The organism is Ensifer sp. 22460 (assembly GCF_052044935.1).
GTDB lineage: Bacteria > Pseudomonadota > Alphaproteobacteria > Rhizobiales > Rhizobiaceae > Ensifer.
On sequence record NZ_JBQENZ010000011.1, the window covers coordinates 56,222 to 113,892 of the forward strand.

Annotated in this window: 44 protein-coding genes and 1 pseudogene (1 of these 45 cut by a window edge); 23 read left to right on the forward strand and 22 right to left on the reverse strand. The window is 62.5% G+C overall.

Annotated features, from left to right (window positions below):
- Positions 1-201 precede the first annotated feature (201 nt).
- Both ACTJKM_RS15680 and ACTJKM_RS15685 read left to right on the forward strand, forming a co-directional pair.
- Positions 202-2,028, forward strand: coding sequence for a sensor histidine kinase (locus ACTJKM_RS15680; RefSeq protein ID WP_440637294.1), 1,827 nt, complete (start codon positions 202-204; stop codon positions 2,026-2,028).
- On the forward strand, positions 2,025-3,383 hold the full coding sequence (locus ACTJKM_RS15685; RefSeq protein ID WP_440660582.1) for a sigma-54-dependent transcriptional regulator: 1,359 nt from the start codon (positions 2,025-2,027) through the stop codon (positions 3,381-3,383). Before ACTJKM_RS15680 ends, ACTJKM_RS15685 begins: the two co-directional genes overlap by 4 nt.
- Before the next feature lie 87 nt (positions 3,384-3,470).
- On the opposite strand, the gene ACTJKM_RS15690 is transcribed toward ACTJKM_RS15685, so the two are convergent.
- The 4 genes from ACTJKM_RS15690 to ACTJKM_RS15705 are packed head-to-tail and all read right to left on the reverse strand — an operon-like array spanning position 3,471 to position 8,772.
- Entirely contained in the window at positions 3,471-5,072 is a 1,602-nt protein-coding gene (locus tag ACTJKM_RS15690; protein WP_058326323.1) for an ABC transporter ATP-binding protein, read from the reverse strand.
- A 1-nt stretch (position 5,073) separates the two neighbouring features.
- Positions 5,074-6,204 (reverse strand): ABC transporter permease, encoded by a 1,131-nt coding sequence (locus ACTJKM_RS15695; RefSeq protein ID WP_057248530.1) that lies wholly within the window; start codon positions 6,202-6,204, stop codon positions 5,074-5,076.
- Entirely contained in the window at positions 6,197-7,120 is a 924-nt protein-coding gene (gene oppB, locus ACTJKM_RS15700) for an oligopeptide ABC transporter permease OppB (RefSeq protein WP_057248531.1), read from the reverse strand. The genes ACTJKM_RS15695 and oppB overlap by 8 nt, the downstream gene beginning before the upstream one ends.
- A gap of 53 nt (positions 7,121-7,173) precedes the next feature.
- Positions 7,174-8,772: a peptide ABC transporter substrate-binding protein gene (locus ACTJKM_RS15705; protein ID WP_057248532.1), complete on the reverse strand. Its 1,599-nt coding sequence runs from the start codon at positions 8,770-8,772 to the stop codon at positions 7,174-7,176.
- 768 nt (positions 8,773-9,540) lie between these two features.
- Between ACTJKM_RS15705 and fba the strand changes: the two genes are divergently transcribed.
- Entirely contained in the window at positions 9,541-10,584 is a 1,044-nt protein-coding gene (gene fba, locus ACTJKM_RS15710) for a class II fructose-bisphosphate aldolase (protein ID WP_440660583.1), read from the forward strand.
- Between the two features lie 171 nt (positions 10,585-10,755).
- Here fba and ACTJKM_RS15715 read toward each other — a convergent pair whose 3' ends face one another.
- The 5 genes from ACTJKM_RS15715 to ACTJKM_RS15735 form a co-directional block, all read right to left on the reverse strand.
- Positions 10,756-12,552, reverse strand: coding sequence for an ABC transporter ATP-binding protein (locus tag ACTJKM_RS15715; protein WP_440637288.1), 1,797 nt, complete (start codon positions 12,550-12,552; stop codon positions 10,756-10,758).
- 11 nt (positions 12,553-12,563) lie between these two features.
- Complete coding sequence (locus tag ACTJKM_RS15720; protein WP_058325075.1) at positions 12,564-13,547, reverse strand: glycosyltransferase family 2 protein; 984 nt, start codon at positions 13,545-13,547, stop codon at positions 12,564-12,566.
- A 46-nt stretch (positions 13,548-13,593) separates the two neighbouring features.
- Entirely contained in the window at positions 13,594-14,697 is a 1,104-nt protein-coding gene (locus ACTJKM_RS15725) for a glycosyltransferase family 2 protein (RefSeq protein ID WP_058324955.1), read from the reverse strand.
- A 15-nt stretch (positions 14,698-14,712) separates the two neighbouring features.
- Positions 14,713-15,912: an acyltransferase family protein gene (locus tag ACTJKM_RS15730; protein ID WP_058326325.1), complete on the reverse strand. Its 1,200-nt coding sequence runs from the start codon at positions 15,910-15,912 to the stop codon at positions 14,713-14,715.
- A gap of 327 nt (positions 15,913-16,239) precedes the next feature.
- Complete coding sequence (locus tag ACTJKM_RS15735) at positions 16,240-17,049, reverse strand: MerR family transcriptional regulator (RefSeq protein ID WP_057248536.1); 810 nt, start codon at positions 17,047-17,049, stop codon at positions 16,240-16,242.
- Between the two features lie 227 nt (positions 17,050-17,276).
- Here ACTJKM_RS15735 and ACTJKM_RS15740 point away from each other — a divergent pair, with 227 nt between their 5' ends.
- Complete coding sequence (locus tag ACTJKM_RS15740; RefSeq protein WP_093232910.1) at positions 17,277-18,545, forward strand: 4-aminobutyrate--2-oxoglutarate transaminase; 1,269 nt, start codon at positions 17,277-17,279, stop codon at positions 18,543-18,545.
- A 221-nt stretch (positions 18,546-18,766) separates the two neighbouring features.
- Entirely contained in the window at positions 18,767-20,242 is a 1,476-nt protein-coding gene (locus tag ACTJKM_RS15745) for an NAD-dependent succinate-semialdehyde dehydrogenase (RefSeq protein ID WP_113511578.1), read from the forward strand.
- A 31-nt stretch (positions 20,243-20,273) separates the two neighbouring features.
- Here the strand turns inward: ACTJKM_RS15745 and fabI are convergent, their stop codons facing one another.
- From fabI to ACTJKM_RS15765, 4 genes are read right to left on the reverse strand one after another with little or no spacing between them, the layout of a single operon-like run.
- The gene (gene fabI / locus ACTJKM_RS15750; RefSeq protein WP_058326327.1) at positions 20,274-21,059 is read right to left on the reverse strand and encodes an enoyl-ACP reductase FabI; all 786 of its coding nucleotides are present in this window, start codon (positions 21,057-21,059) and stop codon (positions 20,274-20,276) included.
- A 17-nt stretch (positions 21,060-21,076) separates the two neighbouring features.
- Positions 21,077-22,261: an acetate/propionate family kinase gene (locus tag ACTJKM_RS15755; protein ID WP_440660585.1), complete on the reverse strand. Its 1,185-nt coding sequence runs from the start codon at positions 22,259-22,261 to the stop codon at positions 21,077-21,079.
- A 2-nt stretch (positions 22,262-22,263) separates the two neighbouring features.
- Positions 22,264-23,220 carry a phosphate acetyltransferase gene (locus ACTJKM_RS15760; RefSeq protein ID WP_440637280.1) on the reverse strand — a complete coding sequence of 319 codons (957 nt, stop codon included), beginning with the start codon at positions 23,218-23,220 and terminating at the stop codon, positions 22,264-22,266.
- Between the two features lie 18 nt (positions 23,221-23,238).
- Positions 23,239-25,455 carry a DUF3141 domain-containing protein gene (locus ACTJKM_RS15765; protein ID WP_058326330.1) on the reverse strand — a complete coding sequence of 739 codons (2,217 nt, stop codon included), beginning with the start codon at positions 25,453-25,455 and terminating at the stop codon, positions 23,239-23,241.
- A 362-nt stretch (positions 25,456-25,817) separates the two neighbouring features.
- Between ACTJKM_RS15765 and htpG the strand changes: the two genes are divergently transcribed.
- Positions 25,818-27,707: a molecular chaperone HtpG gene (gene htpG, locus ACTJKM_RS15770; protein ID WP_058324964.1), complete on the forward strand. Its 1,890-nt coding sequence runs from the start codon at positions 25,818-25,820 to the stop codon at positions 27,705-27,707.
- Between the two features lie 92 nt (positions 27,708-27,799).
- On the opposite strand, the gene ACTJKM_RS15775 is transcribed toward htpG, so the two are convergent.
- Together ACTJKM_RS15775 and ACTJKM_RS15780 are read right to left on the reverse strand one after the other, a co-directional pair.
- Complete coding sequence (locus ACTJKM_RS15775; protein WP_113398806.1) at positions 27,800-28,984, reverse strand: CaiB/BaiF CoA transferase family protein; 1,185 nt, start codon at positions 28,982-28,984, stop codon at positions 27,800-27,802.
- Positions 28,985-28,995: 11 nt separating this feature from the next.
- Positions 28,996-30,183, reverse strand: a complete 1,188-nt coding sequence (locus tag ACTJKM_RS15780) for an acyl-CoA dehydrogenase (protein ID WP_058324966.1) — start codon at positions 30,181-30,183, stop codon at positions 28,996-28,998.
- 208 nt (positions 30,184-30,391) lie between these two features.
- On the opposite strand from ACTJKM_RS15780, the gene ACTJKM_RS15785 reads away from it, so the two are divergent.
- On the forward strand, positions 30,392-31,345 hold the full coding sequence (locus ACTJKM_RS15785; protein ID WP_113398807.1) for a LysR family transcriptional regulator: 954 nt from the start codon (positions 30,392-30,394) through the stop codon (positions 31,343-31,345).
- Positions 31,346-31,440: 95 nt separating this feature from the next.
- Complete coding sequence (locus tag ACTJKM_RS15790) at positions 31,441-32,568, forward strand: NAD(P)/FAD-dependent oxidoreductase (protein ID WP_058326333.1); 1,128 nt, start codon at positions 31,441-31,443, stop codon at positions 32,566-32,568.
- 68 nt (positions 32,569-32,636) lie between these two features.
- On the opposite strand, the gene ACTJKM_RS15795 is transcribed toward ACTJKM_RS15790, so the two are convergent.
- Positions 32,637-33,368 carry a GntR family transcriptional regulator gene (locus ACTJKM_RS15795; protein WP_057249142.1) on the reverse strand — a complete coding sequence of 244 codons (732 nt, stop codon included), beginning with the start codon at positions 33,366-33,368 and terminating at the stop codon, positions 32,637-32,639.
- A gap of 239 nt (positions 33,369-33,607) precedes the next feature.
- Here ACTJKM_RS15795 and ACTJKM_RS15800 point away from each other — a divergent pair, with 239 nt between their 5' ends.
- Both ACTJKM_RS15800 and ACTJKM_RS15805 read left to right on the forward strand, forming a co-directional pair.
- Entirely contained in the window at positions 33,608-34,621 is a 1,014-nt protein-coding gene (locus tag ACTJKM_RS15800; RefSeq protein WP_440660587.1) for an SIS domain-containing protein, read from the forward strand.
- An 84-nt stretch (positions 34,622-34,705) separates the two neighbouring features.
- The gene (locus ACTJKM_RS15805) at positions 34,706-35,518 is read left to right on the forward strand and encodes a PfkB family carbohydrate kinase (RefSeq protein WP_058326335.1); all 813 of its coding nucleotides are present in this window, start codon (positions 34,706-34,708) and stop codon (positions 35,516-35,518) included.
- A gap of 102 nt (positions 35,519-35,620) precedes the next feature.
- On the opposite strand, the gene ACTJKM_RS15810 is transcribed toward ACTJKM_RS15805, so the two are convergent.
- From ACTJKM_RS15810 to ACTJKM_RS15820, 3 genes are all read right to left on the reverse strand, one after another.
- Positions 35,621-36,592 (reverse strand): amino acid ABC transporter permease, encoded by a 972-nt coding sequence (locus tag ACTJKM_RS15810; protein ID WP_058326407.1) that lies wholly within the window; start codon positions 36,590-36,592, stop codon positions 35,621-35,623.
- Positions 36,593-36,609: 17 nt separating this feature from the next.
- Complete coding sequence (locus ACTJKM_RS15815) at positions 36,610-37,890, reverse strand: NAD(P)/FAD-dependent oxidoreductase (RefSeq protein WP_058326336.1); 1,281 nt, start codon at positions 37,888-37,890, stop codon at positions 36,610-36,612.
- Between the two features lie 73 nt (positions 37,891-37,963).
- Positions 37,964-38,791, reverse strand: coding sequence for a transporter substrate-binding domain-containing protein (locus ACTJKM_RS15820; RefSeq protein WP_058324972.1), 828 nt, complete (start codon positions 38,789-38,791; stop codon positions 37,964-37,966).
- A 423-nt stretch (positions 38,792-39,214) separates the two neighbouring features.
- Here ACTJKM_RS15820 and ACTJKM_RS15825 point away from each other — a divergent pair, with 423 nt between their 5' ends.
- From ACTJKM_RS15825 to ACTJKM_RS15885, 13 genes and pseudogenes are all read left to right on the forward strand, one after another.
- On the forward strand, positions 39,215-39,592 hold the full coding sequence (locus ACTJKM_RS15825) for a YciI family protein (protein WP_058326337.1): 378 nt from the start codon (positions 39,215-39,217) through the stop codon (positions 39,590-39,592).
- A 262-nt stretch (positions 39,593-39,854) separates the two neighbouring features.
- On the forward strand, positions 39,855-40,697 hold the full coding sequence (gene phnC / locus ACTJKM_RS15830; RefSeq protein WP_058324974.1) for a phosphonate ABC transporter ATP-binding protein: 843 nt from the start codon (positions 39,855-39,857) through the stop codon (positions 40,695-40,697).
- An 86-nt stretch (positions 40,698-40,783) separates the two neighbouring features.
- Positions 40,784-41,689, forward strand: a complete 906-nt coding sequence (gene phnD, locus ACTJKM_RS15835) for a phosphonate ABC transporter substrate-binding protein (protein WP_058324975.1) — start codon at positions 40,784-40,786, stop codon at positions 41,687-41,689.
- Positions 41,690-41,870: 181 nt separating this feature from the next.
- A pseudogene (phnE, locus tag ACTJKM_RS15840) lies at positions 41,871-42,834 on the forward strand (phosphonate ABC transporter, permease protein PhnE).
- 9 nt (positions 42,835-42,843) lie between these two features.
- A complete protein-coding gene (gene phnE, locus ACTJKM_RS15845; RefSeq protein ID WP_440660588.1) occupies positions 42,844-44,361 on the forward strand; it encodes a phosphonate ABC transporter, permease protein PhnE in 1,518 nt (505 codons plus the stop codon).
- A 127-nt stretch (positions 44,362-44,488) separates the two neighbouring features.
- Positions 44,489-45,196, forward strand: coding sequence for a DUF1045 domain-containing protein (locus ACTJKM_RS15850; RefSeq protein WP_440660589.1), 708 nt, complete (start codon positions 44,489-44,491; stop codon positions 45,194-45,196).
- 1 nt (position 45,197) lies between these two features.
- Entirely contained in the window at positions 45,198-46,337 is a 1,140-nt protein-coding gene (locus tag ACTJKM_RS15855) for an alpha-D-ribose 1-methylphosphonate 5-triphosphate diphosphatase (RefSeq protein ID WP_058326342.1), read from the forward strand.
- Entirely contained in the window at positions 46,334-46,921 is a 588-nt protein-coding gene (phnN, locus tag ACTJKM_RS15860; RefSeq protein ID WP_058326343.1) for a phosphonate metabolism protein/1,5-bisphosphokinase (PRPP-forming) PhnN, read from the forward strand. Before ACTJKM_RS15855 ends, phnN begins: the two co-directional genes overlap by 4 nt.
- 319 nt (positions 46,922-47,240) lie before the next feature.
- On the forward strand, positions 47,241-48,485 hold the full coding sequence (gene hutI, locus ACTJKM_RS15865; protein ID WP_058326344.1) for an imidazolonepropionase: 1,245 nt from the start codon (positions 47,241-47,243) through the stop codon (positions 48,483-48,485).
- Entirely contained in the window at positions 48,482-50,017 is a 1,536-nt protein-coding gene (gene hutH, locus ACTJKM_RS15870; protein ID WP_058324981.1) for a histidine ammonia-lyase, read from the forward strand. The genes hutI and hutH overlap by 4 nt, the downstream gene beginning before the upstream one ends.
- A gap of 1 nt (position 50,018) precedes the next feature.
- A complete protein-coding gene (gene hutG / locus ACTJKM_RS15875; RefSeq protein ID WP_058326345.1) occupies positions 50,019-50,837 on the forward strand; it encodes an N-formylglutamate deformylase in 819 nt (272 codons plus the stop codon).
- A gap of 2 nt (positions 50,838-50,839) precedes the next feature.
- Positions 50,840-52,513 carry a urocanate hydratase gene (hutU, locus tag ACTJKM_RS15880; RefSeq protein ID WP_058325077.1) on the forward strand — a complete coding sequence of 558 codons (1,674 nt, stop codon included), beginning with the start codon at positions 50,840-50,842 and terminating at the stop codon, positions 52,511-52,513.
- Between the two features lie 226 nt (positions 52,514-52,739).
- A complete protein-coding gene (locus tag ACTJKM_RS15885) occupies positions 52,740-53,420 on the forward strand; it encodes a hypothetical protein (RefSeq protein ID WP_093232886.1) in 681 nt (226 codons plus the stop codon).
- On the opposite strand, the gene ACTJKM_RS15890 is transcribed toward ACTJKM_RS15885, so the two are convergent.
- The 3 genes from ACTJKM_RS15890 to ACTJKM_RS15900 all read right to left on the reverse strand — a co-directional run.
- Positions 53,417-54,643, reverse strand: a complete 1,227-nt coding sequence (locus tag ACTJKM_RS15890; RefSeq protein WP_058326347.1) for an MFS transporter — start codon at positions 54,641-54,643, stop codon at positions 53,417-53,419. The genes ACTJKM_RS15885 and ACTJKM_RS15890 overlap by 4 nt on opposite strands.
- Positions 54,644-54,826: 183 nt before the next feature.
- Complete coding sequence (locus ACTJKM_RS15895; protein WP_058326348.1) at positions 54,827-56,269, reverse strand: M81 family metallopeptidase; 1,443 nt, start codon at positions 56,267-56,269, stop codon at positions 54,827-54,829.
- 11 nt (positions 56,270-56,280) lie between these two features.
- Positions 56,281-57,671: the 3' portion of a beta-N-acetylhexosaminidase gene (locus tag ACTJKM_RS15900; RefSeq protein ID WP_058326349.1), read on the reverse strand. The gene runs 529 nt beyond the window's last position; 1,391 of the gene's 1,920 nt are visible here — the last part of the coding sequence; the start codon falls outside the window, past its right edge; it ends in the stop codon at positions 56,281-56,283.

Consider the following 57,671-nt stretch of genomic DNA (forward strand, 5'->3'; position numbering starts at 1 on the left):
CGTTGGGTCATAGATGCGCTCATCCGGGCGTCGGCGAAAGACGGCGGCGGCCAAACGCATTGTCAACACTTCATTGACGACGCCAGAGACTCGTCAACAATCATATGCCTGGCAGCGCTGCGCTTGTGACCGGTTGCGCCGATGCATAAGATCGGCTCGCGGCATGTTGCCGTAAGTACGCGAGGAGGCGCGCGGACACCTGTGAAATTTCGCTTGGCTCTTGGATTCCTGCTGTTGCCGCTGCTTGCGACCATGCTGGCCTGGAAAGGCTATGCGGTCACGACAGACAGCTATCTGCGCGAGGCGACCGCTCAAGCCACCACCGCTCTCCGGCTCGCCGTCACGGCGCTCGATGGTCACCTCAACCGCTATCAGGCGCTGCCAGCACTGATCGCCGATCACGAGGACGTTCAGGAACTGGTCACCCGCCCGCGTGATCGGCGACTGAGGGAGGCGGTGAACACCTATCTGAAAGACATCAACGCGCTGCTCCACTCCTCCGACATCTATGTCATCACGCCGGACGGCGATACAATCGCTGCCAGCAACTATGACGGGCCGACGAGCTTCGTCGGCCAGAACTTCAGTTACCGGCCCTATTTCCAGGAAGCGCTTCGCGGACAGCAGTCGCGGTTCTATGCGCTTGGCACCACATCGCTGAAGCGGGGCTACTATTTCGGCTCGCCAATCCAGATCGGCGACGAAATCCGCGGCGTTATCGTCTTCAAGGTCGATGTCGAAAGCATCGAAGCCTCGTGGCAGGGTGGGGAATACAGGATCTTCGTTTCCGATCCCGAAGGCATCATCTTCATGTCCGGCGACCCAGACTGGCTCTACTCCTCTATCCTGCCGCTGACCTCAGACCGCCTCGCGCGCACCGAAGCCTCGAGGCGCTACGCCGACGCCACCCTGCGTCCGCTGCCAATGGCAGAGAGCAACGCGTCCGACCACCGCTTCATGACCGTCTCCTCCGGCGGTTCGAGCCGCGAATACCTCGTGCTCTCGCAATATATGCCGGATGCCGACTGGACCGTGAATGTCCTCGTGGATACGGCCTCTGCCTATACGCAAGCTCTGACCACCGTCGCCGCCGCGCTGCTGTTGATCTGTCTTGCGGGCCTTGGCGTGGCCATTATTCTGCAACGGCGTGCTCGGCTCAACGAACGCATCTCCATGCAGGCAGAAGCACAGGTCGAACTCGAACGCCGTGTCGACGAACGCACAGCCGACCTCGCGCGCGTCAATGCCCAGATCGAGGAAGAGATCGCCGAACGTCGCCTGACGGAACAGCAGTTGCGCCGGACACAGGCCGATCTGATCCAGGCCGGCAAACTGGCAGGTCTCGGCCAAATGTCCGCGGCCCTCTCGCACGAATTCAACCAGCCGCTTGCCGCCGCCAAGACCTATGCAGACAGCGCGGCCCTGCTGATCGAACGTGGTCGCTCCGACGAGGCGACCGACAATATCCGCCGAATCTCCGGGCTCGTCGACCGCATGGCGGCTATCAGCAAGCATCTGCGAAATTTCGCGCGCAAGCCGAATGAAAAGCTTGGGCCGGTTCCGGTCGAAGAGGTGGTGCGCGATACGATGGAGATCGTATCGGTTCGGCTGAAGGCCGCAGCGGCAACCATCGACATCGATCTCGGCGATAAACCGCTCGTCGTGCGTGCCGGTTCCGTGCGCCTGCAGCAGGTACTCGTCAACATCATCTCCAATGCGGCCGATGCGGTCGAAGGGCTTGATGACCGGACCATTCGCCTTCGCGCTCGACAGGAAGCCCACAAGGTGGTGCTGACGGTCAGCGATCGGGGGCCTGGCGTCGCGCCGGCGATTGCCGAGCGCATCTTCGATCCGTTCTTTTCCACAAAGGGCGTCGGTAAGGGGCTGGGCCTTGGCCTTTCGATTTCCTATAACATTATCAAGGATTTCGGCGGCAGTCTTGTCGCAACCAACCTAGCGGAAGGCGGTGCCGAGTTCCGGATCGAACTCGCCGCAGAAAACAGCAATGCCCGGGAGGCTGCCGAATGATCGAGAGCCGGATCCTGCTCGTCGACGACGAAGAGGAGGTGCGCCATTCGAGCGCGCAGGCGCTGGAACTGGCGGGTTTCCGCGTCGATCCCTTCGCCGCAGCCGAACTTGCGCTGGAATTCATCAGCTACAGCTTCGTCGGCGTCGTCATCAGCGACATCCGCATGCCCGGCATGGACGGCATGACGCTGCTACAGCGCATCCGAGAGATTGATGCCGAGGTGCCGGTCATCCTCGTCACCGGCCATGGCGACGTGCAGCTTGCCGTGCGCGCGATGCGCGAAGGCGCCTATGATTTCGTCGAGAAGCCGTTCGCGGCACAGATGCTCGCCGGCACCATTCGCCGGGCGTTGGATTGGCGTGCGCTCGTTCTGGAAAACCGCCGGCTGAAAGCCGTCGCCGGAAAACGCGACGACATCGAGCAGCGGCTCCCCGGCCGCAGCCAGGTCATGGTCGATCTGCGCTATCGTATTCGCGCGATCGGCGCAGCCGACGCCGACACGCTGATCATCGGCGATACCGGCGTCGGCAAGGAGGTGCTGGCCCGCACGCTGCATGATCTTAGCGCCCGCGCCAACAGCCCGTTCATCGCCATCAACTGCGCGGCCCTGCCGGAGAACCTGATCGAGAGCGAGCTCTTCGGCCACGAGCCCGGCGCCTTTCCTGGCGCCATCCGCCCGCGCTACGGCAAATTCGAGCATGGTCGCGGCGGCACCATCCTGCTCGACGAGATCGGCTCGATGCCGTTCGACCTTCAGGCAAAATTCCTGCGCGTCCTCCAGGAACGCGTCATCACCCGCCTGGGATCGAACGAAGTCGTGCCGCTCGACGTGCGCTTCATCGCCACCAGCAAGGTCGATCTCGAAAGGGAAGTTGCCGCAGGACGCTTCCGCGCCGATCTGCTCTACCGCCTCAATGTCGCAACGCTTCGGGTTCCCTCGCTCGCCCAGCGCCGTGCCGATATCCCGCTGCTCTTCCTGCAACTGGTCAGGGAATCCGCGGCACGCTATGGCCGCGATGAAGTCGAGGTCTCGCAAGCCATGCTGGCCGAAATGGCCGAGCGCGATTGGCCAGGCAATGTGCGCGAACTGCGCAACGCCGCCGAGCGGCTGGTGCTCGGGCTTGATTCAGCACCGCTCGAGGCCGCGAAGGAAGAGAGCGGCCGGCTTGCCGATAAGGTGGCAGCCTATGAAAAAGGCCTGATCGCCAGCGCCATTGCCGCGCATGGGGGCGCCCTGAAGCCGGTCTACGAGTCTCTCGGCATTTCGCGCAAGACGCTCTACGAGAAAATGCAGAAGTTCGGGCTCGATAAAAAGCTTGTCGCTGCAGATTTCCCGACCGATGGCGAGCTCTAGACGGAGCGGGCATCAAAGCCGCAATGACCGCAAACAAAAACGGGGACGCGATCGCTCGCGTCCCCGTCAATGGTGCTGGCTACCGGCTCAGACGTTGAAGGCTGCGCCAATCAGCGTCTTGGTATAGGGTTGCTTCGGCGCCTCGAAGATCGCGTCCGTCTCGCCTTCCTCGACGATCTTGCCGTTCTTCATGACGATCACATAGTCCGACATCGCCTTCACAACCGAGAGGTCGTGGCTGATGAAGATGTAGGAAAGCCCATGCGAGCGCTGCAGGTCACGCAAGAGTTCGATTACCTGACCCTGCACCGAGCGGTCGAGCGCCGAGGTCGGTTCGTCGAGAATGACGACCTTGGGCTTCAGGATCATTGCGCGGGCGATCGCGATGCGCTGCCGCTGGCCGCCCGAGAACTCGTGCGGGTAACGGTTGCGGGACGCGGGATCGAGCCCCACTTCCTTCAGCGCCTCGGACGCACGGCGATCTCGGTCGGCGCGGCTGAGCTCGGGCTCATGCACGTGGAGACCTTCGGTGATGATCTCGCCGACGGTGCGCCGGGGTGAAAGCGAGCCGTAGGGATCCTGGAAGACAAGCTGCAACGCCCGGCGCAGCGGCCGCATCTGCCCACGATCGAAGTTGGAAATATCCTTTGTCCCGAAGCGGTAGTGACCACTGCTCGGTAGGAGCCTTAGGAGCGCGCGTCCGAGCGTCGACTTGCCCGAGCCGGACTCGCCTACGACACCGATCGTCTGTCCTTCTTGCAGGCGCAGATTGACGTTGTCCACCGCACGGAAGACAGACTTGCCGCCACGGAATAGACCGCCGCCGATCTGGTAGTCGACACAGACGTCACGCCCTTCGAGAATGATCGGTGCGCTGTCGGCCGGCGACGCCTTGCGGCCGCTCGGCTCGGCCGCGAGCAGCATCTTCGTGTAGTCGGCCTGCGGCCGCTCGAAGATGTCAGTCGTCGTGCCCTTTTCCACCACTTCGCCGCGCCGCATCACCGCAACGCGGTCCGCGAAGTGCTTGACGATGCCGAGGTCGTGCGTGATCAGCACGATCGCCATGCCGAAGCGCTTCTGCAGCGACTTCAGGAGATCGAGGATCTGCGCCTGGATCGTCACGTCGAGTGCCGTCGTCGGTTCGTCCGCAATCAGGAGATCCGGCTCGTTGGCGAGCGCCATAGCGATCATCACGCGCTGGCGCTGGCCGCCCGAAAGCTCGTGCGGATAGCTGTCGATACGGCGCCCCGGCTCGGGGATGCCGACAAGCTCGAGCAGTTCGAGCACACGTGCCCGAGCCTGCTTGAACGAGCCGCCGCGATGATGAACGATCGGCTCGGCGATCTGGCGGCCGATCGGATAGAGCGGATCGAGCGAGGTCATCGGTTCCTGGAAGATCATGGTGACCTTCGCGCCGCGCACCTGGTTCAGCGCCTTTGGCGGCAGTCCTACGAGCTCCTGCCCGCGGTAACGCGCGGAGCCGGTGACCTCACCGTTCTTGGCGAGCAGGCCCATGATGCCCATCATCGTCTGGCTCTTGCCGGAGCCGGACTCGCCGACGACCGCAAGCGTTTCGCCGGTTCGCACGTCGAGATCGATGCCCTTGACCGCTTCGACCGTGCCGTCAGGCGTCGAGAAGTTCACCTTGAGGCCGCGAACGGCCAGGATGGTTTGCTTGGTATCTGCCATGTCAGCGATCCTTCGGGTCGAGCGCATCGCGCAGGCCGTCGCCAACGAAATTCAGCGAGAACAGCGTTAGGACGAAGAAGATGGCCGGGAAGATGAGCAGCCACGGCGCCGACTGGATGTTGTTTGCGCCTTCCGAGATCAGCGCACCCCAGCTCGTCAGCGGCGCCTGAACACCAAGGCCGAGGAAGGAGAGGAAGCTCTCGAGCAGAATCACCTTGGGCACGACGACGGTCACGAAAACGATGACCGGACCGATCGTGTTGGGGATGATGTGCCGGCGGATGATCTGCCAATCGGTCAGGCCGAGTGCCTGCGCGGCGCCGACGAACTCGCGCCGCTTGAGCGCAAGCGTCTGGCCGCGCACGATACGGGCCATGTCGAGCCATTCCACCGCCCCGATCACCAGGAAGATCAGGATGAACGAGCGACCGAAGAACACGACGAGAACGACGACGAGGAAGACGAAGGGCAGAGAATACATGATCTCCACCAGTCGCATCATGACGTTGTCGACGCGGCCGCCGATATAGCCCGATGTCGCGCCGTAGACGACGCCGATGCCGAGCGAAACGAGGCTCGCCAGCAGGCCGACGGCGATCGAGATCTGGCCACCGAGCATGACGCGGACCAGAAGATCGCGACCGTTGGAATCGGTGCCGAAGGGGAAGTATTCCCGGTCGACCTGACCGGTCACTTTCAGCGTGCGGCCGTCATCTTCCGTTGCCACCACCTGGGTGTCGCGGAACTCGTTGGCGCGATCGAAATAGCGCGTTGCGCGCGCATCGATCGGCTGTTCCGAGGTGATCGTCGCGGTGAAGGTCTCACCCTCGAGATTGAACTCCTTGAGCGTGACGCGGGCGCGGGTCGCGATGCCTTCCATCACCCCCTGCAACGTCGAAACGTCGGGCCGCGGCTCGAGGCTGGGGGCTTTCGTGACGTATGACGGAAACACCTGGTCATAGGTATGCGGCACAAACAGCGGACCTAAGAACGAGAACAGCGCGATCAGTGCCAGCATCACGCAACCGGCCATGGCGGCACGGTTGCGCTTGAAGCGCATAGCGGCGAGCTGGAAGAGGCTGCGCCCCTTGGTTTCCGGTGTCACCACCGGGGTCTGGACGATATCAGTCATGGCGAACCCTCGGATCGAGCAGGCCGTAGAGAATGTCGACCAGGAGATTGAAAACGATGACGAAGATTGCAACGAGAATGACCGTGCCCATCACCAGCGTATAGTCGCGGTTGATCGCGCCGAGGACGAAGTAACGGCCGACACCCGGAATGGTGAAGATCGTCTCGACGACAGCCGAACCGGTCAGCAGCGCCGCGGCACAGGGTGCGAGATAGGACACGACCGGCAGCATCGCGCCGCGCATCGCGTGGGTCACCACAACCGTTCGCGCAGGTAGGCCGTAGGCCCTGGCGGTTCGGATGTGGTCGGTGTGAAGCGCCTCGATCATCGATCCGCGTGTCAGGCGCGCGAAAACCGCAACCTGCGGCAGTGCCAGCGCAATCATCGGCAGGATCAGGGAGCGGAACGATCCATCACCCCAACCGCCGGAGGGAACCCACGAAAGGCCGACCGCGAATATCAACACGAGCACCGGACCGACAACGAAGTTCGGCACGGTGACGCCGATCGTCGAGACCGACATGATCGCAAAATCGAGAATGCTGTTCTGCCTGAGCGCGGCGATCGTGCCGGCAGTCACGCCGCCGATGAGAGCAAGCAACAGCGCGTAGAAGCCGAGCTCCATCGAATAGGGCAGACCCTTGCTGATCAATTCAGCGACATTGTTGTCTTTATAGACATAGCTCGGGCCGAAGTCGCCGGTCACAGCATTGCTGAGATAGTGCGTGTATTGGCGCCAAAGGGGCTGGTCGAGCTGATACGTCTTCATCAGGTTCGCCATCGTTTGTGGCGGAAGAGGACGCTCGAGGTTGAAGGGGCCACCAGGGGCGAACCGCATCAGGAAGAAGGATATGGTGACGACGATAAACAAGGTCGGCACCGCACTCGCCAATCGGCGAAGGATGAAGGAAATCATGGACGTGCTCCGGAGGCGACGCGCGGCCCGTTACCGCGCGTCGTCTCTGTTCGTTATTCGGCGATGCTCAGGAACTTGCTGAGGTGCTCGTTCGGAGCATTGTCCGCCCAGCCCTTGACGCGGCTGGCAACCAGCCACAGGTCGGCCTGGGTCAGAAGCGGAGCGATCGGCTGTTCCTTCATCAGCAGCGCTTCTGCTTCATGCATCAGCTTCGAGCGGGCTGCCGGATCCTGCTCGTCGTAGGACTTCTTCATCAGGCCGTCGAATTCAGCGTTTTCGAAGTGGCCGTAGTTGAAGGTCTTGTTGGAGCCGACGCTGAGTGCCAGGAAGTTCTCTGCGTCCGCGTAGTCCGCCTGCCAGCCGGCACGGGCAACGTTGAACTTGCCGCCTTCCTGCAGGTAGGCGTAGTGCGAGGACACGTCGAGGTTCACCAGCGACACCTTGGCGCCGAAGGTGTTCTTCCACATGTCGGCGACAGCGGTCGCAACACGCTCGTGGTTCGGGTTGGTGTTATAGCGCAACTCGATATCGAGCGGCTTGCCACCTTCGCCGTAGCCGGCTTCCTTCATCAGGGCGACGGCCTTGTCTTCACGGTCGAGCTGCGACAGCGTGCCGAACTCGGCCTTGGACGGCTCACCGTAGCTTTCGATGCCCGGGGGGACCATCGAATAGGCGGGGAGCTGCGAACCGGCATAGATTTCCTTGGCGAGGAAGTCGCGGTCGACGGCCATGGACAGAGCCTGGCGGACGCGCACGTCGCTATAGGGCTCCTGACGGGTGTCGAAGGCGTAATAATACGTCGCGAGCGACGGCGAAACATGGACCTGATCGCCGTAGGACGTGCGCAGACGCCCGATCTGATCAGCCGAGAAGTTGTAGACGAGATCCATTTCCTTGGCTTCGAAACGGCGAACCGAAGCGGCCTGGTCGTCGATCGGGTAGAAGATGACCTTGTCGAGCTTGACGTTGGCCGCATCCCAATAGTTGGCGTTCTTGACGACGGTCAGGCTGTCGTTCGGAACGTGGGCGGCGAGCGTGAACGCGCCGTTCGAAACCATGACACCCGGCTTGACGAAGTCAGCGCCGTTCTTTTCGACGCTTGCCTTGCTGACCGGAAGCGCGGTCTGGTGCGCCAGCAGTTCCAGGAAGAACGGGGTCGGGCGCTCAAGCGTGATTTCGAGCGTCTTTTCGTCGACAGCCTTCACGCCGAGCTGGTCGGTCGGCAGTTCACCCTTGTTGACCTTTTCGGCGTTCTTGATCGGGAAGAGAATGTTGGCATAGCCGGCCGCGGTCTTCGGATCTTCGACGCGGCGGATGGAGAAGACAAAGTCTTCTGCCGTTACCGGCGAACCGTCCGACCACTTTGCATCGGCGCGCAGCTTGAAGGTGTAGACCGTACCGTCGTCCGAGAGCTCCCACGTTTCAGCGACACCTGGGACGATCTTGGCAGCGGCGTCATAGATCGTCAGGCCCTCGTAGAGGTCCTTGAGGATGAACGCTTCGATGTTGATCGAGGTATGGGCCTGATCCAGGGTTTGCGGCTCACCCGCATTGCCGCGATGCAGGACAGCTTCGGCGAGCGCCGGGCTTGCTCCGATGAGCAGCGAACCGATCAGCGCGGCAGCGCTAAGGTTGAGTTTCAGTGATGCCATTTTGTTTCTCTCCTTCCCCTTGTTTTGGGTTTGTGATCGCAGGAGAGAAGTGCAAATCGTCCTCAAACGCAAGGCGGATTCTGCGGCTGTCTGCATCTTTATCTATAGGACAGAATTCCTTCTATCCTATAGGTTGTATTTCGTTTGCGATTCTTTTCGTCGCCTTTGCGACGGACGTGTGACGGAAGCAGGGCAATTTCGGGAAATCTCCTGCAACGTTTTAGGTCGGCAATTTTTGTCGACAAAACACGGCCGCAGGCACCGTCGAATCATCGACCGTGCAAACTTTGTGAATTTTACCGGCAGTTTACGTAATGTGCGCAAAGAATGGCGCCGTTCGCCGCAATCTTCTTGCGAACCCCTCACTTCATGTAGACAGACTGTTTCCACCGCGCACTCGACCGGTATGGTGTGCAGTACGAAATAGACACGCACAGGTCGCAAATGCGACTCTTGCCCTCCTCCCCTCAAAGGCACCACCAGAAAGTGAAACCAGTTCACCGGAAAGGTGTTGCATCCAGTCCACAGTAAAATCGATTGAAGCGCGTTTCGACCTCTGGCAACCTGCCTTTTGCCCGGTTGTCAAACCACTTCGATGAACTATTGTGCGCCTGACTTCGGTGGGCGCGACCAATTCGCGCGCGCTGTCACGCCGCACGGAAATTCCGGCCATCGCTTGCCTGCGATGATGTTCATGCGGCGCTTCAAGCCGGATTGTTTTTGTGGCGCACCGGGAAGGCTGCGCCGAGCACCAAGGGAGAATACCGAATGGCATTGATCACATTGCGGCAACTGCTCGACCATGCGGCGGAGAACGATTACGCGCTGCCGGCGTTCAATGTGAACAATCTCGAATACATTCAGGCCGTTATGCGCGCCGCCGATTCCACCGACAGTCCGGTGATCCTTCAGGCAAGCCGCGGCGCCCGTTCCTATGCGGGTGATGCGTTCCTGCGCCACCTGATCCTGGGTGCTGCCGAGGAATACCCGCATATCCCCGTCTGTCTGCACCTCGACCACGGCGACCAGCCGTCGACCTGCATCTCGGCCATCACCAACGGCTTCACCTCCGTCATGATGGACGGCTCGCTGGAGAAGGACGGCAAGACCGTCGCCAGCTATGAATACAATGTCGCCGTCACCGCAGAGGTCGTGAACATCGCGCATGCGGCCGGCGTTTCGGTCGAAGGCGAACTCGGCTGCCTCGGCAACCTCGAGACCGGCGCCGGAGACAAGGAAGACGGCCACGGCTTCGAAGGCAAGCTGTCGCGCGAGGAACTGCTGACCGATCCGGACCAGGCGCTCGATTTCGTCACCAGGACCGGCGTCGATGCACTGGCCGTCGCGATCGGCACCAGCCACGGCGCCTACAAGTTCACCCGCGAGCCCGATGGCGACATCCTGTCGATCGAGACGATCGCCAAGATCAACAAGAAGCTGCCGAATACGCATCTGGTCATGCATGGCTCGTCGTCGGTGCCGAAGGATCTTCAGGATCTCTTCAACACCTATGGCGGCAAGATGAAGCCGACCTGGGGTGTTCCGGTCTCGGAAATCCAGAAGGCGATCCCGCTTGGCGTGCGCAAGGTCAACATCGACACCGACCTGCGCCTCGCCATGACCGGCACGATCCGCAAGAACTTCGCCGAGAACCCGGAGAATTTCGACCCGCGCAACTACCTGAAGCCGGCAACCGCGCTGATGACCGAGGTCTGCAAGGAGCGCTTCGAAGCCTTCCGCACCGCCGGCAAGGCCTCCAAGATCCGCACGCTGCGCCTGCCGGAAATGGCAAAGCGCTACGCGGCAGCCTGATCCCGAGGACCCGCACGCTTTCCGCTTACATTATTGAAGCGGGCGGCCTATTCCTATGAGAAACAAACCGGCGCGCGGCCCGTGATCATACGGCCGCGCGCCGATTTCGTTTCGATCATCGAAGGCTGGGAGCGGCCAAGCGAGCCGGAGACAACGCGGACAAGGCCCCTCTCAAGCCCGACGCTTTTCCACGGTTTCGTGCTCATAAAGCTGATCCATGCTCAAGGCGGCCACGTCGGCAAAAGCTGTCTGACCTTTCACTTGGCCGCCGCCGAGAATGACGACCTCATCGCAGAACGAAATCGTGCTGCGGTGATGGCTGATGACGATGGTCGTGCGGCGTCCCGCTCTCGATTTCAGCGTCTCGACGATGGCCGCTTCCGATAGCCCGTCGACCGCGTTGGTGGCTTCGTCAAGGATCAGGATATCCGGATCACGCACTAGCGCCCTGGCGAGCGCGACCCGCTGCCGCTGCCCCGCCGAAAGGCTGGCACCTCGATAGCCGACGACGGTTTGATAGCCCTGCGGCAAGCCTTCGATGAAGCCATGCGCTTCGGCCATCCTGGCCGCATGCTCCACTTCGGCTGCGGTAGTCGCCTCCCGGCCATAGGTGATGTTCTCCAGGATCGTTCCATCAACCAGTTCCAGGTCCTGGCTCGCGAGCGCGATCCGGCTTCGCCATTGCACCGGGTCGATCCGGTTCAGCGGGACATCGTCGACGAGAATGTTTCCCTCATCCGGCTCGACGAAGCGGCATAGCAGATTGACGATCGTCGTCTTGCCGGCACCGGACCGGCCAATAAGCGCCGTCGAACGCCCGCCTCGGATTTCGAACGCCGCCGACTGCAGCACGACGTCTCGGGAATCCGAGCTCGGATAGCGGAAAGTGACGTCATCAAATCTCAGCCGCTGCCGCAACCCACTGAAAGGCTCCCTCCCCTCCGGCGGCCGCGGCTTGCCGGACGAGTCCAACAACCAATGCACCTCCTCCAGCGAGCCGCTCCAGCCCTGGATCTGGCTCCAGGACAATTGCAAGGCACGCACATGCGGCTGCAAACGATAGAGCAGAACCACGAAGGCAACGATCACAGGAAAACTGATGCCGGCAGACCAGGCACTGACGACCACTCCAAGGAAGAGAGCGGAGTGGAGCGTCTCGGTCAGCGGTGGCAGCATGCCCTGGCGGGCCTGTAGTGCGAAGGCGGCGCGCCTGACCGAATCCGACGCCCCATCGAACGCGGCCTTCTCCCGCGCCTCCTGCCCGAATATCCGGATCAGGCGGCCGGCGTGGACCAGGTGGAGCATGCGTGCCGCCAGCTCGCCGTTGAAGGAGGTGACATCGCGGCTCGGCCCCGTGAGGGTTGCGGACAGGACGTAGTGTACGAGCTGCACGAGAACGAGGCCGAGCGCCACGAACAACGTCATCTGCCAGGACAAAAGCAGGAGGAACGCGAGCAGGATGACGGCGGCCGCGCCATTTACAAGGGCCGCAAGTACGGTTTGTATCGCGTCGGATGCTCGCCAGGACTCGTTCGAAATGATGTTGAGCAAGCGCCCGGGATTCTCCTTCATGAAGAACGGGTAGCCGATGCGCAGCAGCTGACCCGACAGTGCGCTTCGGATCGCGTGGCCAGCCTTGCCGTAGATGAAGGTTGCAAGCACCGTGTTGGCAAAAGCCAGGACGTTCTTGAGACAGATCAGCCCAAAGGCAGCAGCGGCAATGACGATCAGCCTTTCGCGATCGTCCAGTCCCGATCCCACCTGCTGGAAAAGAGAGGAGACGCCGCTCAGTGCCGCCGGATCCTGGTCGCCCGCAATGATGCCCAGCATGGGAATGATGAGGCCGATACCGACGCCCTCCAGTGCCGCGCTGCAGAGGCCGAGGACCACCACGACCGGTAGCAGACGCATCTGGCCACCCAGTGCATTGCGCAACAGCTGCAGGCTCGGCAAGAGAATTCTGAACATCGCGGCCGTCCTCAGCGCTGGAGTTGCTCTCGGGCCCGTTGTTCGACCGGGCCCGTTGTCCGCTCGGCGACGGACAGGCTCATGAACTTGAGAGCGCCGAGCAGGTTCATGAAAACGATTGGCCAATGCGACAGGTGCAGGACGGGGTCGAACCGGGGGCCGCCGAAGACTTCCCTGATCGCCGACCGGACGGTCCAACAGAAATGCCGCAGCAACCACGGTGTCGTGCGGATATGCTTCATGCAAAGCGCGCCGTTGCCGAAACTGTAGTTGCGGTGAAGCCTCTCGATTGCCAGGCGGGTACGTCGGCCGTGGTGGTGGAAGACGAGCATGTCGGGGACGTATTCGATCGGGATACCGAGCCTGTAGGCGCGCAGCAGATAGTCGGTGTCTTCGGCCGACTGCAGGGAGGTGCCGGCGCCGAAGCGTTCGTCGAAGGCCCCGACACGCAGCGCGACCTCGCGATGCATCGTCATGTTGCAGCCCAAGACGAAGCCACCCGGATGAACGTCACACGTCAACCGCTCACGCGCGTTCGATCGTTTGATCGTGAAGGGCAGGTCTCTGGCATCTCCGAGTTCCACGCGGCCGCCGCGAATGATTCCGCTTTCGCCGTTTGCGTAGTGGCGCTCCAGGTCAGCCAGATAGTTCGTGTCGATTTCACAATCGTCGTCGATGAAAACCAGAATGCCGCCACGGGCGCGTGCCATGGCCGTGTTGCGCGCGGCAGCGAGGCCCGGTCGGGTATCGATGAGGTGCGTGATTGCCAGCGGGGAAGCGGAAACCATCCGGGCAATGCGCTCAGGCGTGTCATCGGTCGAACCGTTGTCAACAACGATCAACTCGCACCGGCCGGCAGCATGGGCGCCACAAACTGTCTCGATCGATCGGATGCAGGTCTCGAGCGCCGCCGCACGATTGCGGGTGCAGACGATAAAGCTTGCGAAAAGCGCGTTGCGTGCGGGGGGCGACGACGGCCGTGGCGTCTCCACCATGTCGCTGCGTTCCGCCGCTGTCCACTTCAGGCCCTCGACGGTCATGCTAGCGCATCCCCTGCTGCGGAAGGACGCTCGTCGCAGGCACGGATTGCAGATACCGCGACACGGCATCCAACCGGCTTGAAGCAGCCAACGTCATGCGGCTGCACCATGGCACTCGAGCGCCGGCGATTAGGCCATATCGTTCCCGGCGACGGATGAGCCCCCATTTTCTCGTCTGCGACAAGAACTCGTGGGTGAGTTCCGGCCGCCGCTCGTCGCTGACGAGCTGATAGAGAAAATAGAAGAAATTCAGCGCGCCCGCCTCGTATCCGGCGCGGGTCTCCGCAGGAAGCGCCGAGACCCTGGCCTCAAGCGAGAGAATACACGCAGCGGCTCGCCCTATCGTTTCGGACGTCACTGCGAGGCCGATATCATTCAAGGCAGAGGGACCGTCGCAAAGCTCTTCGCGTTCGAGATTTTCGGCGACGATCTGCAAATGCGTGCGGCGCATCTGGCGCTTATGCGTGTTCGTAACGCTGTTGCCGTGAATGCGGTAAGCGATCAGCGCCTCGTCGATCATTACGGCCGGAAAACGCTCGGCAACCCTTCGGAAGAGATCGAAATCCTCCGCATGCACGTAATGCGCATCATAGGTCAGCATATCCTGCGGGATGACGCGCCTGTTGAAGACGACGGTCGAGTGGATGAAGATCGTGAAGAACTTCGACAGCGCCCGCAGGCTCGCCGGCTGATAGATCGGGTTGGGCGTGCCGCGGATGATACGGTCGCCAAGGAGCGTATCGATACCCGAGCCGCACAGAGCAAGCTCCGGCTGCCGCTGGAACAGCGACACCTGGCGTGACAGTCGCGAGGGATAGGAAATATCGTCCGCGTCCATTCTGGCAATGAGGTCGCCTTTCGCCAGCGTGAGGCCTTCGTTCAAGGTCGCGATCAGACCGCGATTTTCGCGCGAGACGATGGTGATGCGGTCGTCCGCCTGCTGATAGCGTCGCATGATTTCCAGCGAACGATCGCGCGAACCGTCGTCGATAGCGATGATCTCCAGCCGTCGATAATCCTGCTTCAGAATGCTCTCAAGCGCCGCAGCCAGATAGGGCTCGGCGTTGTAGACGGGCAGCAGGACGGAAACCAATGGAACGGTCATGGGCATTCTCGAACGTTATTGCAGATCTGACGCATGAAGCGCATTTTCCCGGCCAGCGGCGTCCGTGCGATAGGTCGGCTGCGGCCGCTCACCCTTTTTCCCCTGCAGCCAGTCAACAGAGCTTCCGGCATTTGGGGCCGATCTACCCCGCCGGTCGCCCGCGCGAAGGTAGGGGAAGTGCCGTTTCAGGGCGTTGAGCGGTTTCTCGAAGGCGAGCCAGGAGACGGCCGCGACGACCAAAGTGGCGGAACCGGCAACGAGCAAACGCCCGAAGCCCTGTTCGGAAACATTGACCGGTATCCACGCCTGCGCCTTGACGACCAGCGCCAGTACGACCGGATGAAACAGGTAGACGCCATAACTGACGCGCCCGAGCGCCGTCAGCGGCGGGAGTTCGAGCAGCCTGCCGAAATCGTTGCGGAACCCGGCGGAGGCGCTGCCCACCAACATTGCAAGCGGAACCAGGGGCGAAACTTCAAGGCCGATCCACACCAGCCAATCGGGCACCGGCCCCATTGCAGTCGAGCGCGCCCAAAGGAGGACGAGCGACAGGATGGAAAGCGGCAGCCAGCTGGCCGCCATCCATCGCGGCAAGGCTGTGACATGCGATCGGTGGACGGCCAGGAGGGCACCCGCCGCCAGCGCATCCATCGAGGCCGGCGGCAGCAGGTCGCGCGCGAGCGAGGGGTCGCCTGTCAGCGGCCAATAGAAGCGGTAGGCCAGCGAACAGGCAATCACACCGACACAAAGCCGCCCGAGCAGACGGCGCGGCGTCAGCAGAACGAGAAGCGGCCAGACGATATAGAACTGCTCTTCTATGCTGAGACTCCAGGTGTGGCAGAGCACCCACGGTGTCCACGCGTCCTTGACCGCGTACCAGAAGTTCGAGAGGTAAAGCGCGTGCCAGACCCAGCCTTCCCTGGCGCCTTCCAGGTTGAACAGCCACAGGACGCCCAGCATGCCGAAATAGGGTGGGAAGATACGCAAGGCACGGCGCGCGTAGAAGGATCTGAGAGCCGTCGCCGGTTCGAACTGAGCGGCGGAACGGGCGTCAAGCAATAGCCGCGTGATCAGAAAGCCGCTGAGAATGAAGAACAGCCGCACACCGATGTGTCCCCAATGGGAATCGTCCGCGGCAAAAAAATGCGCGTACAAAACCATGGAAACGGCAGCGGCCCGCAACCCGTCCAACTGACGGTCGCGCGTATTCAACATTGAACATCCCCTCGGAGTTCCGACCCTTGCGGGCCCTGTTCCTTGTGGAGCCAACTCTCTGGTCAGCTACGATTTTTGCCGCGAGGTTGCCATTTGCTTCAAGAGAAGCGTGAAAGGTCTGATCGGTCGCACGACGCATTGAAGGCGGCCCCTAAAACTCTAGGGTCGAATAGGGCCAAACTTTGACCGCTGGGATGGCGGCAGCGCGCCGAGTTCGCCTGCGGGCGGTCGACCGTGACGACCAAGGCGCCGGTCACCGCCGCCCGGCCGAGGCCGCAAGCTCTTGTATTGTTTCAGAAACGAAAGCGCATCAAGTCGGCCGGGGGCTTAGAATGTCGGTGGCGTATTGACCCAAAGAAGGACGGTTTCACCGTCGTGCCGGTTCGTCCAGGCGTGGCGCCTCTTGCTCTCGAAATAGAGCGAGTCGCCGACGCCGAGGTCGTAGAACTGGTCGCTGTCGAGGATGAACTCGACCCGGCCCGAGAGAACATAGACGAACTCCTCGCCCTCATGCCGGTAGGCGCCCTCGCTGGAAGCCCCCGGTTCCAGCACGAAGCGGTGGCAATCCATCTGGTTGCGGCCGTCGGCCAGCAACTGCACGGTGACGCCGGGCGTCGTGCGCGGCCAGGTCCGCCATTCGCCGGCTCGCACCACGGCCCGCGCATCCGCTTCCTCCTCGCCGGAGAGGCTGGAAACGGTGGTTCCGAAGTATTCCGCGATGTTGTGCAGGACGGCCACCGAGACACCCTGCGAGGTGCGTTCCAGCGTCGAGAGCACCGATGCGGCGATGCCAATGTCGCCGGCAACCTGCTCGAGCGTCTTTCCTGCCGCGTGCCGGAGGCTCCTGAGTTTGCGCCCGACCTGGTTATCGCCGCCCTCGCCCGCGCTCGAAACAGCGTCGTCCCCGGCACCTTCCGCTTCCAGCGCCTCGCGGATCGCGGCCGGGTTCAGCCCGCGTTCGACGCGGAACCAGGCGATGCGCTTCAGCCGGGCAAGATCGCCCTCCGTATATTGCCGATGTCCCGTCGGCGAGCGCTCGGGCACGACCAACCCTTGCGTCTCCCATAACCTCAGAGTCGAAGCGGAGACCCCCGCCAGACGCGCCGCCTCGGCAACCTTGTAGCGCACAGCGCCCATTCCAACTTCCCTTTACCGCCCGCCGGCACCGCACGAATCCGTGCAGTTCCGACGTGTCCGCAATCTTACCCGTCACGATTGAGATCTGACAAGGACGCCGCATCAGCGCCCGTGTTGTCTCGATCACCAAATTTGATTTGCAATCGACTGTGAAAGGTGTACCACTTCCAGAATAAACTTGCAGAAAAAATGCAATATATTAACTCCAGACGTGACAGGAACGCGCCATGACCAGCCTCACCGACCGCAAGAACGCCGCCATCTCCCGCGGCGTCGGCATGACCACCCAGATCTACGCCGATCGCGCGGAAAACTCGGAGATCTGGGACAAGGAAGGCAATCGCTACATCGACTTCGCCTCCGGCATTGCGGTCGTCAACACGGGCCATCGTCACCCCAAGGTCATTGAGGCGGTCAAGGCGCAGATCGATCGCTTCACGCATACCTGCCATCAGGTCGTGCCTTACGAATCCTACGTGCACCTCGCCGAGCGCCTGAACGCGCTGACGCCCGGGGACTTTGCCAAGAAGACGATCTTCGTCACCACCGGCGCCGAAGCTGTCGAAAACGCCGTCAAGATCGCGCGTGCCTCGACCGGCCGCCAGGCGGTCATCGCCTTTTCCGGCGGCTTCCATGGCCGCACCTTCATGGGCATGGCACTGACCGGGAAGGTCGTTCCCTATAAGGTCGGCTTCGGCGCGATGCCGGGCGACGTCTTCCACGCCCCCTTCCCGATCGAACTGCACGGCATTACTACCGAACAGTCGCTCGCAGCACTCAAGAAGCTCTTTGCCGCCGATGTCGATCCGGGCCGTGTCGCCGCGATCATCCTGGAGCCGGTGCAGGGCGAAGGTGGTTTCTACCCCGCGCCCGCCGCTTTCATGAAGGCGCTGCGCGAAATCTGCGACCAGCATGGCATCCTTCTGATCGCCGACGAGGTCCAGACCGGCTTTGCCCGCACCGGCAAGATGTTCGCCATGGACCATCACGACGTTGCGCCTGACCTCATCACCATGGCCAAGAGCCTTGCCGGCGGCTTCCCGCTCGCCGCCGTCACCGGCCGCGCCGAAGTCATGGATGCGCCGGCCCCCGGCGGCCTTGGCGGCACCTATGGCGGCAACCCGCTCGGCATCGCCGCCGCCCATGCGGTGCTCGATGTCATCGCCGAAGAGAAGCTGTGCGAACGCGCCGAGCAGCTCGGCGGCCGGCTCAAGCAGCGCCTTGCCGCCATCCGCGAACAGGCACCCGAGATCGCCGACATCCGCGGCCCCGGCTTCATGAATGCCGTCGAGTTCAACGACGTGAAGACCAACCTGCCGAGCGCCGACTTCGCCAACAATGTTCGCCTGATCGCGCTGGAAAAGGGACTGATCCTCTTGACCTGCGGCGTGCATGGCAACGTCATTCGCTTCCTTGCGCCGATCACCATCCAGGACGAAGTCTTCGCCGAAGCGCTCGACATTCTCGAAGCGTCGATCCTCGCGGCGCGTGGTTGACGCCCGACCAGGCGACCGCTAACGCGGTTGCCCGGTGCATAATTCCTCAAATCGGGATCGACTTGAGGACAAAATTATGCAGCAATTCGAAGTGCTACAGCGACTTAGCGCGTCGATTCAAACGCGTGAAGCTCGGGTGCCGACGTCGTTCGGCACCCGCAAAAACAAGCAAAAGCGGGTCTGCCGCCCCCCGGCGGACCATCGCCGGAGGATGCCCGCCAATGACCTTGACCCCCGCCTTGACCAAGCACCTGCGCGCCGCCGAGCTATTTGCGCCGCTACACACCATTGCACATGCCGCAGCAGGCTGGACCGGCGCAACCTTCGACGTCTTCAACCCCTCGACCGGTGAGCTGCTGGCGGCCCTTCCAGACATGGGGATCGAAGAGGCGCATGGGGCGATCGAAGCCGCTGCAAAGGCGCAGGTTCTCTGGGCGGCAAAACCCGCCAAGGACAGAAGCGCGGTACTCCGGCGCTGGCATGACCTGATCGTGCAACATGCCGACGATCTCGCGGCGATCCTGACCGCCGAAATGGGCAAGCCGATCGCGGAATCGAAAGGCGAAGTGCTGCACGCCGCGGCTTACATCGAATGGTACGCGGAAGAGGCGAAGCGCATCTATGGCGAGACCTTCCCGGCACCGGCAAACGACCGCCGCATGCTTGTCATCAAGCAACCGGTTGGCGTCGTCGGCACCATCACGCCGTGGAACTTCCCGGCATCGATGGTCGCCCGCAAGATCTCGCCGGCCCTTGCCGCCGGATGCACCATCGTATTGAAGCCCGCCGAGCAGACCCCGCTCGTTGCCGGCGCAATGTTCGTGCTCGCCGAAAAGGCCGGTTTCCCCACGGGCGTCGTCAACCTGCTCTATGCCTCGGAGGGTGCCGCGATCGGCCGCGAGCTTTGCAGCAACCCGAAGGTGCGCAAGATCAGCTTCACAGGCTCGACCGAAGTCGGGCGGCTTTTGATGCGGCAATGCTCCGACCAGATCAAGAAGGTCAGCCTGGAGCTTGGCGGCAACGCCCCTTTCATCGTCTTCGACGACGCGGACATCGACGAGGCTGTGGACGGCGCCATCCAGGCAAAATTCCGCAATGCCGGCCAGACCTGCGTCTCGGCCAACCGCATCTATGTGCAGTCGGGCGTCCATGACGCCTTTGCCGAGAGGTTCGTCAGCCGAGTTGCCGAGCTCACCGTCGGCGACGGCTTCACCCCAGGCATCACCATCGGCCCGATGATCGACAAGCACGCGATCGAGAAGATCGAGGCCCATGTTACCGACGCGGTCTCCAAGGGTGCCAGGGTGCGCGCCGGTGGCCACAGGATCGGCGCGTCAGGCACCTTCTTCGAGCCGACGGTCCTGACCGGCATCTCGACCGACATGCGGGTCGCGCAGGAAGAAACCTTCGGCCCGATCGCGCCCATCATCCGCTTCGAGACGGCCGAGCAGGTGATCGCCGAAGCCAACGACACGATCTATGGGCTTGCCGCCTATTTCTACGCCGAGAACCTGAAGCGCGTCTGGCATGTGGCCGAGGCGTTGGAGTACGGCATGGTCGGCATCAACACCGGCCGCATGTCGTCGGAAGCCGCTCCCTTCGGCGGTATCAAGCAATCGGGCATCGGCCGCGAAGGCTCCCGCCACGGGCTCGAAGACTACCTGGAAATGAAGTACCTCTGCATGGGCAACATCTGACCCATGCAGGCACCGGCCGGCCAGCCAGCAGCTAGTCGATGATGTGGTAGCCACCGTCGACATAGAGCACCTGCCCCGTTATCAGCCGGGCGGCGTCATGCGCCAGAAAGGCCGTCGCAACGCCGACATCGTCGATATCGACGAGTTCGCGCGACGGCGACTTGACCTTCGTCTTTTCGAGCAGCGCGTCGAATTCCGGGATACCGGAAGCGGCGCGCGTCGCAAGCGCTCCGGGCGAGATCGCGTGGACGCGGATGCCCTTGGGGCCGAGTTCGGCTGCCAGATAGCGGACCGCACTTTCAAGCGCCGCCTTGGCAACACCCATGATGTTATAGTTTTCCACCACCACCTGTGAGCCGTGATAGGTCATGGTGAAAAGCGTGCCGCCATTCTTCATCAGCGGCTCGGCGAGATGCGCCATGCGGATGAAGGACCAGCAGGAAATGTCCATGGTCTTGAGGAACCCTTCGCGGGGCACGTCAACCACGCGGCCGCCGAGCGTATCCTTCGGCGAAAAGGCGATCGAGTGCACGAGGAAATCAAGCTCCCCCCAGGTCTTGTCGATCTCCTCGAACACGGCTTCCATCTGGCCCGGAACGGCCACGTCGAGCGGCAGGAACAGCGGCGCTTCGATTTCACGCGCTAACGGTTCCACATAGGGCCTTGCCTTGTCGTTCAGATAGGTGACGGCCACTTCCGCCCCGAAGGCGCGAAAGGCGCGGGCGCAGCCCCAGGCGATCGACCGATCGTTGGCAATGCCGACGATCAGACCTTTGCGGCCATCCAGAAGTTTGGCCTTGGCGACAGGAATGGACATGGATTGTCTCCGATGGATCAGGCTGCACGAGTTCGAAGTAGCGCCAGTGTGTGGCGCGCGATCATCAATTCCTCGTCGGTTGGAATGACGTAGAGCGCGACGCGGCTTGAAGGCGTGGAGATCAGCGTGGCACCCGCCGCGTTCGCGGCCGGATCGAGTTCGGCTCCGAGCCAGGCGAGGTTCTCCGCGATGCGGGCGCGGATCTGAGCGGAGTTCTCGCCGACACCCGCCGTGAAGACGAAAGCGTCGATGCCGCCGAGCGCGGCCGCGAGCATCCCGGCATTGAGCCCGCTGCGATAGAGGAAGTGATCAATGGCGAGTTTGGCATGCGGGTCCTCGCTTGCGAGAAGATCGCGCATATCGTTCGACACACCGGAGAGCCCCTTCAGACCTGCCTCATGATAGAGCAGATCCGAAACGGCCTGGGCACTCATGCCGCGCTGGAGGATCAGGTAAAGCACGACGCCCGGATCGAGCTGGCCAGGCCGCGTTCCCATCGGCAAGCCGTCGAGCGCGGTGAAGCCCATGGTGCTCTCGATGCTGTGGCCGTTGTAGAGGGCACACATCGAGGCGCCACTGCCAAGATGCGCAACGATGACGCGGCCAAGTGCCACCTCCGGCGCCACGTCCCGCAGGCGCTCCGAGATGTATTCGTAGGAGAGGCCGTGAAAGCCATAGCGCCGAACGCCTTCGTCATAGAAGCTACGCGGCATGGCGTAGCAGTTCACTTCTTCCGGGTGGCCGTGATGGAAGGCGGTATCGAAACAGGCGACCTGCGGCACATCCGGATTGATCGCCATGGCCTGACGGATCGGCGCGAGGTTGTTGGGCTGGTGCAGCGGCGCGAGATCCTGATAGCTCGCCAGACGATCCAGCACTGTCGCATCGATGAGCACCGGCTCGGCATAGTCGGGCCCGCCATGTACCACCCGGTGACCGACCGCACGCAAGGTGAAGCCCTGAAGCGCCAACAGCCAGTCCCGCGCCGCGGCGATCGCCGCCGGCAGGTCGCCGACGACGTCGGCTTCATAGTTGCGATCGACCAGCACGGTTCCGTCGGCCGCTTTCGCCTGCAGGCGCGGTCGCGTACCGATGCCGCCGATCTGCCCCTTCACCCGGCGTTCGAGACCGGCATCCGTGATCCCGAAAACCTGAAACTTCAGGCTGGACGATCCTGCATTGACGACGAGAAGCGCATCCATGGCTACACCGCCGCAACTTGGGCGGCGCGTCGCCTTGCCGCATAGAGCGAAGCCACGGCACAGGAAGCAAGGCGCGTGCGCACGGAGTCCGCCCGCGAGGTCAGCACGATCGGCACGCGGGCGCCAAGGACGATGCCGGCGGCGTCGGCATGGGACAGGAAGGTGAGATTCTTCGCCAGCATATTGCCGGCCTCAAGATCGGGCACCACCAGGATCTGCGCCCGGCCAGCAACCGGGGACTTGATGCCCTTGATATGTGCTGCCTCCGGGTCGATCGCATTGTCGAAGGCAAGTGGGCCCTCGAGCAGGCCGCCGGTGATCTGGCCGCGCTCCGCCATTTTACACAGCGCCGCCGCCTCGATCGTCGACGGTATCTTCGTCGTCACGGTCTCGACAGCCGAAAGAATGGCGACGCGCGGCTCGCCAAGACCGATCGTAACCCAGAGGTCGATGGCGTTCTGCACGATGTCGCGCTTGGCCTCGAGGTCCGGGAAGATGTTGATGGCGGCATCGGTGATGAACAGCGTCTCGGCATGGCCCGGCACATCCATGATGAAGACATGGCTGATCCGCCGATCGGTCCGAAGACCCGTTGCGGAGGCAGCAACCTCGCGCATCAGCTCGTCCGTATGCAGGCTGCCCTTCATCAGAAGCTCGCCGCGGCCCTCGCGGATCATCGCCACCGCTTTCGCCGCCGCCGCATGGCTGTGCGGCACGTCGACGATCTCTGAGTTGCCGAGGTCGAGCCGGTGTTCGGCAGCGATGCTGCGGATCTTCGCTTCCGGGCCGACGAGCACGGGCTTGATCAGTCCCGTCTCGGCCGCCTCAAGTGCGCCACGCAGCGAGGTTTCGTCGCAAGGGTGCGCGACGATGGTGACCGCCGGCGTTTCGTCTCGCGCGGTGGCAATCAGCAGATCGTATTTGGACTGCTCAAGCGGCAGTGCGGTTTCCTCGGACATGTCGAAGCTCCTTCTCGATCAGGATGCGGCACGATTGCGGACGACCTTGCCGGCGTTGATCGCCACCGGCGGCTCGCTGTCCAACCCGAACAGCGCCGCCACCCGTTGCAGCCGCTCGGCCGCAAGACCTGTCAGCACACCGGAGGCCTCGAGGACCTCGCGAAGAGCGGTGAAGGCCGCGCGACGCTCCTCGATCGCTTCCGGCAACAGCTTCGGAAGCGCCGCCAGGGCAGCGTCCTCGTCGATCAGCAACATGAAGTACTGCTCGCGCATTACCGCCTTGAAATCGGCTAGTGTCAGTTGCTTCGCCGAGGGATGGGCACGCCGAAGCCTGCGAACTGCCTCGAGCCCGCGCTCGTCGGCGCCGCCACGCGCCATGCCGACGAAAATCAACGACCGCGCAAGGCCTTCACACGTAGCGCCTTCTGCAAATCTCGTCCTGAGCTCGGCAATCCGCGCCTCGACGAGCGCTTGATGAAGCAGGCTCTTCTCAGCCTTGCGCGGCGGCTGGTCCGAATTCGTGTCGATGCCGAGTGCGGCCTGGAGTGTCGGAGCGCCGTAGATGGCGTGAAAGCTCTGTTCCGATAGATACTCGGCCGTCCGCCGCCAGGTGTCGAGGCCGTCCACGATCTGCTGCGACAGGGCCTCCTGCCAGGCGATGAACGGGTTGCTTGCATCCGCAGGCTCGCGGTTCTCGCGCACATGGTCCGCAAGCGCCGACATCCAGGGCATGAAGGGGTTGTCCTGCCCGAACAGTGCGTATTGCAGCCGCAGCGGATGCATGTTCCGCATCGCCTCCGCCACGGGCGGCGTTGCCGCCGCCTTGACCAGCGGCTGTAGATAGGTGCGATAGAGCGCCAGGTTGACTTCCGAAAGCTTCGCCGCGGCGGCGAAGCGACGTTCGTCCTCGATATCGTTGCCACCGAGCGCGCGGATATCGTCGAGCGTTCGCGCCTCGCAGCGCATCAGCCATTCGCCGGACACAAGGTCCCTGCCCTCAGCCACATTGGCTGCCGGCGTCAGCACCGCTTCGTAGAGTCCTGGCGGCAGCACATCGATCAACTCGATGTTGGATGCGAATTCGTCATGCTCCTTCCGCGCGACCCCGGCGGACACAAAGATGCCGAGATGCCCGACAGTCTCGTGAACGGTATAGACGATTGTCTGGCCGTAGGCGCGAATCTCGTCGACGCTGTCGTAGAGATCGAGGATCCAGTCGAGCGCTTGCTGCGGCGGGGTGATGTTGTCGCCCTTCGAGCAGAAGACGACGATCGGCGAGCGGATATTGCGAAGGTCGATCGCCGTTCCATCGGACGTCCGGATTTCGCCAGCGGCGAGCTTGTTGCCGACGAACAGCTCATCGACGATGAACTGCATTTCCTCGGCATTCAGCGTCACATGCCCGCCCCACCAGCGCTCGAAGCCGAGGTAGCGGGCGGCCTCCGTGTCGATCTTCGAATAGAGATTGTATTGTTTGGTCCAAAGCGTGTTGGCCGGGTTCTGGTTCTCGAAATTCTGAACCAGCCAGGCGCCGTCGAAGACGCCGGCGCCGAGATCGCCGGTCAGCGCCGCCAGCCAGCTACCGCCGAGGAGCCCGCCGGAATAGCGCATCGGGTTTTGCCCTTTGACGCCGGCCCAGTAGGAAAGCGGCGCGCCGGCAATGATGATGGGGCCAAAGAGTTCCGGCCTGAGTGCAGCAACGATCATCACGGCCCAGCCCGCCTGGCAATTGCCGATCACGCAGGGCTTCCCGTCAGCATCCGGATGGCGAGCGATGACGGTTTCGAGGAACACGGCTTCTGCAAGAGCAATATCCTCAATCGTCTGCCCGGGAACCGGATCAGGAAGGAAGCCGATGAAATAGCAGGGATGGCCGGCCTTCATCGCCACGCCGATCTCGCTGTCTGCCTTGAAGCCGCCGATGCCGGGCCCGTGACCCGCACGGGGATCGACAACGACGAAGGGGCGCTTCGACGGGTCGGCCACGACACCTTCGGGAGGAACGATGCTCACCAGCGCATAGTTCACCGGCCGAGCGAGCGTGCGTCCGTCGCCGACAAGCCGAGCCTCGAACTCCAGCACGTTCGGAGCGGTCTGCGTCCGGTGCTCCTCATATTGCGCGCCGCGCTGCCGCATCACGTCGAGAAAAAGGACCGAGCGCTGCCAGGCATCGAGCGAATAGGAATAGGCATCGGCGAATGTCGGTATTGTCGGGATGGTGGAATGCTTGGGCATAGTGTCCACTCCTCGGTGCGATTGAAGGCCGGCCCCGCTGCTTGAAGCCAATAGAACAATGCAATTCGTCTCGCATTGACTTTAGTCAAAGAGACGGGTGGCAGAGCTGCGGTATGAACTCGACATAGGTGACCCAAGAACGTCTGCTCAGGTCGCAGGAGCATAACAGTGGAGTGTTACGGCGATTTGTCGGCATAGCGAACCGTCGCCTTGGACCCCGTGGAAGGAGCATACGTTGGCCAGTTTTCAGCGTTCCTTCGCAGTGCAGCATCATACAGAAATGGGTACCACGCAAGACGACCCTTGAAATTCTGGACGCAGCTTGCCAATTGGGGCGCAAAGCACAAGGAGTTGCCAAGGCGATGAGCGAAACCGAAATGTCCGTAGAGAAACATGTCTTCGAAGCCGATGTGGCGCGACTGCTCCATTTGATGGTGCATTCGGTCTATTCCGACAAGAACGTCTTCCTCCGCGAACTGATTTCGAACGCCGCGGACGCCTGCGAGAAGCTGCGCTACGAAGCGATCGCCTCGCCTGAGCTTCTTGCCGGAGACCCCACCCCGCGCATCACGCTGACGCTCGATGAGGAAAACAGCCGTCTCGTCGTCGACGACAACGGCATCGGCATGAGCCGTGATGAACTGGTCGAAGCGCTCGGCACGATTGCCCGCTCGGGCACGCGGGCCTTCATGGAGCGCATCGAGGCCGCGCAGGGCAAGGAAGGCGCACAGCTTATCGGTCAGTTCGGCGTCGGCTTCTATTCCGCCTTCATGGTCGCCGACAAGGTCGATGTCGTGTCGCGTCGCGCCGGTTCCGAACACGCCTGGCTGTGGTCCTCCGACGGCAAGGGCAGCTACACCGTTGCTGCCGCCGAACTTGCGGACGCTCCGGCGCGCGGTACGCGCATCACGCTCCATCTGATGGAGGATGCCAAGACCTACACGTCGCGCTGGACCGTCGAGCGCATCGTCAAGGATCAGTCCGGCCATGTGCCGGTGCCGATCTCGATCGTCGAGAAGCCCGGGGCCGAGCCGGTTTCCGTCGGCGACGGCACGGCCCTCTGGACCAAGCAGAAGAGCGAGATTTCCAAGGAAGACTACGCCGACTTCTACCGTGGCGTCGCCGGGCAGTATGACGATCCGGCCCTGACCGTCCATTTCCGCGCCGAAGGCCGTCACGAATATACCGCACTTGCCTTCGTGCCCGGCTCGAAGCCCTTCGACCTCTTCGACCCGGACCGCAAGGGCCGGATGAAGCTCTACGTCAAACGCGTCTTCATCACCGACGAGGCGGAATTGCTGCCGCGCTACCTGCGCTTCGTGCGCGGCCTCGTCGATACGTCCGACCTGCCCTTGAACGTCTCGCGTGAGATGATCCAGGAAAGCCCGCTGCTGGCAAGTATCCGCAAGGGCGTGACCAACCGCGTGCTGACGGCGATCGAGAAGCTGGCGGAAAACGAACCGGAGAGCTTCGCCAAGGTCTGGGAGAACTTCGGCAGCGTGCTGAAGGAAGGCATCTACGAGGACTACGAGCGCCGCGAACAACTGATCGCTCTGTCACGCTTCCGTACCACCACCTCGGATGAAGGCCAGCGCAGTCTCGCCGACTACGTCAAGGACATGAAGGAAGGCCAGTCGGCGATCTATTATCTGACGGGCGACAATCTCGGCCAGCTCAAGGCCTCGCCGCAGCTCGAAGGTTTCCGCGCCCGCGGCATCGAAGTGCTGCTCTTGACCGATCCGGTCGATAGCTTCTGGGTGACCTCGGCTCCGGACTTCGACGGCAAGCCGCTGAAGTCGATCACCCAAGGGGCGGCTGATCTCAGCAATATCGCCAAGTCTGAAGGCGACAAGGAAGAGCCGCCGAAGGCCAGCCAGCTGGTCATCGACTTCGTTGCCTTCGCCAAGGAGACCCTGGGCGCGGCGGTCTCCGATGTCCGCACGTCCGACCGCCTGACGGAAAGTGCCGTCTGCCTGGTCGCGCCGGAACACGGTCCCGATCGCCAGCTCGAAAAGATGCTGCAAGGCGCCGGCCGTCTTGACGATGCGGCCAAGCCGATCCTCGAAGTTAACCCGAACCACGCACTGATCGCCGCGATGGCCGCCAGCCCTGCCGGCGATACAGCTTTTCGAACGGATGCCGTACAACTCCTGCTCGACCAGGCGCGCGTGCTCGATGGCGACAAGCCGCAGGATCCGCGCGCTTTTGCCGAACGGCTGTCGCGCGTCTTCAACCGCGCACTCAAGGCCTAACGGAAAAACCCCGGAAATCTCCAGGATTTCCGGGGTTTTTGCTATTTTCTCAGGTGGTGTCTTAACAAGCGCCTTCGGGGCCTCACCTTGCGTTAGCCCGCCTTCGGGACCTGCATCCCGATCTCGGCGAGTACCTCGTCGGTGTGCTCTCCAAGCCGCGGTACGCCGCGGTCCAGCGCAAGCTCGGCCGCTGAAAAGCGGATCGGCGTCCGCACACCCGGCGAGGTACCGGCGGCAGCGCCCGAATGCGGCGTATCCACCCGCATCTTCCGATGCTCGATCTGCGGATCGGCAAAGACGTCGGCGACGGTGTTGATCGGCCCGCCGGGCACCCCGGCATCTTCCAGCAACGTCAACAGAGTGTCGCGCTCGATCTTCACGGTTTCGGCTGCCAGTTCGGGCGTCAGCGTGTCGCGGTTCTGCACGCGCAGCGCGTTGGTCAGATAACGTTCGTCGGTCGCCAGATCGGCGCGGTCGAGCAACGTGCAGAACTTCACGAACTGCCGATCGTTGCCGACAGCAACGATCAGGTGGCCGTCGGAGGTCGGGAAGACCTGATAGGGCGCTATGTTCGGGTGGGCATTGCCGAGCCGGCGCGGCGCCTTGCCGGAGACCAGGAAGTTCAGCGCCTGGTTGGCAAGAACGCCGGTCATGCAGTCGAGCAGCGCCATGTCGATCTGCTGTCCCTCGCCGGTGCGCTCGCGCTGGGCAAGCGCCGCCTGGACGGCAATTACACCGTAGAGACCGGTGAAGATATCGGCGAAGGCAACGCCGATCTTCTGCGGCTCGCGATCGGGCTCACCGGTCAGGTCCATGATGCCACTCATGCCCTGGACGATATAATCGTAGCCGGCGCGATGAGCATAGGGACCGTCCTGGCCGAAGCCCGTGACCGAGCAATAGATCAGCCGCGGATTGATCTTCTTCAGGCTCTCGTAGTCGAGACCATATTTGACGAGCCCTCCGACCTTGAAGTTTTCGAGGAGAACGTCCGACTGGGCGGCAAGGCGGCGCACGGCCTCCTGTCCCTCCTCCGTGGTGAAATCGAGCACCACGGAGCGCTTGCCGCGGTTGCAGGCGTGGAAGTAGGCGGCATCGAGCTTCTCGCCATCTTCGCCCGCGACGAAGGGCGGGCCCCAGGTGCGGGTGTCGTCGCCGGCCGGGCTTTCCACCTTGATGACGTCGGCACCAAGATCGGCCAGCGTCTGGCCGATCCAGGGGCCCGCGAGAATGCGGGCCAGTTCCAGGACACGAATGCCCTTCAGCGGCGCTTCCATGATCGTGCCGCTCAGAAGAAGGCCTGGAGGCCGGTCTGGGCGCGGCCGAGGATCAGCGCATGGACGTCATGCGTGCCCTCGTAGGTGTTGACGGTCTCGAGGTTCACCATGTGGCGCATGACCTGGTACTCCTCGGAGATGCCGTTGCCGCCGTGCATGTCGCGGGCCATGCGGGCGATATCGAGCGCCTTGCCGCAATTGTTGCGCTTGACGATGGAGATCATTTCCGGGGCCATGCGGCCCTCGTCCATCAGGCGGCCGACACGCAGCGAGCCCTGCAGGCCGAGCGTGATCTCCGTCTGCATGTCGGCAAGCTTCTTCTGGAAGAGCTGAGTCTGTGCCAGCGGACGGTTGAACTGCTTGCGGTCGAGGCCATACTGGCGCGCGGCATGCCAGCAGAATTCAGCGGCACCGAGCGCACCCCAGGAAATGCCGTAGCGGGCGCGGTTGAGGCAGCCAAACGGACCCTTGAGGCCTTCCACATTCGGCAGCAGCGCCTCTTCGCCGACCTCGACATTGTCCATGACGATTTCGCCGGTGATCGAGGCGCGCAGCGACAGCTTACCGGCGATCTTCGGAGCGGAAAGGCCCTTCATGCCCTTTTCGAGCACGAAGCCGCGGATAGCGCCGCCATGAGCTTCCGACTTCGCCCAGACGACGAAGACATCGGCGAGCGGCGCGTTGGAAATCCACATCTTCGAGCCGACAAGGCGGTAGCCGCTCTCGGTCTTGATGGCGCGGGTCTTCATACCGGCCGGATCGGAGCCGGCGTCCGGCTCGGTCAGGCCGAAGCAGCCGATCCACTCGCCGCTGATGAGCTTCGGGAGATACTTCTGCTTCTGCTCTTCAGAGCCATAGGCATAGATCGGATAGATCACCAGCGAAGACTGCACGCTCATCATCGAGCGGTAGCCGCTGTCGACGCGCTCGACTTCGCGCGCGACAAGGCCGTAGGCGACGTAAGAAGCGCCGACGCCGCCATAGGTATCCGAGACGGTCACGCCGAGCAGGCCGAGCTCGCCCATCTCGCGGAAGATCTCCGGATCGGTCGATTCTTCGCGATAGGCGTCGATGACGCGCGGCTGCAGCCGGTCTTGCGCATAGGCCCGCGCCGTGTCGCGGATCATACGTTCGTCCTCGGTCAACTGATCTTCGAGCAGGAACGGATCATCCCATTGAAATTGCGTCTTGCCGGCCATGTTTCTCTCCCATCGGATTATTCGGCTCATGTTATCGCAAGGGGTGCATGCCGTTTCAAACGAAATTGAGGCACCGCCTCATGCGTTCAGGGAATGGCCCCGTGTTGCAAAATCGCTGAAATATGACGACAAGAACTCAAGTCCTTCGGGCCACCACCGTGGAGCGAATGGCCAGTGCAACGCCAGAGATCAAAAGCAAGCCACGACCATGGCCAATGACCGCCTCGAACGCTTCGCCCACAATCTCGACTGGAATCTGCTGCGCACCTTCGTCGTGCTTGTCGAGGAAGGCAGCATCACCGCCGCCGCGAACCGCCTGCTCCTGCAGCAGCCGGCCGTCAGCATGGCGCTGAAACGATTGGAGCAGACCGTCGGCCAGAAGCTCATCGACAGACGTCCCGGGCGCTTCAACCTGACGGATGCCGGCGCCCGCCTGCATGCCCAATGCCGCGATATCTTCGCGGCCGTCATTCGGCTGCCGAACGTACTGGAGATCGCCGGAGAGGAAATCACCGGCCACCTCAACATCCACTCAGTCAGCCACGCCCACAACCCTGCCTGGGACCGCAAGCTCGAAAGTTTCTTCCGTTTGCACTCCAAGGTGACGCTATCGGTCACTGTCGCGACGACGGTCGACGTTCTAAGCGCCGTCGAGCGAAACGTCGCGACCATCGGCCTTTGCGACGGCAACATACCCGACTGGCTCAACAAACGCTTCCATGTACGCGAACGTTACGCGCTCTACTGCGGCCGCGATCATCCGCTGTTCGGCGTTCAAGGCGTCGACTTCAACGATCTCAGGGGCAATCCCTATATCGCCTTCATCGCCGACGTGCTTGGCGGGCAGCATATGAACTCGGTGACGGCGGTGCGTGCCGTCGGATCCTTCGGCCAGCAGGTCCGCGCCGTCTCCTGCAATGTCGAAGAGGTCATGCGGCTGATCGCCTCCAATGTCGGCATCGGCATGCTGCCCGACCACCTGGCGGCGCCAGCCGTTGCGGAGGGCCAGCTCTGGCAGTTGCCGCCCTACACCGACCTGCCGACGACTGATGTCTTTCGCATTTCCAACCCGAACGCGATCCTCAATCCGGCGGAGGCTGCTTTTCTTTCCCATGTCGCCGATACCGAGCCCCTCGACCACTGTCTCGACGAGACAGCCTGACCATCATCAGAATTGATAGCCACCTTTCCGGTTATAAATTTGAACGCGGTTGGCAGCTTGCCTATGGTCCCGCCAACAACCAATGGAGGCGGGACATGCGAGACTACGATGTGGCAATCATTGGCGGCGGGATCGCCGGCCTGTCACTCGCCTATTTCCTGACACCACATCGCTCCGTCGTGGTGATCGAGCGGGAGGAAGGGCTCGGCTATCACAGCACCGGCCGCTCGGCCGCAGAGTTTGTCCTGCGCTACAATACGCCCGAGGTCTGCGCGCTCGCTTCGATCTCCAAAAGTTTCTTCGACAATCCGCCTGAGGGGTTCTCCGAGGTGGCGCTGCTCAAGCAGCGCGGCGGCGTCATGATCGCCAACGCCGAGAAGATTGATCGCTTCGAAGAGGTCTTCGCCGAGGAAAGTCGCGCCAATGCCGAGATCCAAAGGCTGACCATCGACGAAGTTATCGCACGCGTGCCTATTCTCCGGCGTGACTACGTTGCCGCGGCCTATTACGATCCGCATTTCTGGGACATCGAAGTCGAGAACCTCGTGCAGGGTTACGTCAGGGGCGCACGGCGGCATGGCGCCACGATCGTCGAACGCTCGGACGTGCTGGCGCCGCATCGGGATGGCGATCGCTGGGTGCTCACGACAAGTGCCGGCAATGTCAGCGCAAAGACGATCGTCAACGCCGCCGGCGGTTGGGCCGATCCGGTTGCGGACCTGTTCGGCGTCGCCCCCGTCGGTATCGTGCCGCATCGCCGCACGGCGATCACCGTTGATCTTCCCGAAGGCATCGATGCGCTCACCTTGCCGGAGATCAACGAGATCGATGAAGACTTCTACATGAAGCCCGAGGGTGGGCGGCTGCTCGCCTCGCCGGCCGACGCCACCCCTTGCGAGCCGGCCGACGTCCAGCCCGAGGAAATCGACGTCGCCTGGGCGGCGCACTACATCGAAGAGGCAACGACCGTACCGGTTCGCCGCATCTTCAAGAGCTGGGCCGGCATGCGCAGCTTCTCGTCCGACAAGTTGCCGGTCATCGGCTTTGCCCGCGACCGACCGGATTTCTTCTGGCTCGCCGGCCAGGGCGGCTACGGCATCCTGACCTCACCGGCGCTCGGCGCACTCGCCGCGAACCTCGTCGTCGGCACCTCGCCCCCGGAAGGCTTTGACGCGGTCGGTCTCGACCCATCGAAGTTCAGCCCGGCGCGTCTGGAGCAATAACGAGGCTGTTCCTCGCCGCGTCACGTCGTTCAAAGTCGATTGCTGGCCGACCTCGACCGTCGGCCGGATCACTTACGCGCTAGGCTGAAGGAAAAATGGCTGCCGCGGTGATAGTCGAGCGCGTAGACCACCGGCAAGCCGGCCGCATTGAAACAGGTCTCGCGGATCAGCAGTGCCGGCCCGAAATCGCGCAGGTCGTTGCGCTCCACCACATCATCTGGAAGCATGACGGCGGAGACAATCGCGGCCGACATCCTGGGCCTGCTCCTGTGCTGATCCAGCAGATCGAGCAGTGAACCTGTCCAATCGACATCATAAAGGCGCAACGGGATGATGCTGCGCGGGATGAAGTCGACGCAATAGAGGATCGGCTCGTCCTTGTGCAGCCGCAGCCGTTCGAGACGGATCACCCGCTCGCCCGGCTGGAGCCGCAACTGCTCAGCCGTGGTGGCGTCGGGTGCTTCCTCCGCCACCGAAAGAACCTTGTTGGCCGTGGCGTAGCCATAGTGCCGGGCCATGTCCGTGACGCTTTCGAAGACGGTGATCGGCCGATCGACCTGCACGGCGGACATCGCCGAGACGAACCGCCCCCGGCCGTGCTCGACATAGATGATGCTGTCCTGCTCAAGCAGTTTCAGCGCTTCGCGCAGCGCCGGACGCGAGATCTTGAAGCGCTGCGTCAACTGCGCCTCGGTCGGCAGTTTGTCGCCGGGATTGAGCCCTTCGTCGCGAATCAGATCTGCGATGCGGTCGCGGAGCTGAATGACCAGTGTGCGCGTATCACGAAGGGGTTCGTCCAATTCCTCTCACTCCGTTGAACAATCACAAGGATGTTCTTGTCTGACAAATTCTGGAAGGTCAAGTGCGCCTCCGGCCAACCGGATTTTCGCTGCTACTCGGCGTGCATCGCGAGGTGCAGCGGTGCTGGCGAGATATCTCTCTTGACACCGCTTCGCATTGTTGTCAGTTGTCTTACAACATTAAGGAGAACGGCGGACGCCATGACCGCCGACCGAGGCAATCACCGGGAAAGCGTGCCATGCTGAACTTCGACGAACAGAGATTTCTTCGCATCCAGTTGGGCGCTGGCGCACTGCGCCAGCAACTGGACACCACCATCGCGGCTTGTCTCGCCGCCGGCGCGGAGAACATCTTTTTCACGGGAACGGGAGGCGCCGCCATCCTGATGCAGCCGGCAGCCCAGCTTCTTCAGCGCCAGTCCCGCTTTCCCACCTTTAGCGACCTGCCGGCAGAGCTCGTCCTTTCCGGATCGGTAAACCTGAATTCCAGGTCCATCGTGGTCATTCCCTCCCTCTCCGGCACCACGAAGGAAAGCGTGGCGCTGCTCGAGAAGGCAAAAGCGGTTGGCGCGACGGTATTGACGCTGGTCGGGCATCGGGACACGCCACTCGGCCAAGGCGGCGACCACGTCTTCGTCAATTTCGCCGAAGACGACACCTCCTGCGAGTCATTCTATCTGCAATCGCTGTTCATTGCGCTTTCGATCATGCGCCACCGCGGGGAACTCGAAAATTACGAGCGGATTGTGGGTGAACTCGAAACCCTACCGCAGGCGCTGCTGGAGGTGAAGCGAAGCTTCGAACCCCGAGCAGAGGATTTCGCGAAGGTTCTTGCTGGCTCCGACTATCATATCATCATCGGCGCCGGGAACGTGTGGCCGGAAGCCTTCTACTACGGCATGTGCATTCTCGAGGAGATGCAGTGGATCCGCACCCGTCCGGTGCATGCCTCCGACTTCTTCCATGGAACGCTCGAACTGGTCGAACAGGACGTCAGCGTCGTCCTGTTCAAGGGCGAAGATGCGATGCGTCCGCTCGCCGAGCGCGTTCAGAACTTCGTGCCTAGCTACACAAGCAAGCTCACCGTGCTCGACACAGCGGAGTCTACCCTCCCCGGCCTTTCTCCCGACGTGCGCGGTCTCGTCTCGCCGATCGTGCTTGCAACGGTGCTCGAGCGCATCAGTGCCCACCTGGAGGTCATGCGCAATCACCCGCTGACGACGCGGCGCTACTACAAGCGCGTTGCCTACTGAGCATTCGAGACGTAATCGTTCGCCCGACGGTCGCGGATGCGAAAACGCGTTCGCGACCTTTCCATGCGCCCGCCAGGAGACGCCATGACCACTTTCCGCCTTGCTGCCGTCGGCGACAATTGCATCGACCGTTTCCAGGCGCCGGTCGGGGAAACCTATGTCGGTGGTAACGCGATCAATGTCGCCGTGCAGTTGGCGCTTCTCGGACACCAATCTTTCTACTTCGGCGCCGTCGGTCGTGACCGCGGCGGCACACAGGTGCGGCAGCTTCTCGAGCAGAACGGCGTGCGGCTTGACGGCCTCAAGGAGCGCGACGTCAACACCGCCTATACCGACATCGGCATCACGCCGGATGGCGACCGTGTCTTCCTCTATGAGGATTTCGGCGCCTGTGCCGGCTACCGACCCGACGCGGAAGACCTCGCTCTCCTGAAGACCATGGATCACGTGCATATCGGCTGGCTCGACGACGGCGGCGCGCTGCGCCGGGCACTTGCAGCCGAGGGCGTCAGCGTCTCGCAGGATGTCTCCGTCAACGCCGCCCCCGCCGACCTTGGCGTGGAGGGCCTCAACATCGCCTTCGGGTCCGGCGGCGACGGCGATCAGGACGCAGAACGATTGGCTGATGGCTTCCTCTCTCGCGGTGCTAAGCTGGCCGTTGTCACGCGAGGCGCCCTCGGCTCGCTCGCAATCGACGGAACCGAACTAGTATCGACCGGCAGTCGTCCTGTGGATGTCGTCGACACTACCGGCGCGGGCGACAGCTTTATCGCCGGGTTCATTCTGGCTCATCTCGAAGGCCGCCCGCTGATCGAGCGACTGGAGGCCGGGCGCGACCTCGCTGCGCGCACCTGCACCCATGTCGGCGGGTTTCCGCAACAGCCGCACACTCTGTAACAAGACGAGCCCGCCTCACCCGACCCAGTTCAACAACGGGCCGGGTAAATGGCGAGCGTCTTCAGGCTTTCCACCCCAAGAAATTCGCGTGCGCAACCGTACTCAGCGGACATCGAAGCGCCCGAAGCGGGCCTCGACACGCGACTGCAGGAACTCAAGACCGATCGACAGGATCCAGTAGATCATCGAGGCGGTGATCAGCATCTCGATGTGCCGGAATTCGGTTTGCCCTTGAGTGCGGGCGAGATACATGATCTCCCAGACCCCGACGACGGAGACGAGCGACGAGTCCTTCAGCATTGCGATGAACTGGTTGCCGGTCGGCGGGACGATGACGCGCATCGCCTGCGGCATGATCACCAGCGCCATCGTCTGGCTCGGGCTAAGGCCGAGTGCGGTCGCGCCTTCCGTCTGGCCGCGGGGAATGCTCTCGATGCCGGCCCGGAAGATCTCCGTCATATAGGCGCCATAGCAGAGCGACAGCGCCAGGATGCCCGCCGGCACCGCACCGATGACGTAGCCGACCTGCGGCAGGCCGAGATAGATGATGTAGATCTGCATCAACAAGGGCAGACCGCGGAAGAGCGAGGTGTAGAAGGTCGCGAGACCGTAGATCACGCCGTTCTTCGACAGCTTCGCAATTGCCCCGACCAGCGCGATGAGGGTGGCGATCGCGATCGAGATCACCGAGATATAGAGCGTCGTGACGACGCCCTGGGAGACCAGGTAGCCGATCTTCTTGCCGATGAAGGCGAAGGACAGATCGAACGAGTAGAAGAACAGCATCAGCAGGACGAAGAGCTCGACCCAGACGCCGATCACCTGTCCGCTACGCGGCAATTGCCGCAAAGCCTTCCAGTTCGCTACCGCGATCAGCGCGACCATCAAGGCGCTGACCAACCGGCCGAGCGCTGGATTGGCTTCCAGCCACCCTGCCGAAGTCGGCAGCAGATGCCCAATCCAGGCGGGGCTGATGCCGAGCCCGTAGATCGCCAGCGTGACGAGCGCCAGCATGAGAAACATGCCGGACCGTCGCGCGACGTCCGGATAAGTCAGTATCAGACGACCAATCATCTCAAAATCTCCGGCGTTCAGGCCGCGCGCTCGCGCCACCAGTCCTGTGCCTGCAGTTTCCAGTAGGTGAGTTGAGCAACCGCCAGCCCGGCATAGCCGCCGGCCCAGACCAGACCGAACGGCCGGAAGAGCTTGTAGCGGTCTGACTGTCCGAGAATGCCTTCGGCTACCAGCTTGCCGCCGATCGCCGTGGTGTTGAGCCCGTGGCCGCCAAAGGCGGTGCAATGCCAGACTCCCGGCCGCATCTCACCGATCTGGGGCATCAGGTGGCGTGCATAGGACATCAGCCCAGACCAGGCGAGTTCGGTCTTCAGTTCCTTGAGTTGCGGATAGGTGCCCGTCATCTCCCGCCGCAATTCGGCCGCAAGGGCCGCCGGCGAAGCTGCACGCGTGGTGATCCGCCCACCCCAAAGCAGCCGCTTGCCTCCATCCACCAGCCGGTAATAGTCCCCGGCGCGGCGGTTGTCGCCGATCGCGTCGCGGGTGACGATGGCAGAACGGATCAGGTCTGGCGCTTCTTCGCTCAGCATCACATAGGTGGCGATCGGCAGGAACGCACGCCGCAGCCGACCGTTGAGCGCGCCGGTGTAGCCACCGGTCGTGAAGACGACCTGGCGGGCCTTGACGCGGCCGCGGGCGGTCGACACCGTCTTTTCGGCCCCGTCGAGTGTGCTCGCCGTTGCCGCCGAGCCTTCGTAGATCCGCCCACCCAGCCGTTCGATCTCTTCTGCCACTGCACGAAGGTAGTTGAGCGGGTGCATGTGGAAGGCCTTGGGGTCGCGCAGACCCTGGAAATAGCGCTTCGACTTCAACACCGCGCGAATATGCTCGGTGTCGAAGTATTCCAATTCGTATCCGTAGTTTTGACGCATCGCGTCGGCATGTGCCTTCATGCTGCCGTCGTCGTCATAGCGCAGCACGCTGGTGATGCCGGGCTGCGCATGCGCGCTCTCGATCTTCAGCGCCGCGATCGTATCGCGAACAAAATCCACGCCTTCGATCGACAGGCGGTGGATCTGCCGCGCCCCTTCGGCACCGGCCATTCGGGCAATATTCTCGCCACCGGTCGCAAAACCGGGGCTGACGAAGCCTCCATTTCGACCGGAAGCCCCGAAGCCGATACTCTCGGCTTCGAGCACGACCACCGACTGCCCGGCGCGTGCAAGCTGAAGCGCCGTTGTCAGACCAGCAAGCCCACCGCCGACAACGACCGTGTGACATTCGATGGTTTCCGAAAGCACTGGTCTGACCTTCCGGTCGACCATTGTATTTTTGTAGTAGGTGTCGGGATAGGACATGTTCTCTCGCTCTGCGGACAGCGATTAAGGGTTGCGGGGCGGCACGAACTGCCGCCGCGCAGACTTGTCCAATTCAGTCGGCGCTATAGTCCTTGCCGTACCACTTGGTGGTAAAGCTCGCGAGCGTGCCGTCCTTCTTCATCTCCGCGATGAGGTCGCCGATCTTCTTCGTCCACTCGGGGTCGGTCTTTTCTGCGATAACGACGAGCGGCTCCTTGAACGCGTACTCGCCGTCAAGGACCCTGAGCGGATAACCGTTCTTGATGGCGTTGAGCGCTGTCTGTTCCGGCGCGATGACCGCATCAAGGCGCACGCCATTGCCGAGGCGCAGGTCGTCGAAGGGAAGCATGGAATCGGCGAAGGTGCGGATCTCGCCCGGTTCCAGCTTGTATTCGATCGGCGGAAGCCCCGGCGCGTCGATTTCCAACTGCCGGCGAATGAAATCTTCCGATGTCGTGGCCGTTTCAACGCCGACGACCTTGCCGTTCAGGTCGGTGACAGACTTCGCCTCGCTGTCCTTGTGCAGCACATAGACATAGGGGCTGTAGTAATAGATGCCGGCGAAGTCGATGACCTGCGCGCGCGCCTTGGTGGGGGTGACGGAGCCGACGCCGACGTCATAACGTCCCTGCCAGCGGCCGCCTGTCAAGGTCGCCCAGTCCGGCGTCTCGAAGCTGACCTCGACGCCAAGGCGCTTGCCGATCTCGCGGGAGACATCGATGTCGAAGCCGACCAGCTGGTTGCTGTCGTCGAGATAGCTCTGCGGCGGCCACCCGCTATTGGTGGCGACCACCATGGCCTTCTTGCTCATGACACGGTCGAGCGTCTCGCCTGCCTGCGCGGCGGTGGCAAGCGCCAGCGCGGCAGCGCCGACGGCGAGCTGTAGAACCAGTTTCCTCACGCATTCCTCCTGTTTGAACGTCAGCAATGGGTTCCCGTTTATGTAAGATGTCTGACAACATAAGTTAGAAAAGATCGATAAAGACGAGTCAAGGGCGGAAGCGCATCCGCTCCATGAAACGAAGTGATGGGACCATGTGTCTTCGTGATGAATGAGCCAACGAAGCGCACTCCGGCACAGAGTGCATCCATGCTGGCATGATGCACTGGGACATCGCAGTCTCTGACTTTGGACAACCGTTAGGACAAGGCGGTGGTCCGGCGCGCGAACTCAAAGGCGCGGTTCCCTGACTGACGCCCGGGCCTATCGTAGGTCGCAGCATCCTGAGGCTGATTTAGAGAGTAGCGTTGAACCCATGAACCTCGCCACACCGATTGAAGCCATCGGCGAAACCTGACAGGAATACCTCCGGGAGGACGGTTCATGTATTATGCGATCTTGGCTTATCACACGGCAGGCGTGGTCGAATCCTGGAGCGAGGAGGAGGATGCGGCCCTGATGTCCGAGCTGCTCCAGGTGCATGATCGCTTCGTTCAGCAGAAATCATTCGGACCGGCCGCACGGCTCGGCCCCGTCGAAGGTGCGGTGACACTGAGGGGCAAGGGCGAAGGCATCGTCACAGACGGCCCTTTCGCGGAAACCAAAGAGCAGCTTCTCGGCCTCTATGTCGTGGACTTCCCGACGATCGAGGCGGCTATCGCAGCGGCACGCGCCCTGCGACGCAGCAATCCAACGGCGATCTACGAGATCCGACCGATCGCGCTCTATGTTCCGGGGGCGACCTTGGAGCCTGGACCGTAGAGCCAGGAAACGCCCGGCGGTACTGTGCTAGGACGCGATCAGGCGACCGCCCTCGATCCAGCCGAATCTCAAGCTGCAATCTTGCGGGAGGTGGCCAATCGGGCACCCACCGGCGCGATGTCGTTCACTTTTGATTAACCCAGCCCGCGCGGGTGTGAACTGTAACAGAACTTACAACAAACTGACATTTCGCTTTCATGAAGCGCCGATATGGCAGGTGTCATACCGATGACCGGTCTCCCCGAAAGAGGACCTGCTAGAAATGTTTCAGTTGAAGAGTGTAACCCGCCAGTTCGGCAAGAAGACAGCCGTAAGTTCGGTTACCTTCGACATCCCCCAGGGTCAGATGGTCGGCGTCATCGGCCGTTCGGGCGCCGGCAAGTCGACGCTGCTGCGCATGATCAACCGTCTCGTCGACCTGTCTTCGGGTTCGATCGTCTTCGACGGCAGTGAGGTTTCGTCGCTTCGCGGCGCTGCACTGCGCACTTGGCAGCGTGACTGCGCGATGATCTTCCAGCAGTTCAACCTGGTGCCGCGCCTCGACGTGCTCACCAACGTTCTGCTCGGTCGTCTCAATCACCGCTCGACAGTGCTCAGCATCCTCAACATGTTCACCCGCGAAGAACGCATCATGGCGATCGGCGCGCTCGAGCGCCTCGGCATCGAACAGACCGCACTTCAGCCCGCAGGCACGCTCTCCGGCGGCCAGCAGCAGCGCGTGGCGATCGCCCGCGCACTGATGCAGCAGCCGAAGGTTCTGCTCGCCGACGAGCCGATCGCCTCGCTCGACCCGCTGAACGCCAAAATCGTCATGGACGCACTGCGCGACATCAACGAACGCGACGGCATCACGGTCATCACCAATCTCCACACCCTCGATACCGCGCGCAACTATTGCGAACGCATCATCGGCATGGCGCATGGCCGCGTCGTCTTCGACGGCCAGCCCAAGGATCTGACGGCGGCAGCGGTTGCCGAGATCTACGGCGCCGACACGGGCATCGAGGAATCGATGACCTCCACCAGTATCAACATTCCGGCGGCAGAACCGCAGGAAGAAACGGCATCTGCCGGCCTCAAGCCGCTGGCACTGGCCGGCATCTGACGCCCGCCAGGATCGAAAGCCCGCGTCAAGGGCACCTCTTTGAAACCGAATAGGATCCGGCCAAGCCGGACACACGGGAGAACCTTATGCTGAAGAAAGCTCTGCTGGGCGCCGTCGCGCTCCTCGCCCTCGTCGGCCACGCCCAGGCTGAAGACCTCAAGGAATTCCGCATCGGCATTCTCGGCGGCGAAAACGAAGCCGACCGCCTGCGCAACTTCCAGTGCCTCGTCGACAAGCTGCCGGCTGCCATCGGCGTAGAGAAGGTCTCGCTGTTCCCGGCCGCCGACTATGACGGCGTTATCCAGGGCCTGCTCGGTGGCACGCTCGACTACGCCGAGCTCGGCGCTTCCGGCTATGCCAAGATCTACCTCGCCAAGGCTGACGCCGTCGAGCCGATCCTGACGACCGTTCAGACCGACGGTTCGACCGGCTACCACTCGATCATGGTTGCCCGCAAGGATTCCGGCATCACCAAGCTCGAAGACCTGAAGGGCAAGAAGCTCGGCTTCGCCGATCCGGACTCGACCTCGGGCTACCTCGTCCCGCTCGTCACGCTGCCGGAAGCGATCGGCGCGCCGGTCAAGGAATTCTTCGGTGAAACCGGCTTCGGCGGCGGTCACGAAAACCTCGTTCTCGAAGTCGTCAAGGGCACCTTCGATGCCGGCACGACCTTCGGCTCGGGTGTCGGCGAATTCAAGGACGGCTACACCTCGGGCAACCTGAAGAAGATGGTCGACAAGGGCATCCTCGACATGAACGACCTCGTCGAGCTCTGGAAGTCGCCACTGATTCCGAACGGCCCGATCGTCGTGCGCACCTCGATGAACGACGACATGAAGGCGAAGTTCAAGCAGTTCATGGTCGACCTGCCGAAGACCGACGCTGCCTGCTTCTCCGCCATCCAGGGCGGTGACTTCACCGGCTACACCGAAGTCAACTCCGATTTCTACAAGCCGATCATCGACGCCCGCAAGGCAACGATCGGCGGCTGATAGACCGCATCTTCCGGGAACGCTGGCCGCCCAAACGGCCAGCGTTTCACTGTTTGAAGGGGTGCTCGACACCAGCCCTTCAACCATACCCTACCGCTTTGTTTTCACGCATTTCCTGACGGAAAGCCGCTCCGTGCTTTTCCTTGAAATGCCATAGAGGCCGGCGCGAGCCGGAACGGTCATGGCAACTTCCCTGCTCCCGCGGAACCTGAGCGACAACGGCGCCGTCATCGAGCGCCATTGGCAGGAACAGAGTTCCCGCCGCCGGCTTTACTCCTGGCTCGGCTTCGGCATCCTCTTCCTGGCGCTCTCAGGCTCGCTCTGGTTCGCCAACGATTCCAACGCCGGCAAGTTCTTCGATCGCCTGCCGCATTTCTTCGACTTCGTCGGCGATCTCGCACCGCGTGACGGACTGGAAATCTTCCGTGCCATGTTCGGACCTGCCCTCGCCCTATGACGACGGCAGCTTCAAATACAACTACCCGGACGGCCGGCTGTACCTGACCGACAGCTTCTATATCCCCGAATACCTGCACAAGATGCTGGAGACCGTGAACATCGCGATCTTCTCGACGATCATCGGCACGGCACTCGGTTTCGTGCTCTGCTTCTTCGCAGCGCGCAACCTGATGCCCAATCCGTGGATCCGCGGTACCGTTCGCCGGATCATGGAGATCCTGCGCGCCTTTCCGGAAGTGGTGATTGCCGGCTTCTTCCTCGCCATCCTCTCGCTCGGCCCCATTCCCGCGATCGCCGCGGTCTCGATCCACACGGTCGGTGCGCTCGGCAAGCTCTTCTACGAAGTGGTCGAAAACGCCGACATGAAACCGGATGAGGGCCTGCGTGCTGCGGGCGGCAACTGGATCGAGCGCGTCTGGTTCGGCATGGTGCCGCAGGTGCTGCCCAACTTCACCAGCTACTTCCTGCTGCGCCTCGAAATCAACGTGCGCGCCTCGACCATCATCGGCGCCGTTGGTGGCGGCGGCATCGGCGAGCTGCTGCGCCTTTCGATCGGCCAGGGCCACCAGGCGAAAACGCTTGCGATCGTCATCCTGCTGTTTGCGACCATTTTCGCCGTCGACCAGTTTTCCGCCTGGCTTCGCCGTCGCCTCGTTGGCGAACAGGCCTTCCAGCTTGCCCAGTAGGTGCGCGCTATGACCACGACCACACGACTGAGCCCGATGGAGATGGACGCGATCGCGGCCCGCCATCCCGAGCTCCTGAAATCCTCGACCTCCAAGCGTGTACGCACGGCAACGATCGCCGGCGGCATTGTCGTCTATCTCATCTTCAGCTGGTGGTTCTTCTCGATCGGTCAGGTGCTTGGCAATGCCAACTGGGGTATCGCCGGCACTTATCTCGCCGACTGGGTCTCCTACGAGGTGCGGCCCGAGATCCACATCGCCTCCGACCGGACAATGAGCCTCAACTATCAGCGCAATTCGCCGTTCGGGCCCAATCCCGATCCGGATTGGGTGGAACTCGACAAGGAGACGGTGACGCGCCGCGTGGAAATTCCGGCGTCGACGACGCAGGCGGCAAAGCCGAAGGTAAGCTCGTCCTTCAGCTTCATGACGCCCGGTTCAGCACTCGGCGGCACCACCACGGCCGAAGCTCAGAACCGCGTCGAAACCCGCACGGAAGAAGTCCTGACCCGAGTCGTCGTGACCTATGACCGCTCAACCAGGATCGAGATCGCCGACAGCCTGGTCAAGGCGACGCATGGCGGCGAGACCCTGGTGATGGCCGTCGATGGCGCCGACAGGGTGATGCCGCAGGGCACGCTGCCCACCTGGGCGACGCAGAAGCGTCCAGGCGAGAAGATCGTGCTTGCATTCGGCGCCACCGGCTGGGCCGAAGTCGAAGGCGACGAGGTTTCTATCCGCAATCGCTTCTTCGGCTGGGCGAACTTCCTCTTCGACACCAACTCGCCCTTCTTCGGCAAGAGCTACGGCGAGGTCGCCTCGCTCATCATATCCGGCGAGCGCATCGATCTGTCCCGCTCGAACCTCTCGCTTGCCTGGAACAACATCCTCTATAACGCCGAGTGGCAGCATCTGGATGTCTGGACGAAGCTGCTGCAGACCGTCGTCATGGCCTTCGTCGGCACACTCTTTGCATCGCTGATCGCCTTCCCGCTCTGCTTCCTCGCAGCCCGCAACATCACGCCAAGCTTCATGACCAATCAGTTGGTCAAGCGCTTCTTCGACTTCCTGCGGTCGGTCGATATGTTCATCTGGGCGCTGTTTTTTACCCGCGCCTTCGGCCCCGGACCGCTTGCCGGTATCTCGGCGATCTTCTTCACCGACACCGGCACGCTCGGGAAGCTCTATTCCGAGGCGCTGGAAAACATCGACGACAAGCAGCGCGAAGGCGTCAAGTCGGTGGGCGCCGCGCCGCTTGCCGTACAGCGCTTCGGCGTGCTGCCGCAGGTGTTGCCGGTCTTTGCCAGCCAGGCGCTTTATTTCTGGGAATCGAACACCCGTTCGGCGACGATCATCGGCGCCGTCGGCGCGGGCGGTATCGGTCTCAAGCTGTGGGAAGCAATGCGCACCAATTCCGATTGGGAAAATGTCGCCTACATGGTGCTTCTGATCTTGCTGGTTGTCTTTATTTTCGACAGCATCTCGAACGCGTGCCGTTCACGCCTTATGGGTCGCAGGGCACATTGACGACAGCCAAGCATTTGCGCGTCCGCCATCATGATGTTGTCATGGAAATCGGCTAGCTGCGCATCGCATCCCGCAAACAATCGACCCGCCTCCCCGGCGGGCCGGTCGCTACAAGAAAGTGAAGACCGTGCGTTATGCAATCTACTTCGCGCCGCCGGCGGACGACCGGCTGTCGCAGACCGCGTCCCGTTGGCTTGGCCGTGACGCCTTTACCGGCCAGGATCTTGCTCTTCCGACGATCGCCGGGATCGACGAAGCGACGCAACGCACACTGACAGCAGACCCGCGACGCTACGGTTTCCACGGAACGCTGAAGGCTCCCTTCGAGCTTGCCGAGGGCCGCGACGAAGACGAACTCCTCAACATCTTCAAATGCTTTGCCGCTGACCTCGATCCTTTCGAAATCCCCGAAATCGTCCTGCACCAGCTCGGTCCGTTTTTTGCCCTAGTGCCGTCCGCTCCCTCTGCCGAACTGCAGGATCTGGCCGAAGATGCCGTTCACCGCTTCGACCCGTTCCGTGCACCCCTGTCGGAGATGGACTTCGCCCGGCGCAAGCCGCAGAGCCTCCCGGAACGCCAGAGGCGTTACCTGAGGGAATGGGGCTATCCCTATGTATTCGAAGAATTTCAGTTCCATCTGACTTTGACCGGACCGGTGCCCACCGAAACCAGCGGCATCATGAGCTCGGCGCTCGAAACCACCTTTGCCGAGCACATCGGCAAGCCACTTCACGTAACGTCAGTCGCGCTCTTCGTCGAACCGGAGCGCGGCGCCCCCTTTACTGTCCGCTCCCTGCTGCCGCTCGGCAGCGACACCCAACGAAAGATCGCATGAGATGAGCAAAGAACAGGTTTTGACCAACGCCCGCATCGTCCTTGAGAACAGTATCCTCGACGGTTCGGTGCTGATCCGCGACGGCAAGATTGCCGATATCTCCGCGGGGACGGTCGCCAGCGGCGAGGACTTCGAAGGCGACTACCTCATTCCGGGCCTCATTGAACTGCACACCGATCACCTCGAGGCCCACTATTCGCCGCGCCCGGGCGTGCGCTGGCTGAAGATCGCGGCGATCCAGGCGCATGACGCGCAGGTCGTCACCTCGGGCATCACCACGGTCTTCGACTGCCTTCGGCTCGGCTCCGACGAAGATGGCGGCTTCCAGAAGGGCGAGATGCGCAGCATGGCCGACGCGCTGGCGCAGGCCAAGGAAGAAGGTCGGCTGCGCGCCGACCACTTGATCCACCTGCGCTGCGAGGTCTCCACCTCCGACGTGCTCGATCACTACGATGACTTCCGGAACGACCCACAGGTCAAGCTCGTCTCGCTGATGGACCACGCGCCCGGCCAGCGTCAGTTCCAGACGATGGACCAGTACACGCTCTACTACAAATCCAAGCGCGGCCTTTCCGACGCGGAGTTCGCCCGCTTCGTCGAGCGTCAGCAGGCGCTTTCGGCGAAATATGCCGGCCCGCACCGCACTGCGCTGGCTGAGGCCTGCGCCGCCCGCGGCATCACGATTGCCAGCCATGACGACGCGACCGTCGACCACGTCGAAGAATCGGTCGGCTTCGGCATCAAGCTTGCCGAATTCCCGACAAGCTTCGAAGCCGCCGAAGCGTCGCACCGCGCGGGCCTGAGCGTGCTCATGGGCGCGCCGAACATCGTTCGCGGCAAGTCGCACTCCGGCAACATCGCCGCCCGCGACCTGGCGGAACGTGGCGTGCTCGACGTGCTGTCGTCGGACTATGTGCCCTTCAGCCTGATCCACGCGCCCTTCGTTCTTTCCGACGAAGTCGAAGCCATCGACCTGCCGAAGGCGATCGCGATGGTGACCTCGACACCGGCCCGTACCGTCGGCCTTGACGACCGCGGCCGCGTCGCAGTCGGCCTGCGCGCCGACATCGCCCGCGTCCACCGCAGGCAAGGCATTCCGGTCGTGCGCTCCGTCTGGCGCGAAGGACGGCGTGTCGCATGAGCGCGAACGAACAGGGTGCAGGCGCACTCGTCGTCGTCGTCGGACCGAGCGGTGCCGGCAAGGACAGCGTCATGGGCTTTGCCGCCCGGCATTTTGCCGACTGTCACGACGTGCATTTCGTCCGGCGTGTCATCACCCGTCCGTCGGATGCCGGCGGCGAGGTGCATGAAAGCGTGTCCGAAGACGAATTCGTCGACATGCAGAAGGACGGCGCCTTCGCCGTCTTCTGGGACGCGCATGGCCTCAAATACGGCATCCCCTCCGTGGTGCTCGAAAATGTGCGGAACGGCATGACCGCTATCGTCAACGGCAGCCGCGGCGCCCTGCCGGCGTTCCGGGAAGCGTTTGGCGACATCGCCGTCGTCGTCATCACCGCCGAGGCACCGGTACTGGCCAAGCGGCTTGCAGAACGCGGCCGCGAGAGCGAGGAAGAAGTCCTGCGACGGCTGAGCCGCCAGGCCCCCGATGTCACGTCGGGGCCCGGCGTGAGCGTCATCGACAATAGCGGCAGGCTCGACATCGCCGGCACCCGCTTCGTCGACCTGGTGGAACGATTGCGCATCAAGGCGGACCACGCCGCCTGACGGGGGCGAGCGGTACCGTCGGCTTCGCCTCTCGAATCGACATGGCAGGGCTTTCGGCCGGATATCTTTTCTGACGATCGATTGACACGAGCCCCGAAATTCCGGTTTCGGGGCTTTTTTGCGTTCTCGCGCTTCGGAAGCACATCGCACAGAAGTTGCTCACAGAATCAATTTGTTGGAGCAGCTTGCTCATGTTTTTGAACAGCGCCGCGCCTCTTTTCTTAGCCTTTCCGCCCTGTCCTTTTCCTCCCGCCACACGATTTTCCTCTTGTGGAGCGAATTAATATGTATATACATTATATCCAGTGGAGGCGACCTCATGAACGATATCTCGACCCGCAAGCAGTCATCCGGCGTTTGGCGCAACACGCGCCTTGTGACGCTGAGCGAAGGCGCCGAAGGACTTGGGCTTGTCGAGAATGCGGCCGTTGCTGTCGTCGATGGGCGGATCGCTTTTGCGGGTCCCGATCGCGATCTGCCGGCCAACCTCGCAGGCCGCCTCGAAGCGGTTGACTGCGAAGGCCGCGTCTTGACGCCGGCCCTCATCGATTGCCATACGCATCTCGTGCACGGCGGCAACCGCGCCCGCGAGTTCCAGATGCGGCTCGAAGGCGCCACCTATGAAGAGATCGCACGGGCCGGCGGTGGCATCGTTTCCTCGGTGAAAGCGACCAATGCGCTGAGCGTCGACCAACTCGTGGAAAGCGCTCTGCCACGGCTCGACACGCTTCTTTCCGAAGGTGTTTCGACGGTCGAAATCAAGTCCGGTTACGGGCTCAATGTGACGGCTGAGCTCAACATGCTGCGCGCCGCCCGCAAGCTGGAAACGCTCCGCCCGGTCCGCGTCGTCACCAGCTACCTCGCCGCGCATGCGACGCCCGCAGACTACAAGGGCCGCAACGGCGACTACATCACCGATGTCGTGCTGCCCGGCCTCGATGCAGCGCACGCCGAAGGGCTGGTCGATGCGGTCGACGGTTTCTGCGAGGGCATTGCCTTCTCGACCGCCGAGATCGCCCGTGTCTTCGACCGCGCCAAGGCACTAGGCCTGCCGGTCAAGCTGCACGCAGAACAGCTTTCCAATCTCGGCGGTGCGAAGCTCGCGGCATCCTATGGTGCGCTCTCGGCCGACCATCTCGAATATCTCGACGCCGAAGGCGCCGCAGCCCTTGCCAAATCAGGCACGGTTGCCGTGCTGCTCCCCGGTGCGTTCTATGCACTCCGCGAAGAGCGCCTGCCGCCGGTTCAGGCGCTGCGCGACGCCGGCGCACGGATCGCGATCGCCACCGATTGCAACCCCGGCACTTCGCCGCTGACCTCGCTGCTTCTCACCATGAACATGTCGGCGACGTTCTTCCGGCTGACGGTAGCCGAATGCCTGGCCGGCACAACGCGCGAAGCCGCGCGCGCCCTCGGCCTGCTCGCGGAGACCGGAACCATCGAGGTCGGCAAGTCGGCCGATCTCGCGCTCTGGAACATCGAGGATCCCGCCGAGCTCGTCTACCGCATCGGCTTCAACCCACTTCATGAACGCATCTTCAGAGGGCAAAGGATCGGTCAATGACCATCATTCTACATCCGGGCTCCGTGCCCCTTCGCGACCTCGAAACCATCTACTGGACCGGAGAGCCGGCTCGTCTGGACCCGTCCTTTGACGCCGGAATCAAGAAGGCGGCCGGCCGCATCGCCGAAATCGTCGCCGGCAATGCCCCGGTCTACGGCATCAACACCGGCTTCGGCAAACTCGCCTCGATCAAGATCGACAGCGCCGATGTCGCGACGCTTCAGCGCAATCTGATCCTGTCGCATTGCTGCGGCGTGGGCGAGCCGCTTGCCGAAAACGTCGTGCGTCTGATCCTGTCGCTGAAGCTCGTTTCGCTCGGTCGCGGCGCCTCCGGCGTCCGTCTCGAACTCGTGCGTCTGATCGAAGCCATGCTCGAAAAGGGCGTAGTCCCGGTCATTCCCGAGAAGGGCTCGGTTGGTGCTTCCGGCGACCTCGCCCCGCTCGCCCATATGGCAGCCGTGATGATGGGCCATGGCGAAGCCTTCTTCGAAGGGCGCCGCATGTCCGGCGCCGAGGCGCTTTCCGCCGCTGCCCTGACGCCCGTCGTGCTGGCCGCCAAGGAAGGCTTGGCGCTGATCAACGGCACCCAGACCTCGACGGCGCTGGCGCTTGCCGGTCTCTTCCGCGCCCACCGCGCCGCGCAGGCAGCACTGATCACCGGCGCTATGTCGACCGACGCCGCCATGGGTTCGTCCGCCCCCTTCCATCCCGACATCCACACGCTGCGTGGTCATCGCGGCCAGATCGATACGGCCGCCACATTGCGCACTTTGCTTGCCGGCTCCGCGATCCGCGAAAGCCATATCGAAGGCGACGAGCGCGTACAGGACCCCTATTGCATCCGCTGCCAGCCGCAGGTCGATGGCGCCTGCCTCGATCTCCTGCGCTCGGTCGCGCGCGTGCTCGAGATCGAAGCGAACGCCGTCACCGATAACCCGCTGGTCCTTTCGGACAATTCCGTCGTCTCCGGCGGCAACTTCCACGCCGAACCGGTTGCGTTTGCCGCCGACCAGATCGCGCTGGCCATCTGCGAGATCGGCGCGATCTCGCAGCGCCGCATCGCGCTGCTCGTCGATCCGGCACTCTCCTACGGCCTGCCGGCCTTCCTCGCCAAGAAGCCGGGTCTCAACTCCGGCCTGATGATCGCCGAGGTGACCTCCGCCGCGCTGATGTCGGAGAACAAGCAGCTCTCGCACCCGGCCTCGGTCGACTCGACCCCGACTTCGGCCAACCAGGAAGACCACGTTTCGATGGCCTGCCACGGCGCCCGCCGCCTGCTGCAGATGACCGAAAACCTGTTCTCTATCGTCGGCATCGAAGCCCTGACCGCGGTCCAGGGCGTCGAGTTCCGCGCGCCGCTGAAGACGAGCCCCGAGTTGCAGAAGGCAGCCGCGGCACTTCGCGCCGTCTCTCTGACGATCGAGGAAGATCGCTACATGGCCAACGACCTCAAGGCTGCCGGCGATCTCGTCGCCTCGGGCCGCCTGAACGCCGCCATCTCCGCCGGCATCCTGCCTGGCCTGGAGAGCTGAGATGGCGGTCTTCGAAGTCAAAAGGGGAAACTCCCCGGTCATCCTCGGATTTCCGCACACCGGCACTGACGTGCCGGCTGCGATCTGGGATCGGCTCAACGACAACGGCCGGATATTGGCCGATACCGATTGGCATATCCACCAGCTCTATGACGGCCTGCTGCCGGAGGTGACCGTCGTTCGCGCCACCTTCCACCGCTACGTGATCGACGCCAACCGCGATCCCGAAGGCGTCAGCCTTTACCCCGGCCAGAACACGACCGGCCTGATCCCGGAAACGGATTTCGACGGCAAGCCGATCTGGAAGGATGGAGAGGCGCCAACCGAAGCCGATATCGCCGAACGCCTCCAGACGTTCCACGCGCCCTATCACGCGGCGCTTGCCGCCGAGATCGAGCGCGTCAAGGCGATCAATGGCGTCGTCGTGCTCTATGACTGCCATTCGATCCGCTCGCACATCCCGTTCCTCTTCGAAGGAAAGCTGCCGGATCTGAACATCGGCACCGACATGGGCAAGACCTGCGCACCGGAAATCGAGAAGGAAACAGCAGAAATCGCTGCTGCAGCAAAAGGTTACAGCAGCATTCTCAATGGTCGCTTCAAGGGTGGATGGACGACCCGCCACTATGGGCGCCCCGAGACTGGCGTGCATGCGATCCAGATGGAACTCGCGCAATCGACCCATCTGGCAGCGGAAGAACCACCCTTCGCGCTCGACGCCGCCCGTTCAGCACTGCTGCGTGAGCCGCTGAAAGCCATTTTGAACCGCATCGAAACCATCGCATTTGACCTCAAGAGACAGACAGGGAGCGAGGCATGACCATGAACAATCCGCGCCACAACATTCGCGACGTGCGCGCCCCCCAGGGCACGACGCTCAACGCCAAGAGCTGGCTGACCGAAGCGCCGCTGCGCATGCTGATGAACAACCTCGATCCGAACGTTGCGGAAAATCCGCACGAACTGGTCGTCTACGGCGGCATCGGCCGAGCGGCGCGCACCTGGGCCGATTTCGACAAGATCGTCGAGACGCTCAAGGACCTGAACGACGACGAAACGCTGATGGTGCAGTCCGGCAAGCCGGTCGGCGTCTTCCGCACCCATAAGGATGCGCCGCGCGTTCTCATCGCCAACTCCAACCTCGTGCCGCATTGGGCGACCTGGGATCATTTCAACGAGCTGGATAAGAAGGGTCTCGCCATGTACGGCCAGATGACCGCCGGCTCGTGGATCTACATCGGCACTCAAGGGATTGTTCAGGGCACCTACGAAACCTTCGTCGAGGCCGGCCGCCAACACTATGGCGGCAACCTCAAGGGCAAATGGGTCCTGACCGGCGGCCTCGGCGGCATGGGCGGCGCCCAGCCGCTCGCAGCCGTCATGGCCGGCGCCTCGTGCCTCGCAGTCGAATGCAACCCGGACTCGATCGACTTCCGCCTGCGGACCCGCTACCTCGACGAGAAGGCCGAGACGCTGGACGAGGCGATGGAGATCATCGCGCGCTGGACGAAAAACGGCGAAGCGAAGTCCGTCGGCCTGCTCGGCAACACCGCTGAAATCCTGCCGGAAATGGTTCGCCGCGGCATCCGCCCCGACATGGTCACCGACCAGACCTCGGCACACGACCCGGTCAACGGCTACCTGCCGAAGGGCTGGACCATGGCCGAGTGGAAGGCCAAGCGCGAAAGCGACCCGAAGGCTGTCGAAAAGGCCGCACGCGCCTCGATGCGCGAGCATGTCGAAGCGATGATCGCCTTTCAGGACATGGGCATCCCGACCTTCGACTACGGCAACAACATCCGCCAGGTCGCCAAGGAAGAGGGCCTTGAAAACGCCTTCGCCTTCCCGGGCTTCGTTCCGGCCTATATCCGCCCGCTGTTTTGCCGCGGCATCGGACCATTCCGCTGGGCGGCTCTCTCCGGCGATCCGGAAGACATCTACAAGACCGACGCCAAGGTCAAGGAACTGCTGCCCGACAACAAGCACCTGCACAACTGGCTGGACATGGCGCGCGAGCGCATCTCGTTCCAGGGTCTACCGGCACGCATTTGCTGGGTGGGTCTCGGCGACCGCCATCGCCTCGGCCTCGCCTTCAACGAGATGGTTAAGAATGGCGAACTCAAGGCCCCGGTCGTCATCGGCCGCGACCACCTCGACTCCGGCTCGGTCGCCTCGCCGAACCGCGAGACCGAAGCGATGAAGGACGGCTCGGACGCAGTTTCCGACTGGCCGCTGCTGAACGCGCTGCTCAACACCGCCTCGGGTGCGACCTGGGTATCGCTGCACCACGGCGGCGGCGTCGGCATGGGCTTCTCCCAGCATTCGGGCGTCGTTATCTGCGCCGATGGCACGGATGATGCGGCCAAGCGACTTGAGCGCGTGCTCTGGAACGACCCGGCAACCGGCGTCATGCGCCATGCCGATGCCGGCTACGACATCGCTCTTGATTGCGCCAAGGACAAGGGCCTGCGCCTGCCGGGTATCCTCGGCAACTGATACGCTTTCGACTGACATACTCAACGGAAATGCTGATAGGGGCGCCGCAAGGCGCCCCTATCACTTTTTGATGAGACAAGTACCGGGACTGCATCTTCCTTGCTTCGGCGCCTTGCGACTGTTGATAGCAATGCTAGAAAATAATGATGCCAGCGCATTGCTGGCTACGCGTTGCAGAAGATTTCTTTTCGCTAAAGCGAGCGCTGATTGTTTATGAGAAGGCTTCATGTGTAAGGGCAGAAACAAGAGAAGAACCATTAGACTTCCTATGTTTGCCGTGGGGCTTCTTACGAGCGTCTTTATTGCTTCGTCTTCGGTCGCCCAGAACGTGAGTTTCTTCGGCCCTGTTCGCAACGGAGAGCGACATTTTACCGCCTTCCCGGAGTATATCGGCGTCGGAATGAGCCAAGGGGAGACCAAGAAGAGAGACGTAGTCTTCTCAACAATTCAAATGCTCGCCATCACTGCCGGAATTGAGGTGCGAGCCCAACCGGGCCTCGGGAGAAACACCATCGGCGTGATATTTAGAAAAGATGTCGTCCAGAATGGCCGGGTCGACGTTCGCAAAATTGAAGATTTCGGCTTCGACCCCTACTACAGCAAATTGCTCAACGACACCGCAGGAAGCGGCGCAGGAAACTGCGCCTCCGCGGTGAACTATTCTGCGGAAGGGCGGTTTGACCGCGCCGTCGTCGTTGCAAACAGCGATGTCCCCGATCAGGAATTGGCGACCTGCGTGGCTCAGGCCCAGGCGCATGCGCTGGGGATAGCCACCTTTAACTCCAGCAAGGCCGACTTCTCGCGCTTCTTCGCGAGGATTATGATCCTCGTCGATCAAAAGAAGAGGTGTCTCCAAGACAACCAAACCACATTGACCTGCAAATTTGTCGATGAGCCCTGGGACTAACCTGGTTCGCGGCTGACCGTCCTCTTTCCTTTTCTATCGCCATCGAGCGCCAGCAGCAGCAACAAGCCGGCAAATCCTGCAACACCACCGAGCAACGCCGTTCCGGAATAGTTGCTGATCCGGGTGCCGAGCGCAAAAAGCCCGGCGCAAAGCCCACCGCTCAGGAAAAGGTTCACGGCAATCAGTGAGCTTCCCAAGCCCGGCCGGTCGGCAATCAGGTCCTGAAGGTAGCTGATCGGGATGGTGATCAGCGCCGCTGCACCGAAGGCGCTGATGAGCGTGAGCGCGTAGATCTGCCACGTGGCCGTGGAAAAGCCGAGCAGCACCATATAGCCGATGTAGATGGCCGTCCCCAGCGCCAGCGCCTTGAACGGCACCAGGCTCAACTGGATGCGCGCCCAGACGAAAATGAAGACGACTTCCAGGAAGGCGACGATGCCGACGATGATGCCGATATCGGTGACGCTACCGCCGATCTCATCCGTCATGATCAGCGGCAGCACGGCGGCATTGACGTGCAGGCTCGACGTGATCGTCGCAACGGCGATCACCCGCAGGAAGATGCGCGGCGTCAGGATCTCTCGGAACGACGTCCAGTAGGACAGCCGCTTGCCGAGCGACGGATCGGCGCCGCCTTCATTGGGCAACGAAAAATAGACGATCAGCAGGTTGGCGAGGCAACCAAGGCAGGCCAGCAGATAGGCCGGCAGCATGCTTTCGCCGCCTGCCAGCGCGAAGCCGACCAGCCCGGGCACCAGAACCCAGGACACCGATATGGCCGCGCGCGCGCCGGTCGTCAGCGACGAGGCGTCATTCCCGCTCATCCGCCGGGCGATGCTGCGCACATTGGCAAAGAGCAGCGTGTAGAGCGCGCCATAAATCGGCAGCAGCAAGAGGACGCTGACGACGAAGCTCGCCTGGTAGGGCAGCATATAAACGATGCCGTAGCCCACAACGCCGAACAGGATCGCCGTCGACATCAGCACGCGATAATTGCCGACGCGGTCCGCCAGGATGCCGATCGAGACGCTGACGATGACATTCACGGTCGAAGCAAGAAGGATCAGCAGCGAATAGATGGCGTCGCTGAGACCCAGTTCGTTGATGCCGACAACCGACTGATAGGGCGAGGTGGCAGCGCCCGCAAAGCCGAACAGGAAGATCGCCAGCATGCTGATCCGCATGGCCGGGTTGCGCATGGCGCTGAGTATGGTGGAAGTCATGCTAGAACGTGTCCGCGAAGCGGGTGAAGGGCACTACATGGTTCCTTAAATCGGGATCGAGTTAAGGACAAACATGCAGCAACTTAAAGCGTTACAGCGACCTGACGCGTCTTGAACGACGTGCGGCGCTGCAGAGGAGAGCCCACCCGAAATTCGGGTAGGAAAAATGCAGATAGTAAAGCCTCAGTCGCCGCTCGACCAACGGGACGAGAAGCGGGCGACAGGCTCGAAGGCAAAGTCCTGGTCGAACGGATAAGCAGGCCGCTGACGGCGCAAGCTCGCAAGGCCGGCGATGCCTTGATTGACGACGCCTTCGGTCAAAGCCATCAGATTGGGATTGGCGATCGGCGCGAGTTCAGGCGAGAGGTAACCCGACTTGACGACGAGCAGCCGCACGGCTTCAGGATCGAGACCGAGCCGACGGAAATCCTCGATATCGTGATAGGGCCTGCGGCGCGCGGCAATGACGATATCGATGGCGCCGACGCGCACCACCGCCTGCCGCTCACGCTCCAGACCGGAATCGTCGAGCCTGACGACCTCCACCAACATTTCGGCGCAGGGGCTTGCCGGGTCGAGGCTACCGCCGATCTTGAGCATCAGCGTTTCGCCTGCACCGGCAGCAAAGCAGGCTTCCACCGCGGGGCGATCGGTTATGCCGGCGATCAGGGCACCGCGCCAGCCGCGTGCCAGCAGTGCCTTCAGCACATCGGCTCGGTCACCGACACCGCCACCGGTCGGATTGTCGCCGGAGTCCGCGAGGATGATCGGCGTCGTCGTCGCCCGTTCGGCGATATCCAGCATCTCGTTGAGCGGTCCGGTCACCGGGCCAAAGCGGAAGTTGCTGCGCTCAGCCCAGTAGCCCGCGGCAATCTCTTCTGCCGCCCGCTTGGCGGCAGGCTTATCGGTGGCGGTCACGACCGCGCAGGCAGTCGCCCGAGGCTCGTCGGCCCAGACGTAGCCAACCATCAGGTTGGCGTCGAGAATGCCCGGCCGCTTGTCGATCTTCGGCAATTGAGCATAGAGCGCCTTCGCCGGCTCGTCTTCAGTCGAGGTGCATTCGCCGGGCAGAAGCACCGGAACCGGCGCCCAGGCAATGCCCGGACGCGTTCCGTCTCTGATCGCCGAGACGAGCATCGACCAGGCGCGGGTCATGGTTTCCGGCGTGTCGATATGCGGCGCAGTCCGATAGGCAGCAAAGATGTCGAGCTGATCGATGATCCTCTGGCTGACATTGCCGTGCAGGTCGTAGCTTGCGGCAATCGGGCAATCGGGACCGACAACGGCGCGGGCGGCCGAAATCCAGTCGCCCTCTGCGTCGTCCATGCCATCGACCTTGATCGCACCATGCATGGCGAGATAGAGCCCGTCGATCGGCAGGGCCGCACGGAGTCCCTCGAGAAACTCTGCCTTGAATGCGTCGTAGACCCCTCGCGATACCGGACCGCCGGGTACGGCGCGTGCGTGCAGTAGCGGCAGATGCTCGACGTCCTCGGCTTTCATGAAGCTGAAGTATTCGGCCTCCAGCAACGCCTGCCCGCGTAGCACGCGAAAGTCCTCTTCCGTCATCAGGACGGGCGAATAGGTGCTGCATTCAGTGTGGATGCCACCAACGGCGATGCGCATGGGCTTTCCTCTTAGAGATTGGGGCTGAGCGGAGCGATGGCCGCGAAGCGCAGCCAGTCCTTCGCCGCCTTCGGTGTCCAGGCCGCCTCGGCAATCGCCGGAAGCCGCGGGAAGACAAGGCGGTTGAAATAGCTACGGGAGAGGTAATGCTCAGACCAGATGCAGGCCTGGACGCCCTTAAGGCGCGGCTTCAGATCCTCGGGGAACTCACCCTCGGCCTCATAGCCATAGGTATGCGCCGGCGTCGCGGTCCCGGCCCAGCTGGCGCCCGGTTCCTGCCACGCATCGGCCTGCGCCATGTCGAGATAATAGGCCTGTCCGGGAGTCATCACCACGTCATAACCTTCGCGTGCCAGTTCGATGCCGACCTCCGGCCGCTCCCAGGCCATCAGCAGCGTATCTTCGGTCGAGACACCGCCGCCATGCGCCACCTCGTTCCAACCGGCGAGCTTGCGGCCACGCGCCGTCAGCATCTGTTTCACCCGCTTCAGGAAATAGGACTGCAGCGCGAAGGTGCCGGAAATGCCCTCCTGCTCCATCAGCGTCTTGGCAAGCGGAGAAGCGAGCCACGAGCCGTTCGCCACTTCGTCGCCGCCGATATGGAGGTACTTGCTCGGGAAGAGCCCGACCATCTCATCGAAGACTTTCTCGAGGAACTCATAGGTGAAGGCGACGGCCGGGTTGAGCGCATTGTTCGGATAACCTTGCACCGAGTGGTAACTCTCCGGCGCCTCCTGGCCATCGGAGAGATCCGGCAGAGCGACGAGCGTCGCCGCACTGTGTCCTGGAATGTCGATCTCCGGCACGACATCGATGTGAAGTGCGCTTGCCTGCGCGACGATCGCCTTGACGTCAGCCTGGCTGTAGAAGCCGCCGACGGGTTCTGCACCATTGCCGAGCTGCGGTAGCAGCGCCTCATCTGGGCCGCGCAGCACACCAAGCGTCGTCAGCTCCGGAAACGCCTTGATCTCCAGGCGCCATGCCTCGTCGTCCGTCAGGTGCCAGTGGAAGATGTTGAGCTTGAACCAGGCGAGGATATCGATCAGCCGCGCCACATCGGTGGCCGGATAAAACTGGCGGGATACATCGAGATGGCAGCCGCGCCAGCCGTAGCGAGGCTTGTCCGAGATTGTACCGCTCGTCGGGAAGCGGAATTTGCCGGGATGATTGCGCGCTCCGTCCAGAAGCTGGGCAAGGCTGGTCAAGCCATATTGCCGGCCGGCGCTGCCGCCGTAGCCCAGGCGAATTTCGGTTTCGGAGAATTCAAGGCGATAGGCTTCTGCCGCCAACCCGGCATCCGCCGTGAAGACGACCGGCCGCCCCTGCTTCGACGTCGCAAGGCTGAAGGGCGCATGCGCCGCAGGGAACAATCGATGGAACATCGACAGCACGGTAGCAACCG

What these genes read in the sequence shown, in the direction of transcription:
- ACTJKM_RS15685 (WP_440660582.1), top strand. Translation starts at nt 2,025, where the DNA reads ATGATCGAGAGCCGGATCCTGCTCGTCGACGACGAAGAGGAGGTGCGC.
- ACTJKM_RS15690 (WP_058326323.1), bottom strand. Translation starts at nt 5,072, where the DNA reads ATGGCAGATACCAAGCAAACCATCCTGGCCGTTCGCGGCCTCAAGGTG.
- ACTJKM_RS15695 (WP_057248530.1), bottom strand. Translation starts at nt 6,204, where the DNA reads ATGACTGATATCGTCCAGACCCCGGTGGTGACACCGGAAACCAAGGGG.
- oppB (WP_057248531.1), bottom strand. Translation starts at nt 7,120, where the DNA reads ATGATTTCCTTCATCCTTCGCCGATTGGCGAGTGCGGTGCCGACCTTG.
- ACTJKM_RS15705 (WP_057248532.1), bottom strand. Translation starts at nt 8,772, where the DNA reads ATGGCATCACTGAAACTCAACCTTAGCGCTGCCGCGCTGATCGGTTCG.
- fba (WP_440660583.1), top strand. Translation starts at nt 9,541, where the DNA reads ATGGCATTGATCACATTGCGGCAACTGCTCGACCATGCGGCGGAGAAC.
- ACTJKM_RS15715 (WP_440637288.1), bottom strand. Translation starts at nt 12,552, where the DNA reads ATGTTCAGAATTCTCTTGCCGAGCCTGCAGCTGTTGCGCAATGCACTG.
- ACTJKM_RS15720 (WP_058325075.1), bottom strand. Translation starts at nt 13,547, where the DNA reads ATGGTGGAGACGCCACGGCCGTCGTCGCCCCCCGCACGCAACGCGCTT.
- ACTJKM_RS15725 (WP_058324955.1), bottom strand. Translation starts at nt 14,697, where the DNA reads ATGACCGTTCCATTGGTTTCCGTCCTGCTGCCCGTCTACAACGCCGAG.
- ACTJKM_RS15730 (WP_058326325.1), bottom strand. Translation starts at nt 15,912, where the DNA reads ATGTTGAATACGCGCGACCGTCAGTTGGACGGGTTGCGGGCCGCTGCC.
- ACTJKM_RS15735 (WP_057248536.1), bottom strand. Translation starts at nt 17,049, where the DNA reads ATGGGCGCTGTGCGCTACAAGGTTGCCGAGGCGGCGCGTCTGGCGGGG.
- ACTJKM_RS15740 (WP_093232910.1), top strand. Translation starts at nt 17,277, where the DNA reads ATGACCAGCCTCACCGACCGCAAGAACGCCGCCATCTCCCGCGGCGTC.
- ACTJKM_RS15745 (WP_113511578.1), top strand. Translation starts at nt 18,767, where the DNA reads ATGACCTTGACCCCCGCCTTGACCAAGCACCTGCGCGCCGCCGAGCTA.
- fabI (WP_058326327.1), bottom strand. Translation starts at nt 21,059, where the DNA reads ATGTCCATTCCTGTCGCCAAGGCCAAACTTCTGGATGGCCGCAAAGGT.
- ACTJKM_RS15755 (WP_440660585.1), bottom strand. Translation starts at nt 22,261, where the DNA reads ATGGATGCGCTTCTCGTCGTCAATGCAGGATCGTCCAGCCTGAAGTTT.
- ACTJKM_RS15760 (WP_440637280.1), bottom strand. Translation starts at nt 23,220, where the DNA reads ATGTCCGAGGAAACCGCACTGCCGCTTGAGCAGTCCAAATACGATCTG.
- ACTJKM_RS15765 (WP_058326330.1), bottom strand. Translation starts at nt 25,455, where the DNA reads ATGCCCAAGCATTCCACCATCCCGACAATACCGACATTCGCCGATGCC.
- htpG (WP_058324964.1), top strand. Translation starts at nt 25,818, where the DNA reads ATGAGCGAAACCGAAATGTCCGTAGAGAAACATGTCTTCGAAGCCGAT.
- ACTJKM_RS15775 (WP_113398806.1), bottom strand. Translation starts at nt 28,984, where the DNA reads ATGGAAGCGCCGCTGAAGGGCATTCGTGTCCTGGAACTGGCCCGCATT.
- ACTJKM_RS15780 (WP_058324966.1), bottom strand. Translation starts at nt 30,183, where the DNA reads ATGGCCGGCAAGACGCAATTTCAATGGGATGATCCGTTCCTGCTCGAA.
- ACTJKM_RS15785 (WP_113398807.1), top strand. Translation starts at nt 30,392, where the DNA reads ATGGCCAATGACCGCCTCGAACGCTTCGCCCACAATCTCGACTGGAAT.
- ACTJKM_RS15790 (WP_058326333.1), top strand. Translation starts at nt 31,441, where the DNA reads ATGCGAGACTACGATGTGGCAATCATTGGCGGCGGGATCGCCGGCCTG.
- ACTJKM_RS15800 (WP_440660587.1), top strand. Translation starts at nt 33,608, where the DNA reads ATGCTGAACTTCGACGAACAGAGATTTCTTCGCATCCAGTTGGGCGCT.
- ACTJKM_RS15805 (WP_058326335.1), top strand. Translation starts at nt 34,706, where the DNA reads ATGACCACTTTCCGCCTTGCTGCCGTCGGCGACAATTGCATCGACCGT.
- ACTJKM_RS15810 (WP_058326407.1), bottom strand. Translation starts at nt 36,592, where the DNA reads ATGATTGGTCGTCTGATACTGACTTATCCGGACGTCGCGCGACGGTCC.
- ACTJKM_RS15815 (WP_058326336.1), bottom strand. Translation starts at nt 37,890, where the DNA reads ATGTCCTATCCCGACACCTACTACAAAAATACAATGGTCGACCGGAAG.
- ACTJKM_RS15825 (WP_058326337.1), top strand. Translation starts at nt 39,215, where the DNA reads ATGTATTATGCGATCTTGGCTTATCACACGGCAGGCGTGGTCGAATCC.
- phnC (WP_058324974.1), top strand. Translation starts at nt 39,855, where the DNA reads ATGTTTCAGTTGAAGAGTGTAACCCGCCAGTTCGGCAAGAAGACAGCC.
- phnD (WP_058324975.1), top strand. Translation starts at nt 40,784, where the DNA reads ATGCTGAAGAAAGCTCTGCTGGGCGCCGTCGCGCTCCTCGCCCTCGTC.
- phnE (WP_440660588.1), top strand. Translation starts at nt 42,844, where the DNA reads ATGACCACGACCACACGACTGAGCCCGATGGAGATGGACGCGATCGCG.
- ACTJKM_RS15855 (WP_058326342.1), top strand. Translation starts at nt 45,198, where the DNA reads ATGAGCAAAGAACAGGTTTTGACCAACGCCCGCATCGTCCTTGAGAAC.
- phnN (WP_058326343.1), top strand. Translation starts at nt 46,334, where the DNA reads ATGAGCGCGAACGAACAGGGTGCAGGCGCACTCGTCGTCGTCGTCGGA.
- hutI (WP_058326344.1), top strand. Translation starts at nt 47,241, where the DNA reads ATGAACGATATCTCGACCCGCAAGCAGTCATCCGGCGTTTGGCGCAAC.
- hutH (WP_058324981.1), top strand. Translation starts at nt 48,482, where the DNA reads ATGACCATCATTCTACATCCGGGCTCCGTGCCCCTTCGCGACCTCGAA.
- hutG (WP_058326345.1), top strand. Translation starts at nt 50,019, where the DNA reads ATGGCGGTCTTCGAAGTCAAAAGGGGAAACTCCCCGGTCATCCTCGGA.
- hutU (WP_058325077.1), top strand. Translation starts at nt 50,840, where the DNA reads ATGAACAATCCGCGCCACAACATTCGCGACGTGCGCGCCCCCCAGGGC.
- ACTJKM_RS15885 (WP_093232886.1), top strand. Translation starts at nt 52,740, where the DNA reads ATGTGTAAGGGCAGAAACAAGAGAAGAACCATTAGACTTCCTATGTTT.
- ACTJKM_RS15890 (WP_058326347.1), bottom strand. Translation starts at nt 54,643, where the DNA reads ATGACTTCCACCATACTCAGCGCCATGCGCAACCCGGCCATGCGGATC.
- ACTJKM_RS15895 (WP_058326348.1), bottom strand. Translation starts at nt 56,269, where the DNA reads ATGCGCATCGCCGTTGGTGGCATCCACACTGAATGCAGCACCTATTCG.